The following is a 45420-nucleotide window of genomic DNA, read 5'->3' as shown; positions in this document are numbered from 1 at the left end:
GGGAAAGAGGGAGGGGGCGGCGGGCCACGGACGGGCCCGCGCGGCGGAACGAACGCTGATTACAAGGCGCTGTCCAGGAAGGCGGTGAGCTGGGATTTGGACATGGCGCCGACCTTGGTGGCGGCCGCCTTGCCGTCCTTGAAGAGCATCAGCGTGGGAATGCCGCGGATACCGTATTTGGCGGGCGTGTCACCGTTTTCGTCGACGTTGAGCTTGGCGATGGCGACGCGGCCGGCGTATTCCTTGGCGACTTCTTCCAGGATCGGGGCGATCATCTTGCAGGGGCCGCACCATTCCGCCCAGTAGTCCACCAGGACGGGGACGTCGGCCTTCAAAACGTCGGCATCGAAGCTGGCGTCGCTGACATGCTTGATTTGGTCACTCATGACTGTTCTCGTTGCTTTGCGGCGGGGAGACGTGCTTCGACCCGCCATTCTGAGTTGGCAGGATTAAAGCATACCACTGTCCATCCGAACAGGCCCGTGGCCGCGCCGGTCACGGGTTTTTGTGTAGCATAACCAGCCTCGCGGCAGGGGCGGCTGGTGCCGACAGCCCCGTTTTCCAGGCGCGCCCGTCCCGTCCCTTCCCAGGGACGGCCGGGTGTATCCCGCACGTGGTGATCAGGATTTGCGCATCCTACCCCGCGCGGCGCCAATGCTGGCTCTTTACTTAGAATGTCGGTTTTTTTCCACAGAGGTTGGGGATAACTTGGCCACTCCACGTTATACAGAGGCGTCCATCCGGGTCCTGAAGGGCCTGGAGCCCGTGCGGCAGCGCCCGGGCATGTACACCCGCACCGAAAATCCGCTGCACATCGTGCAGGAGGTCATCGACAACGCCGCCGACGAGGCGCTCGCCGGCAACGGCAAGCACATACAGGTCATCCTGCACGCGGACGGCAGCGTCTCCGTCGAGGACGACGGCCGCGGCATCCCGGTAGGCATGCATCCGGAGGAAAACGCCCCGGTCGTGGAACTGGTGTTCACCCGCCTGCACGCCGGCGGCAAATTCGACAAGCAGGGCGGCGGCGCCTATGCGTTTTCCGGCGGCCTGCACGGGGTGGGTGTCTCGGTCACCAACGCGCTGGCCAGCAGGCTGGAAGTCATCGTGTGGCGCGATGGCGGCGTGCATCGCATGGTGTTTCGCGACGGCGAGGTCGCCGAACCGCTGGCCCCCTTCAGCGGCGTGGCCAAGAAGAAATCCGGCACGCGGGTGCGCGTCTGGCCCGACCCCAAGTATTTCGACAGCCCCAATATTCCGCTGGCCGAATTGACGCAGCTGCTGCGCAGCAAGGCGGTATTGCTGCCCGGCACGCGCGTGACGCTGTCCGTGGAAAAGACCGGCGATACCAAGACCTGGCTATACGAGGACGGCCTGCGCGGCTACCTGACCGAAGCCTTGGGCGGCGCCGAACTGATGATTCCCATGTTCGAAGGCAGCCAGTACGCCGGCGCCGACCATGACACCTTCGCCGAAGGCGAGGGCGCGCAGTGGGTGGTGGCCTGGACCGAGGACGGCAACGCCGTGCGGGAATCCTATGTGAACCTGATTCCCACGCCGGCCGGCGGTACGCACGAATCCGGCTTGCGCGAAGGCCTGTTCGCCGCGGTCAAGAGCTTCGCCGAACTCCACAGCCTGCTGCCCAAGGGCGTCAAGCTGCTGCCGGAAGACGTATTCGCGCGCGCCAGCTTCGTGCTGTCGGCCAAGGTGCTGGACCCGCAGTTCCAGGGCCAGATCAAGGAAAGGCTGAACAGCCGCGACGCCGTGCGCCTGGTCGGCGGCTTCACGCGCGGCGCGCTGGACCTGTGGCTGCATAGCAATGTGGAATACGGCCGCAAGCTGGCCGAACTGGCGATACGCCAGGCGCAGGCGCGGGCGCGTTCGGCGCAGCGCGTGGAAAAGCGCAAAAGCTCCGGCGTGGCGGTGCTGCCCGGCAAGCTCACGGATTGCGAATCCAGCGATGCGTCGCGCACCGAAGTCTTCCTGGTGGAAGGCGATTCGGCCGGCGGTTCGGCCAAAATGGGCCGCGACAAGGAATTCCAGGCCATCCTGCCGCTGCGCGGCAAGGTGCTGAATTCCTGGGAAGTCGAGCGCGACCGGCTGTTCGCCAACAACGAGATCCACGACATCGCGGTGGCCATCGGCGTCGACCCGCACGGTCCCAACGACACGCCGGACTTGTCGGGACTGCGCTATGGCCGCATCTGCATCCTGTCGGACGCGGACGTGGACGGCTCGCACATCCAGGTGTTGCTGCTGACCCTGTTCTACAAGCATTTTCCCAAGCTGGTGGAAGCGGGCAATGTCTACGTGGCGCGGCCGCCGCTGTTCCGCGTGGACGTGCCGGCGCAGGGCAAGCGCCCGGCGCGCAAGGTCTACTGCCTGGATGCCGGCGAACTCGAAGCCGTACAGGACAAACTGCGCAAGGAAGGCCTGCGCGAAGGCAGCTGGAGCATCAGCCGCTTCAAGGGCCTGGGCGAAATGAGCCCCGAACAACTGTGGGAAACCACTATGAATCCGGACACGCGGCGCTTGCTCCCGGTCAGCTACGGCGACCTGGATCCCGAGCAGACCACGCGCGTGTTCGACATGCTTATGGGCAAGGGGGAATCGGCGCAGCGCCGTTCCTGGCTGGAAGAAAAAGGCAATCTCGCCGAACTGGATATCTGATGCCGCATGCCGCGCCGGCGCGACCGGCGCGGCATCGCAATGGCATCGCAATGACGCGACACCATGACCGATAGCAATCAACAAGGCCTGTTCGACTCCGAATCGGGCGATGCCGCCATTACCCTGGGGCGCTACGCCGAGCAGGCCTACCTGGACTACGCCGTATCCGTCGTGCGCGGCCGGGCGCTGCCCGACGTGGGCGACGGCCAGAAACCCGTGCAGCGGCGCATTCTCTACGCCATGCAGGCCATGGGCCTGGGCCCCACCGCCAAGCCCGTCAAGTCCGCGCGCGTCGTGGGCGATGTGCTGGGCAAGTATCACCCGCACGGCGACCAGGCCGCCTATGACGCCATGGTGCGCATGGCGCAAAGCTTCACGCTGCGCTATCCGCTGGTGGACGGCCAGGGCAACTTCGGTTCGCGCGATGGCGACAACGCGGCGGCCATGCGCTATACCGAAGCCCGGCTCACGCCCATCGCCCGGCTGCTGCTGGACGAACTGGAAGAAGGCACGGTCGACTTCATCCCCAACTACGACGGCAGCCACCAGGAGCCGCAGATGCTGCCGGCGCGCCTGCCGGTCATGCTCCTGAACGGCGCATCCGGCATCGCCGTGGGCATGGCGACCGAAATCCCTTCGCACAATCTGCGCGAAGTCGCACAGGCCTGCGTGGCGCTGCTCAAGCAGCCCAAGCTGCCGGACGAAGAGCTTTATGCCATGTTGCCGGGCCCGGATTTCGCGGGCGGCGGGCAGATCATCACGCCCGCCGAGGACATCGCGCAGATCTACAACAGCGGCCGCGGTTCGCTCAAGGCGCGCGCCCGCTGGCAATTCGAGGAGCTGGCGCGCGGCCAGTGGCAACTGGTGGTCACCGAACTGCCGCCCGGCGCATCGGGCCAGCGCGTGCTCGAAGAGATCGAGGAAATCACCAATCCCAAGGTCAAGGCCGGCAAGAAGGCGCTGACGGCGGAACAGCAGCAGGCCAAGGCGCAGATGCTCGGCCTGCTGGACGCCGTGCGCGACGAATCCGGCAAGGACGCCGCGGTGCGGCTGGTGTTCGAGCCCAAGACCTCGCGCGTCGACCGCGACGAATTCGTCAACACGCTGCTGGCGCAGACCAGCATGGAAAGCAGCGTGCCGGTCAACCTGGTGTGCATCGGCACCGACGGCCGCCCGCGCCAGAAGCCGTTGCGCGAGATCCTGCTGGAATGGCTGGCCTTCCGTACCGACACGGTGATCCGCCGCACCCGCCATCGCCTGGACAAGGTCATCGACCGCATCCATGTGCTGGAAGGCCGCATGGTGGTCTACCTCAATGTCGACGAAGTCATCCAGACCATACGCGAGGCCGACGAGCCGCGCGCGGCCTTGATGACGCGCTTCAAGCTGACCGAACGCCAGGCCGAGGACATCCTGGAAATGCGCCTGCGCCAATTGGCGCGCCTGGACGGCATCAAGGTCGAACAGGAACTGGCCGCGAAGCGCGAAGAGCAGCTCAAGCTGCAGGAGCTGCTGGATAATCCCGCGTCCCTGAAGCGCACCATCGTGCGCGAAATCGAAGCGGACGCCAAGCAGTATGGCGACGAGCGCCGCACGCTGATCAAGGCGGCGGAGCGCGCCGTGATGGAAACGCGCGTGGTGGACGAGCCGGTCACCGTGATCGTGTCGCAAAAGGGCTGGCTGCGCGCGCGCCAGGGCCACGGCCACGACGCCACGCAGTTCGGCTTCAAGCAGGGCGACGATCTATACGGCGCTTTCGAATGCCGCACCACCGACACGCTGATCGCGCTGGGCGACAACGGCCGGGCCTATACGGTACCGGTCGCCAATCTGCCGTCCGCGCGCGGCGACGGCCAGCCCGTCACCACGATGATCGACCTGGCGTCGGGCACCCGTATCGTCCACATGATCGCGGCGGCCGCCGATACCCGCTGGCTGTTCACCACCCAAGGCGGCTTCGGTTTCATCGCGCGGCTGGGCGACATGAACAGCCGCCAGCGCGGCGGCAAGCAGTTCGTCACCCTGGAGGAAGGCGATGCCTTGCTGCGCCCCGTGCCTGTGTTCGAAGGCGCGCAGCGGCTGGCATTGCTGTCGGCCAAGGGCAAGTTCCTGGTGTTCGGGCTGGACGAGGTCAAGACCCTGGCCGGCGGCGGGCGCGGCACCATCCTGATGGGGCTGGACGGCAACGACACGCTGGCACAGGTGGTGCCCATCGGCGCCGGCGGGCTGCGCGCCACCGGGATGTACCGCAACAAGCAGGTGGAAGACATCCTGGTCGGCAACAGCCTGCAGCCCTACGTGGGCAAGCGCGCCCGCAAGGGCCGGCAGTTGGATGTCCGGCCGAAGCAGCCGGTGTTGTCGCCGGTGCTGTAGGGCGGCGTCGACGCATTCATCGAATCGCGACAGGGTTGATGTTCACCTGGGTCGAGCCGGCATACAGGGGCTGGCCCAGCACGAACAGGAATTCCCAGCCCTGGTCGCGCACCAGGGCGCGAGTGTCGATAAGTTCCAGGTTGTAGATGCCGCGCTTGGCAAGCATGTACTGATTGACCGGGAACTCGTCATCGCCGTGCGGGTTGGGATACACCTCCGAGGCCCAGGTGTCGCCGCCGAACGCGACGATGCCTTGGTCGGCGAGCCATCGCGCCGCCTCCATGCCGATGCCGGGCTCCACTTCCAGGAACTGCTTGTTCTCCTTGCCGATCAGTTCCAGCCAGCCTGTGTTGAACAGGACCACATCGCCTTTGCGCAGGGTCAGGCCCTGCTTGCGCAGCACGGCCTGGATGTCCGCCAGGGTGAATTCCGTGCCGCCGGGCACTATGGGTTTGCCATAGTGGGCGGTCATGTCCAGCACCACCCCGCGGGTCACGATGGGCGGCACTTTTTCGACGCCTAGCTTGGTAACGCCGTCGACGGTGACGAAATCGATGGCTCGATTGCCGTTGTAGTAAACGTTGTCGATGCCGATGTGCCCGATCCCGTTCAGTTGGGTGCCCACGCCGGTCCACGCGTTGACCAGTTCGTCGTTGAAGGTGAACTTGTTCGGCCCCAGCGACTTGCCGGCCTGCTGGCCGACCTGCACGTTGTAAAGGCGGAAGCTGCGATGGCGAAACGCCGGCAGATCCTTGTCCACCGGGACGGCCAGGGGATAGGTCTTGCCGGTCTTGACCAGGCCGGCCGCCTGCTTGACGACTTCCGGCGTCAACAGGTTCGCCGCACCGATCTCATCGTTCGGGCCGTAGGTGGAGGGATACCAATCGGCGGCGGGTGCCGCCTGCATGGCAAACGGCAAGGGCGCCCCTAGCGCGAGTCTCCAAAAGGCTTTCATTGCGTATCTCCTGTATTGATTCGATTGCATGGCGCCCGACGGCATCCCCGCTCAGTCCCAGTCGGGAGCCAGGCCCGCCGGGTCGACTTCGCGTCCGTTCCGTTCCAGCTGCGCGATCGCGGCCATGTCCTCGGCATCCAGGCGGAGGTCACGGGCGAGCAGGTTGCTGGCCAGATTCTCGCGTTTGGTGGAGGAGGGAATCACCGCGTAACCCAGCTGCAACGCCCAGGCCAGCGCCACCTGCGCGACGGTGGCTTGGTGCTTTTCGGCAATCCGCGCCAACACTGGATCCTTGAGCACCTTGCCGTAGGCCAGCGTCATGTATGAAGTGACGGTAATGCCTTGTTCCTGCAGAAAGGAGGCCAGTTTGCGGTTCTGCAGATACGGGCTGAGTTCGATCTGGTTGGTCGCGATCTCGTTCTTGCCCACCGCGGCAATGGCCTGCCTGGTCAATTCGATATTGAAATTCGAAATACCGATCTGGCGCGTCAGGCCCAGGGCTTTCGCGTCGGCCAGCGCGGCCATGTATTCGGCCAGTTCGACGCCATTTCCCGGCGCCGGCCAGTGGATCAAGGTCAGATCCACGTAGTCGGTACGCAGCTTGTCCAGGCTGTCCCGCAGGCTGGGCACCAGCTTGTTTCTGGCGTAGTTGTCGGTCCAGATCTTCGTCGTGACGAACAGCTCGGACCGCTTGATACCGCTTTCGGCTATCGCCTGGCCGACTTCGGCCTCGTTGCCGTAGATCTGCGCGGTATCCACGGCCCGATAGCCCAGGTCCAGGGCGCTGCGTACCGACGTGATGACGGTCTGGCCCGTCAGGCGAAAAGTGCCGACCCCAAAGCTGGGAATACTCATGATTGACTCCGGTAGAGGATGAATGGACATAAAGGGAAGGAAACCCGGAACAGGGTGCGGGCTTCAGTGTGCACGCCCGGTCCTGGTGGATTAAGCCCCGTCCCGGTCAAACCTATTTGCTTGCGGGTCAACAATGCGGGCGCCGCGTCCGGCAAGGAAGGGCTGTGTCCGGGATGGCACGCCGATGAGGGCGGCGAAAAGCCGCTCATGGGTGGACAGCGGGTTTACAGGAGCGCTTCGCATCCATATAATTCGTACTGAAATCAATTCAGCACAATTCATTCTGGTCGGAATCTTATCGAACCGATTCATTTCAGCACATATGACTGAACCTACGCATACCGAAACCGCCGCGCCCGCGCCGTCTGCCCAGCAGTACGATTTGCGCATCCTGCGCGCCCTGCGCCGGATCACGCGGTCGATTGCCCTGCATTCGCGGCAGCTGGCGGCGGTCAGCCATATCACCGCTCCCCAGCTGATGTGCCTGCGCACGGTGATCGCCCGCGGGCCGTTGACCTCCACCGCCATCAGCCGGGAAATCCACGTCAGCCCCAGTACGGTGGTGGGCATCCTCGACCGCCTGGAAGACAAGGGCCTGATCCGCCGGGAACGCGGCAAGGAAGACCGCCGCACGGTTTTCGTGACCGCCACCGTGCCCGGCATCGAACTCGCCAAGCAGGCGCCATCGCCGCTGCAGAAGCATTTGGCCGATGCGCTGAACGCCCTCCCCGAGCTGGAACAGGCCACCATCACGCTGTCGCTGGAACGCATCGTTGCGCTGATGGAGCAGGGTGGCCAGGCAGCGCCGGCCGACGCCCATGACCATTCCCCCATCCTCGATGTGCCGACCAGCGGGCCGGCGCCCGAATCGGGGCTGGTGGTATGAGCCAGGCCGGCATCACGCGCGTGGCCGCTACGCTGGCCGCGCAGGAACCCTCGCATCTTTTCAGGACGCCGCGCGTTGCCGACGGCGCCGCCATTCATGGACTGATCGCCGCCTGCCCGCCGCTGGATCTGAATACGGTCTATGCCTACCTGCTGCTGTGCGAGCACTTCGCGCGGACCTGCGTGGTGGCCGAAAGCCCCGGCGGCGCCATCGACGGTTTCGTGTCGGCCTACGTGCCGCCCGGCCAGTCGCAGCGGCTTTTCGTCTGGCAGGTCGCGGTGCATGAGCGCGCCCGCGGACAGCGCCTGGCGCGGCGCATGTTGCATGCGCTGCTGCGCCGTCCGGCGCTGGCGGACGTCCGCCATCTGGAAACTACCGTCGGCCCCGACAACCAGGCGTCGCGGCGCACTTTCACCAGCCTGGCGGCCGATCTCGGCGCCCATGTGGCCGAGCAGCCCTTCTTCGGCAAGCAGCTGTTCGGCGGCGCCGAGCACGACGATGAAATGCTGATCCGGGTCGGGCCTTTCGCCTCGATACCGCGCTGACGCGGGCATGCGCCACTGCGCGATCGCGCGCATGCGCCGGGCCGGTCATCCCGGCCGGGTTCCCGAAGCCGAACATGCCCTGCCTGCCCCTTACGGCGGGCAGTGCAAGTAAGTCATTAACGTTCACCAGCCAGGAGAAAACGATATGGACCTGAAAATCTTCGATCGCATGGAGTCGGAAGTACGCGGCTACATACGTTCCTTTCCGGTGATTTTCAATCAGGCGCGCGGCTCCCTGCTGATCGATGAGGAAGGCACGGAGTACATCGACTTCTTCAGCGGCGCGGGCACGCTCAACTACGGCCACAACAACCCGTTGTTCAAGGCACGCCTGATCGATTACCTGGCCTCGGACGGCGTCGTGCATGGCCTGGATATGGCCACCAGCGCCAAGAAGCACTTCCTGGAAACGGTGGACCGCGTGCTGTTGCAGCCGCGCAAGTGGCAGTACACGCTGCAGTTCACCGGCCCCACCGGCACCAACGCGGTGGAAGCCGCGCTGAAAATCGCCCGCCAGGTAAAGGGCCGCTCCAACATCATTTCCTTCACCCACGCTTTTCACGGCGTCAGCGGCGGGTCGCTGCAGGCCACGGCGAACGCCAAGTTCCGCGATGCGGCCGGCTATGCGCTGAGCAACACGACCTTCATGCCCTATGACGGCTATTTCGGCGCCGACGTCGATACCATGGCCTACCTGGAACGCATGCTGGACGATCCCAGCAGCGGCATGGACAAGCCGGCCGCCGTCATCGTCGAGACGGTGCAGGGCGAAGGCGGCGTCAACGTCGCCACCCTGCGTTGGCTGAAAGAGCTGGAAAAAGTGTGCCGCCGCCACGACATGCTGCTGATCGTGGACGACATCCAGGTGGGCTGCGGCCGCACCGGCAACTTCTTCAGCTTCGAGACCGCCGGCATCCGTCCGGACATCATCACGCTGTCCAAGTCGCTGTCGGGTTTCGGCCTGCCCATGTCGTTGGTGCTGATGAAGCCGGAGCTGGATATCTGGAAGCCCGGCGCGCATAGCGGCACCTTCCGCGGTAACAACCTGGCCTTCGTCACCGCCGCGGCGGCGCTCGATACCTATTGGGCCGATCAGGCCTTCGCCAACGAGGTATTGCGCAAGGAAAGGCTGGTGCGCGACTGGCTGGAAAACCTGGCGCACAGCTATCCGGGCAGCGGGCTGGTGGTGCGGGGCAGGGGACTGATCCAGGGGCTGGTCACGGCCAGCCAGCCCGAGCTGGCCAACCGCATCGCCCGCAAGGCCTTTGAGCGCGGCGTCGTCATCGAAACCTCCGGCGCCCATGACGAGGTGCTCAAGCTGCTGCCGGCCCTGACCATCGAGGACGACCTGCTCAAGCGCGGCCTGGACGCCATCGAGGCCAGCGTGGCCGACGTACTGGCCGAAACCGGGCAATCCGCCCGCATTCTGAAATTCGGAGGAAAACGCCAATGATCGTACGCAACGTAAACGACGTCATCGGGACCAAGGACGAGGTCCGCACCGATACCTGGATGAGCCGGCGCGTGCTGCTCAAGAAGGACGGCATGGGCTTCTCTTTCCACGAAACCACCATATTCCCCGGCACCCGCACCCACATCCATTACCGCAATCACCTGGAAGCCGTGTGGTGCATCGAAGGCGACGGTTCGCTGGAAACCATCGCCGACGGCAAGCGCTATGAACTGGGTCCCGGCGTGGTCTACGCCCTGAACGAGAACGACGAGCACTGGCTGTGCGGCGGCGAAAAACCGCTGCGCGTCATCTGCGTCTTCAACCCGCCGCTGACCGGGCAGGAAGTGCATGACAAAAACGGCGTGTATCCCCTGCCTGCAAAGGAAGCCGCCTGAGGCTGCTCGTTCGCAAGGAAATACGCAAGGAGATACCACGATGATTTCACCCGCCAAAGACCGCTACGCGTCGCGCACCGACCGCAGCGCCGGCATCGTCGCCCGCCACGACCCGGTCGTGTACGGGGACGGTCGCTATGCCGACGCGCTGTCGCCGGAACAGGTCCAGGCCTATGACCGCGACGGCTTCCTATTGCTGGAAAACCTCCTGCCGCAGGCCGACGTCGACGCCCTGATCGCCGAGATCACGCGCATGTCGCGCGACCAGGCCATCATCCGCCGCGAGGAATGCATTACCGAACCGGGCAGCAACGCCGTCCGGTCCATCTTCATGGTGCATCAACTCAGTCCGGTGATGTCGCGCCTGGCGCGCGACCCGCGGCTGATCAACGTGGCGCGGCAGATCCTGGGTTCCGAGGTCTATATCCACCAATCCCGCGCCAATATGAAGCCCGGCTTCAAGGGCAAGGAATTCTATTGGCATTCGGATTTCGAAACCTGGCACGTGGAAGACGGTATGCCCGCGATGCGGGCGCTCAGCTGCTCGGTGCTGCTGACCGACAACAATGTCTGCAATGGCCCGCTGATGCTGGTGCCGGGCTCACATCGGCAATTCATTTCCTGCATAGGCGAAACGCCGCAGGATCACTACAAGCAATCGCTGAAGAAGCAGGAGTACGGCGTGCCGGACGCGATCAGCCTGCAGTTGCTGGCCGAACAGGGCGGCATCCAGGCGATGACGGGCAAGGCCGGCTCGGTGGTGTTTTTCGATTGCAACACCATGCATGGGTCCAACAGCAATATTTCGCCATGGCCGCGGTCGAATGTGTTCATGGTCTACAACAGCGTTGAAAACGCCTTGGGGGCGCCGAAATACGGCCTGGCGCCGCGGCCGGAACATATCGCCACCCGCGCGGACATGAAGGCGCTGACGCCGCTGGACGCGCTGAAGCTGGTGAGTTGAGCTCCGCCCCGGGCGGGCGTGGCGCGAGACGGATTCAACGTTTCGCGCCAATTTGTTTACGTTGGCGAGACCGGGATAATTGCTATGCTTCGGCGGTTCTCGTGCTTTCCCACCGCTCGCCATGTCCCTGTCCGTCCGCAGCCTGCACATCTATCCCGTCAAATCGTGCGCGGGCATCGACCTCGATGCGTCGGCGATCGACGGCGCGGGCCTGGCGCACGACCGCCGCTGGCTGGTCGTTGCCGGTGCGCGATTCCTGACGCAGCGGCAGGTTCCCACCATGGCCCTGGTCCGCACCGCGCTGACCGCCACCCATCTGCAACTGCGCGCGCCGGGCATGCCGCTGCTGGAAGTGCCCCTGGACGGATCGGAGCTGGCCGCCGTCGAAGAGCCGGTTACCGTCTGGCGCGACACCTTTCCCGCGCGCTCCGAAAGCGCGGCCGCGGCGCGCTGGTTCAGCGATTTCCTGGGGCATCCCTGCCGCCTCTACAAGATCGACATCCAGGCGGCCGGCCGGGCCGTCAGCCCGGACTGGATAGGGCGCTGGCGCGGCGAACACGGCGATCTGGCCGCCGGCTTCGATGGCAACCATTTTTTCGGTTTCGCCGACGGCTATCCCGTGTTGATCGTCAACCAGGCTTCGCTGGATGAATTGAACCAGCGGTTGCGCGCCAAAGGGCGCGACCCCATCCCGATGGATCGCTTCCGCCCCAACATCGTCCTGGACGGCGATGACCTGGGCGCCTATGAAGAAGACCACATCGCCTTGTTCGCGCGCGGCGACGATATCCGCCTCGCGGTGGTCAAGCCCTGTACGCGTTGCAGCATCCCGGACGTCGACCAGGCAACCGGCCGGCAGGGCGACGAGCCGGGCCTGACGCTGACGGCCACGCGCAGCATGGACATGGGCGTGGTATTCGGCCAGAACGCCATCGTCGATGCGCGGCCCGGCGCGATCCTGCGGGTGGGCGACCAGATCTCGGCGGAATGGAAGTTCTAGCGTCCCGGCGGACCTGTTCCGCTACGACGCGGACAGTTTCAGCCCGACCAGCCCGACGACGATCAGACCGACACTGGCCAGGCGCACCCATCCCATGCTTTCGCCGAACAGGATGACGCCCGCGACGAAGGCGCCCACGGTACCGATGCCTACCCATACCGCGTAGGCCGTTCCGAGCGGCAGCGTGCGCATGGCGATCGCCAGCAGCCAGACGCTGGCCACCATGCCGACGATGGTGATGACGGAGGGAACAAGCCGGGTGAAACCGTCGGTGTATTTCAGGCCCACGGCCCAGACGACTTCGCACACTCCGGCGACAAACAGTATGACCCAGGTCATGGACGACTTTCCGGCGCATTGCCAACGGTAGGGCCCCGGATGCGCCTGTCCCGGGACGGCAAAAATTATAGAATGTCCGATTCGGCACCATTCCGCTCCGTCACACTGCTACCGTCGCGCCATGACTTTCCAGGTCACCCTTACGCCCAGCCAACACCAGTTCAAGATCGAAGAGGGCCAGACCGTGCTCGATGCCGCTTTGGCCGCGGGCTACGTTCTGCCTTACAGCTGCCGCAGCGGCGCATGTTCCACCTGCAAAGGCAAGGTGCTGTCGGGCGACTACGATGCCGGACCCTATCCCGCCCAGATCCTGGCGCCGGAAGAACTGGCCGCCGGCTATACCCTGTTGTGCCAGGCCCGGCCGTCGTCCGACCTGCTGGTCGAATCGGCTGAGGTGCGGCTGGCCAGCGATATCCAGATCCGCAAGCTGCCGGTGCGTGTGCAGACCCTGGAGCGAATCGGGCCCGACGTTGCGGTCATCAAATTGCAACTGCCCGCTTCGGAGACCTTTCGCTTTCATGCCGGGCAATACATTGAACTCATATTGAAAGAAGGCCGGCGCCGCAGCTACTCCATGGCGACGCCGCCCCACGCGGGCAGTCCGCTGGAGCTGCATATCCGCCACATGCCGGGCGGCTATTTCACCGACCACGTGTTCGGCGCCGGCGCCACGCAGATGAAAGAACGGGAGATCCTGCGCATCGAAGGGCCCTTCGGCTCCTTCTTCCTGCGCGAGGATAGCGACAAGCCCATCGTGCTGCTGGCCAGCGGCACCGGCTTCGCCCCGATCAAGGCCATCGTCGAACACATGATCCACAAACAGATCCGCCGGTCCGTAACGCTCTATTGGGGCGGCCGCCGCCCGCATGATCTGTACATGGATGCCTTGGCCGCGTCATGGGCGGACAGCGTGCCCGATTTCCGCTACGTGCCGGTCGTCTCCGACAGCCTTCCGGAAGATGGCTGGACCGGGCGTACCGGTTTCGTGCATGAGGCCGTCATGCGCGATCTGCCGGATCTTTCCGGGTATCAGGTGTATGCTTGCGGCGCCCCTGTCATGGTGGACGCGGCGCGGCGGGAATTCTCCGGCCAATGCGGTTTGCCGGAAGACGAGTTCTTCGCGGACGCCTTTACATCGGAAGCGGATTTGGCCAAGGCACGTCCTTGATCCGCCGTATTGACATAGGCGCTTACAAGCCGACGAATGGCGATGCGTTTCAACGCTCGCCCCGGCGTGTTGGCGGCTGGCGGCAAGGTAAACTTCTTTCCCGTAATTTCAACGGGATTCCGCGCATGCGGCCGCCTTCGGGCTGATGCGTACCCAGGAGCTTGGCGCGAATGAGAATTGCGGTATTGGGAGCTGGCATCATCGGTATTTGCTCGGCGTGGTGGTTGCGCCAGGCGGGACATGATGTCGTGGTCATGGATCGGCGCACCGGTCCGGCCCAGGAAACCAGTTTCGCCAATGGCGCCCAGATCTCCGTCTCGTACGCCGAGCCCTGGGCCAATCCGCAGGCGCCCCTGAAGCTCCTGAAATGGCTGGGACGCGAAGACGCGCCCTTGCTCTTCCGTCCGCAACTCGATTGGCGCCAGTGGGCCTGGGGGCTCGCCTTTCTGCGCGAATGCCTGCCCGGCCGGCTGGCCCCGAATATACGCGCGATGGTCCGCATGGCCGAGTACAGCCGCGCCACGCTGCGCGCCATGCGCGCGGAATTGGGTATCGAGTACGACCATCTGGAACGGGGCATTCTGAATTTCTATCGCGACGCGCACGAATTCGAGCTGTCGCAGAAGGCGGCGGGCGTGATGCGCGACTTCGGTGTCGAACGCCGCATCCTGACCGCCGATGAAGTCGTCGCCGTGGAGCCCGCCCTGGCGGGGCAGCGCCATCGCATCGTCGGCGGCGATTTCACGCCGGAAGACGAAAGCGGCGACGTGCACCTGTTCACCGTTGCGCTGGCCCAGCGCTGCGCCGACGCCGGCGTCGAGTTCCGCTACTCCACGCAGGTGACGCGGCTGGTTTCCATCGGCGGACGCGTGGACGCGGTGGAGCTCCTCGACCCGCAGGGCGGTTATGAGCAGGTCGCCGCGGATGCCTATGTCGTGGCCATGGGCAGCTACACGCCGTTCCTGGTGCGTCCGCTGGGCGTGCCCTGCAACGTCTACCCGGCCAAGGGCTATTCCGCCACCTTCCCGATCCTGGACCCGGCGGCGGCGCCCAGCGTCAGCCTGACCGACAGCAGCCGCAAGGTCGTATTCTCGCGTTTGGGCAACCGCCTGCGCATGGCCGGCACGGCCGAGTTCGCGGGCTATTCGCGTGCCTTGAATCCCCAGCGTTGCCAGGCCATGACGGAGCTGGCGCGCGAACTTTTTCCCGGCGCGCTCGATTTCGAGCGTGTCGTTTACTGGTCGGGCCTGCGTCCGTCCACTCCGTCGAACGTGCCCCTGATTGGCCGCACCCGCATTCCCAACCTGTACTTGAATACGGGCCACGGGACACTGGGATGGACCATGGGGGCGGGTTCGGGCCGGGCTCTGGCCGATCTGCTCAGCGGACGCGCGCCGGAACCGGAGTTTCCTTTCCTCGGCATGTAGACCTATGAAGAAATTGCATGAAACGGGCCTGGCCCGCGCAATCCGCGCCAGCGGGCGTGTCTGGATCTTCGGCGCTGCCTTGATGGCGGCGGGTGTGGCGCATGCGGCGCCGGTGCAGATCCAGGTCTGGCACACAATGACCGACGCCAACAAGGCGGAATTCGAAAAGCTGGTCAAGCAGTACAACAAAGAGCAGGACGCGGTGGAAGTCACCGTGCGTGACTTCGCCACGCCGCAGGCCCTGCAGCAGGCCGCCGTATCGGCGGTGGCCGCCAAGAAGACGCCCAATCTGATCCAGCTGCAGGACAACCATTCGCCGGAAGTCGTGGCGGAATACAAGTCCATCAAGCCGCTGTACGAACTGCTGGCCAAGTATCCGATCAAGGATGCCAGCTGGTTCCTGCCGTCCACCAGCAGCTTCACCCGCGACAGCAAGGGGCGCCTGCTGGCTTTCCCCTACATGGCCGAAATCCCGCTGATGTTCTACAACATCCCGCTGTACAAGAAGGCGGGCCTGGATCCGAACCAGCCGGCGCGCACCTGGCAGGACCTGCAGGCCGAACTGCTGAAGCTGCGTGACGCGGCCGACGTGGAATGCCCGTATGTGTCCAGCGACCAGGTCGAGGTCCATCTGGAAAACCTGGCGCCCATCAACAACCAGCTGTACACCAGTAACGGCAACGGCATCGAGGCGATCAAGGGCAAGCCCACGCCGGCATCGCTGCAGTTCGACACCTTGTACATGCGGCACGTGTCGCTGATGGCGACGTGGAAGCGCTCGCTGCTGCTGACCCAGCATACCAACGACAACACGCCCGATGAATCCTTCGCGAAGGGACAATGCGGTGTGCTGACGTCCAGTTCCGGCGCCCTGGGTCGCTTGATCGCGGCCAAGAACCTGAATTTTGGCGTCGCGCCCCTGCCGTTTTACGAACAGGCCACCAAGACGCCGGGCAAGCCTTTCGTCAGCGGCTCCGCGCTGTGGGTGATGGAAGGCCATCCCGCGGCACAGGACAAGGCCACCGCCGAATTCCTGGCCTGGCTGTCCAAGCCGGTGGTGGCGGCGGAATGGCATCAGACGACGGGCTTCCTGCCCTTGACCGAAGGCGCGTTCCGCGCGTCCGAAGTGTCGTTCTACAACCGCATCCCGGGCGCCCAGGCCGTGGTCTCGGCCATGCGCGCCCAGACGCCCGTGACCGCGCGCGGTTTCCGCGTCAACAACTATGAGCGTATCGAGCCCGTGCTGAGCCGCGAGCTGGATCAGGCCTTCGACGGCAAGACGCCGCCCGTGGCCGCGCTGACCAGTGCCGCCAGCCAGGCGCACCTCATCGCCCAGCAACGCTGATCCGCGGCTGCAAGCTCGATGCGTAATCCGGCGGGCCTGGCCCGCCGGTTTTTTTTGCATGCCGCGCTTCATGTGCCCCCTGCCGTGGTTCGCATGCATCGCATGCCGCGCGCGGCGGGCCGGCTCGGCGATCCCCGGGCCGGCCGATGTTTGCTGGCGCCTATGAATTGCATGCGCGAGGCGTGACATCCGCATCCATGCGTAGATGTGCGTCTTGTTGCCCCATACGGGTCTCGGCACCATGGCTGGGTCGCGCCATGGTGGGCGCGCAGCGCGGGGATCCGGCATGCATCGACTGTTCAAAACCCTCATCCTGTTGCCATGGCTGTCGGCCTGTGCGCCGTCTTCGTGGTCGCCGGGCGGCGGGACGGCGGACTGGAACAGCGGTCCGTCCGCGGGCTCGTTGGCCGGGCCGTTGGCCGGTCGCCTGGCGGGCAGGCCGGCGGGCCAACGGGCCGGGGCGACCCACGACTTCAACTGGCGGCTATCGGGCGACAGGCAGGTCGCCCCGCTGCAAGTGTTCGACGACGGCGCGCGCACCTGGCTGCAGTTCGCGCCGGGACAGCCCGTGCCGGCGCTCTTCACCGAACAGAATGGCCTCGAACAGCCGGCGCGTTACGTAACACAGGCGCCGTACGTCGTCGTGCAGGGGAAATGGCCGGCGGTCGTCATGCGGGGCGGCGCCTTGCAGGCGCGCGCCGATTATCTGGGCGCGGCGCTAGATGCGGCGGCGATGTCGGCTGCTCCGTCGGCGGCGATGTCGTCTTCCATGGCGATGGCGGCGAGCTCGCCGGCCGCGCGGGGTGCGGCGAACGGCGGGTTCCGGTCCCCGCATACCGCCGACGCATCGGCATCCATGTCGCCATCGCCGCGTGCCCCGGTCCCGGCGCGTGGCAACCCGGGGCACGGCGCGACGACGTCGTCGCCCGCGGGCCTGTATCGCGTCGGCCCCGCCGACGAGAACATGCGCCGGGCACTCGCGCGCTGGGCAGGCCTCGCGGGATGGACGTTCCAGGCCGAACACTGGGCTGTGGATGTCGACATCCCGCTGGCGGGCAGCGCCGATTTCAGCGATGACTTCAAACGCTCGGTGCGCGAACTCGTCGCGGCCACGGAACTGGGCGATCGCCCGCTGCAGCCGTGCTTCTACGCCAACCAGGTCCTGCGGGTCATCCCGCTATCGCAGGCCTGCGATCGCACGGCGTTGCGGCCGGGGACGGCGATATGACCGCGTCGTCATTTCGCCATTCGACGCAGCGCGGCGGAATGTCTTCCTTACGCCGTATCGCGCGCCGGGCCGTCATGCTGTTCCTCACGGCCGCATGTCCCGCCTGCGTCACGCCGGAACGCATCGCCGCCGTTCAGGATCGCGCCGCGGCATCGCAGGCGCGCAGCGAGGCCGCGTATGCCGGCTTTTCAAGATCGTTGTCCGATGGCGCGGCCCGCCTGGCGGCGCAGGACGTCGCCAGGCCCTGGCTGGCGGGACGCGCACGCCCCTTGGCGCGCGAGGCAACGCTCCCGGCCGCCCTGCGCAGGAACGTCGACACGACGCTCATGTTCGCCGGCGGGCAGGCCGATCTGGCCGTGCTCGCCGACCGCATCGCCAGGGCCACGGGCATCGGCGTCAAGGTCAGGCCGGACGCCTTGCTGCCCGCCGAGCTCTTCCTGCCCAGACTGGCCGTGGCCAGCGGCGGCGGCACGGCTTTCCCCGCGCGCGCCTCTTTGCCGGACGGCGCCCAGCCCTTGCCGCGCGTACTCGACGCGCTGGCCTGGCGCCTGGGCGTGTACTGGCGCTACACGGACGGCGCCATCGAGTTCTACCGCACCGAAACGCGGGTGTTCGATGTGCGCGCCCTGACCTTGAACGCCCGCGCGGACGCGCGGCTGGGACGCGCCGCCAGCGCGGGGGAAGAAGGCTTCCAGAACACGTCAAACACCACCTTGTCCAGCGGCGACCACGACGCCATGGATTCGGTGCGGGCACGCATCGAGCCCTTCCTGACGCGCGCCGGCACCGTCACCGCGGCGCCGGGGGCGGGCAATTCCATCGTGGTGAACGATACCCGCGATGCGCTGGAGCAGGTGGCGCGTTTCCTTGAGCGCGAAAACAAGGCATTGACGCGCCGCGTGCGCCTGGTCTTCGAGGAAATCACGGTGGTGGGCAAGGACCAGGCCAAGGCTGGCATCGATTGGAACCTGCTGTATCAGGGCGCGCGCGCCGCCGCGTCGCTGGCGTCGGCCGGGCTGGCGGGGTCCTCGACGGGATGGGCCTCCGCCGGCGTGGAGAACGGCTTGTTCGGTGGCAGCAAGGCCATCATCGCGGCGTTGAGCGAAATCGGCACCATAGTCCGTCACAGCAGCGTGCCCGTGTTGACGCTGAATCGACGGCCCGTCACCCATGCGGTACGCACGACGTTCTCCTACGTGGACCAGGTGCAGGGCGGCGTGTCCGGTCCCGTCGCCCCCGGGCATGCCCTGCACCAGGGTTTGCTGCCCACTGTCTCGATCAATCAAAAGCAGGAGACGGTCGGGTCTTTCCTGACCCTGGTGCCGGACGCCCAGGACGACGGCCAGATCCTGCTGTCCATCGCCTACGACAACACGGTGGCGCAGCCGCTCAAAAGCCTGACATTCGGCAAGGCCAACAATCCGCTGGAAGTCCAGCAGATCACCATCGACGGCAACGGCATGGTGCAGCAGGTCGAATTGCGCGCCGGGCAGCCCATGATCATCTCCGGCTTCGATCGCCGTGAAGACGAATACGATCGCCGCCGCCTGACGCCGGGGGCGCCCTATGCCCTGGGCGGCAGCGACCGCGCTTCGACCCAGCGCGCCACGACGGTGATCATCGTCACCGCCCAGGTGGAAGAGGGTTTCTGACCATGGCGACGATACGTACGAATCCGGCGCTTCCGCAGGCCGTGGGAGACCACGTTCTGCTGGCCGTGGACGATGGGGCGGTACTGGTGTTCGGGCTGGCGTGGTCGCCGCTGATAGGTAGCCGGCTCGATATCCTGGCGCGTCGCAAGGCTAGGGAAGCCGGCGCGACGCATTATGTGCATGGCGGCGTGGGCGCGGCCGCGGTCGGATGCGCGCGTTTGCGCGGGCGCGCCAAGGCCTGTTATGCCGCCGCACAGGTTTTCGCGCGCCTGCATGCCCAAGGCACGGCAGCGGGTCTTTTGCATCTGGACGATGGCCGGGTGTGGCTGGTCGCATCGCGCAATGGCGCCGTGATGGCGCGTGGCGATCGCGTCCATGCCGATGAGGCCGCCGCGCGCGAGGCATTGGCCGAACTGGACGCGATACATCCCGGCCTGGCCTGCCAGCTTCGGACCCTCTCCATCGAGGACCTCGTCGTCGCGCTCGATCCCGCCTCATGCCTGTGGCGCGTCGGCATACCGCTGACGCAGCTACCCATGCCGGTGCGGGGCACGGTCCTGCTCCTGCTTATCGCCTTGCTCGTGCCGCCGGCCTGGCGTGCCTGGCATGACCACGCCCAGGCCAGAACGGCCAGGCCGGTCGACCCCGCACAGGCATGGCGCGACGCGCTGGATCGGGCAACTGCCACCGTGCGTATCCACGACGCGCGGCAACTTGGCCAGATCTTTGCCACCTTGAAGACGCTGCCCGTGGCGTTGCGAGGCTGGACCATGCGGTCCGCCCGGTGTCGTCCGGATGGCGCGGAGTGGTCCTGTGCCGCGCGCTATGACCGGACCGCCGCGGACGCCACCAACCGGGCGCTGGCGGAGCATGTGCCGGCCGGTGTCCGCGTGGTCTTCACGTCATTGGGCGAAGCGCAATTGCTTTGGCGCATACCCGGCCGCGCCGTGGCGCTGCGGCCGGACATCCTGGGCGATTCCGCGCGGACGGATCTGGACTTCGCCAGTGCCTTGCAGACGATCTCGCCCGCCTTTTCGCGCGTCGCGCTCGGCGCGCCGGCCGCCTTCGTCGTGCCGCCACCGCGCGACGAGCACGGCGGTCCGCTGCCGCCGCCCGCCGATCTTCCCCGCGTACGCCAGCGCAATGTGGTCCTGCATGGCCCTCTGCGTTCCTTCGCGCTGTTCGCGAGTCCGCCGGCGGTGGCGTCATGGAAAGCGGTGGCTTTGGACCTGCATGGCGATCGCCATCCGGATGTCGCGCAGAGTCCTTTGATGGCTCAGTTGGAAGGAGTCGTTTATGAACGTGAATGAGCGCGCCAGGCGGCGTTCGGCTTCATGCGGGAGCCTGCGTCGCGGCCTGGCCGTGACGGCGGTAGCCATGGCGTGGGCGGCGCATGCGCAGCAGGATGGGCCGGCCGGCACGCCGGCGCAGGCCTTGTCTACACCGGAGTGGCCCGATACCGACATCGTCGACCAACTACTGCGACGGGAGACGCGCGCCGCCTTGCTCGCCCAGGCCCGCCGGCGCGGCATGGCATTGGCCATGGCGCCGGGGGCCGCGTCGCGCGACGATCCGGACGCGCCGGCCGAGCCGCAACCGGACCGCCTGGATCTGGCCGCCATCTATGGCGTCGGCAAGCGCCTGGATGTGGAAGTCGTGGTGAACGGGCGCCGGCTGCGCTATCGCCATGGACGCAAATGGCCCGAAGAAGCGGCGGACGGAGAGGGCGCCTACGCGCTGCGCGCCATCCAGGGGCATTGCGTCCTGTTGGACCGCGATGGCGGGAATCGGCGCGTCTGCCTGTCGCGCGCGGATTAAGGAGGCAACCATGCTGGTACGACGTCTTCCCACAGGCCTGGCCACGCAGGCCACGCAAGCCACGCAGCTCCTCCGGAGCGCGCCGGCGCCGGCTCCCATCATCACCGGCCAACCCGCCACGCCAGTGCTGGCGACCCAGGACGATATCGCCCGCATCGTGCCTCCCTTCGCAAGGGCGCTCGGCGACGAATTCGACCTGGCGTCCCTGGCGGGCCGGCTATGCCCGGTCCTCCTGCAAGACGGTAGCATCGCCATCTTCGCGCTGGCGGAATACGCAGCCGGCGACTCGATAGAAGAAGTCGAGCGCATGGCGCAGCGGCACGGGCGCCGCCTGGCATCGCCGTCCCGCTACATCCTTCCGCCATCCCTCTTGCTCAGCGTCGCACGCGGCCAACTGACCTTGCAGCGCCTGCGTGACCGCGGAACCGTATTGGCCGATCGGCATAAATCCGCGCTGGCGGCCGGCTTCTGCGACATCGTCACATGGGGCGTACGCCACGAAGCCAGCGATGTGCATCTGAACGTCCACCGTCGCGGTCCGGAATCCGAAGTGCGGTTCACCATCGCCGGCCGCTACGTCACCCCCGCACGCTTCCGCCGCATGCCGACCGCCACCTTGATGGAAATGCTGGCCGTCGCCTGGATGGATATCCAGGGCGGTAACGGGGCGGTCTTCGATCCGCGGATCGAACAGCAGGGCCAGCTTCACATCCAGGTCGACGAACGTCCCGTCATGCTGCGCTGGGCTTCGCTCGCCACTGACAACGGCCCTTCGGTATGTTTGCGCCTGCTGCGCCTCGATATGCAGGCCGACGGCTTATCGTTGCAGGCGCTCGGCTATCTGGATAGCCAGATCGAAATGCTGCGGCACGCCTGCCGTTCCGACGGCGGCGCCGTCGTGCTGGCCGGCGTGGTCGGATCCGGCAAGTCCACCACCATCGCCACGCTGATACGCACGCTACCCGACGATCGCAAGGTCATCTCGCTGGAAGATCCGGTCGAATACGTCATCGGCAATGCGCTCCAGAACAGCGTGGCGCGCAACCTCGATGACGGCGGCGTCACGGTATTCGATGCCAAGCTGCGCACCGTCAAGCGATCCGCCATGAACGACCTGCTCATAGGCGAAATCCGCGACGCCGAGACAGGGCGTGCCTTCATGGACCTGGCCGGTTCGGGCGTCAACCTTTACACCACTACCCACGCGGCCGCGGCCTTCATGATCCCGGAGCGGCTGGCCTCGGACTTCATCGGCGTTTCGCGTGATTTCCTGGCCTCGCCGGGCGTGCTCAAACTGCTGGTGTACCAGGCCCTGCTTCCGCGGTTGTGCCCGCATTGCGCCCTGCCTCTGTCCGGTCTGCATGCCGGACAGGAGGGGGATGCCTGGCGGCATTGGATTCGTCGCTTCACCGCTCTGTATGGGGTGCCGGCGGATGTCTTGCGCATACGCAACGCCGCGGGCTGCGCGCGCTGCGTCAACGACGAGCTGCCGCACTTGAATGGCACGGCGGGCCGCACCGTGGTCGCGGAAATGATAGAGCCCGCGCATGACGATGTCTTCCTGCATTGCGTACGGCAACGGGACAATCTGGCGCTGCGGCGGCATCTGCGCGGGCGCCGCGTTGCGCCCTTCGATCATCCCGATATGACCGGCAAGAGCGCCATGGAATGCGCCGTGTACAAGGCCGCGACCGGACAGATCGATCCGCGCGAGATCGAAATGCGCTTCCAGTCCTACGCGGCGGTGGAGCGGGAAAGAGCCGCGGCCGGAGACGCCCATGCCTGATAGTCGCGCCGTCCTGGCCGGCGTCCGTGTACGGCGGCCGGATTTCCAGGCCTTGCAACTGCGCTGGGACCTGCTGCGGTTCGCCAGCATGCGCGCGGACTACTACGAGTACCTTGCGGACATGATCGAAGGATTGCAAGGCCGCAAGACGCTGCGCGATTTATTCGATGACGACGCTTGCCGTCACGGTCCGCGCAGCGTGCGCGGAAGACTGGCGCGCCGCTGGTCACAGGCCTTGGAAGCCTGTGGCGGAGATCTGGCCACCGCCTGGGTTGGCAGCATGCCCGCCGAAGAGCTCGCACTGCTGCATGCCGCGCAAACGGGCGGCGCCGGCGCCCTGACCGCCGCGTTGCGCGATCTCGCGCGCGCCGCGCGTATCGTCCAGCAGGCCTGGCGCATCTTTCGCGACACTTTGCTCACCGGCGTGGTGGCGCTGGCGGTGGCGCTGGTCCTGGCCTGCGCGGTTCCTTATTTCACTTTGCCTAGGCTGCAGGCCGTATTCCAGGACGTGCCGCCGGCCTACCATGGCAGCTTGACGCGCGGTCTATTCATCTTCGGCGCGGCCGTCCGCGGCGGATTGCCTGTGCTGGCCGCCGGGGTGGCCGGTGGCGCCTGGCTGATGCTGTGGTCGCTTCCCAACCTGGTCGGACCGTGGCGCCGCCGATTGGATGGCCGTTCGATCTGGCGCCTGTATCGCGACGTCAACGCCATTCGCTTCCTGGCCATGCTTGCCGTGCTGGTGCGCCGTCGGGGCAACGTCGATATGCGCCTGCGCCAGGCGCTGGCCATGCAGGCGGACCACGCCGGGCCCTGGCTATCGTGGCACATCCGTGAAATGGTCGCGCGCATCGACGCCGGCCTGGTGGGTGCCGACAGTTTCGATACCGGCATGATCGATCGCCGCATGTGGTGGTACTTGAGCGACATGATCGCCGCCCACGGCATGGCCCGCGGCCTGGACCGGGCGGCGGACCGGGTCGAACGGCGTGCGTTGCGGCATGTCGACCGCCAGGCCCAGCTGCTGCGCTGGACGCTGTTGTTGGGCGCGGTGGCAGCGGTTATCGGGTTGGCACTGTGGCATTACGCGGCCATCGATGAATTGCGGCGCGCCATGATGCATGTCCATGCATCGGGTTAGCTGCCGCGGCCCTCCCAATTCTCTTCCCACATCGTTACAAGGAGCCCTCATGCGCCGGCGCCATCATCACATCCAACAAGGGTTCTCGCTGATCGAGATTTCCATCGTCACCGCCATCGTCTTGCTGATCGCCATCGTCGGCATCCCGGCGATCGGCGGCTACGTCATCGAAAACAAGGTCCCCAAGGTCGGCGAGGAACTGCAACGTTTCGTGGCGCGGGTCAAGGCCAACGGGCAGGGCGACGTCGTGACGCCGTACGCCGATCTGCACGACGGCATGCTGGCCAACGCCTTGCGCGATTCCAGCGTGTTTGCGGTCCGGGGCAGCGACGCGTCGGCCGTGGTGGCGCATGGGCTGGGCGGCAACGGCTCGGCGGGCAATGGCACCATAGGCCTGGCGCCCGCCTCATTCGCCGGCGCCGGGCCGGGATCCGCCTTTACGTTGACCCTGACCAATGTCCACAACGCCGCGTGTCCGGGGCTGGCCTCGGTCATGCAGCGCGTGTCCGAAATCATCACGGTGGAAGGCCAGGGCGGACCCGTGGTCGTCAAGGACACCAGCGCCTCGCCGCCCAGGGGCTATGACGCCATGCTGGCGCAGGCCCAGTGCGCGCGCGGCGACGCCAATACCTTCGTGTTCACCGCGCGCTGACGGGACTGCCACATGTCCTGCAAGCGTAACCGTAACCATGGTCGGCCGCGCCGACGCCCCCGCCAGCGCGGGTTCGCGCTGCTTGAGCTCACCATCGCCGTCGCCATTACCTGCGCGCTGGCGATCTGGGCCGCCGAGCGGCTGCTGCACGAGGTCGACGGCGTGGCGGAACGCGCCGCGGGACGATGGCTGCTGGACATCCACGGCGCGCTGGACGGTATGCTGGCCCGCCACGGTGCATCGCTGGGTGCCGGCGATGTGCCCGTGGACGAGCAGGGCCGGGCTCTCTACGCGGACCCCTGGGCGCCGACCCTGGCCGAGCTGAAAGCCGGAGGGCACCTGTCCGCCTCCTTCCCGGACAGCGGGCCGCTGGGCATGCGGGCCGTCGTCAAGCTATGGCGCGGCGACGCCTGTCCGGGACCGGCCTGCCGCGTCGAAGGACTGGCCTATGCTCATGTGGCGGCCGGCCCGGCGGCAGGGCGTGGCCCTGCGGGACCGGGAGCGGGCGGCGGGGCCGCCCGGCCGCCCGATGTCTCGCGCATCGCGGGCGTCGTGATGGCGGCCGGCGGCGTGGGCGCCAGCGTCTCCGAACTGGCGCCGCATCGCTTGCGCGGCGCGGGCTTCGATCTGCCCAATCCCCCGGCACCCGGCATGGCGCGGCTGCCCGTCGGCACGGTGGCGGTCCGCGCCGGCCGGGCCGCGGCCGACACCGGGCGGTTTTTGCAGAAGCATGACGCCAGGGACCCGCAGTTTCGCGGTGACGTCTCGGCGACGGGAACCTTGTCGACCAGCGGCCGCCTGGTGGCGGGCGAGCATCTGAAGCTGGGCGCCATCGCGGCGCCCGGCGAAGCCTGCCCGGAAAACGGGTTGCTGGCGCGCGACGGGGAGGGCAGCCTGCTGAACTGTGCCGGCGGCGTCTGGACGGCGCCCGGGGGCTTCGGCGGCGCTTATGCCATCAATACCGGCATAGGCTGCGGCGCCGCCGGCCGTTCTTCCATCAACCCCAGGACGGGCGAATGTTCCTGTCCGCCCGGCCATCGCGCGGTACTGGTTGCCGCCGGCGGCGAAAGGGATGCCGAGGTCGGCTGGACCGAGGGTTATGTATGCCTGCGTTGAACGCCCGCTAGCCTCTATAATGAAAAATTCGCCTCATGCCGACCGATTCATCCGCGATGAAATCCTCCGAGATCCGCCAGAAGTTCCTGCAGTTCTTCCAGTCCAAGGGGCACACCATCGTCCCTTCGTCGTCGCTCGTTCCCGGCAACGACCCGACCCTGTTGTTCACTAACTCGGGCATGGTGCAGTTCAAGGACGTCTTCACCGGGAAGGAAACGCGCGCCTATACGCGTGCCACCTCGTCGCAGCGCAGCGTGCGGGCCGGCGGCAAGCACAACGACCTGGAAAACGTCGGCTATACAGCGCGGCATCACACCTTCTTCGAGATGCTGGGCAACTTCAGCTTCGGCGATTATTTCAAGCGCGATGCGATCCATTACGCCTGGGATCTGCTAACCACCGTATACAAGCTGCCGGCCGAAAAGCTGTGGGTCACGGTCTACCATGAGGACGACGAGGCCTACGACATCTGGGCCAAGGAAATCGGCGTGCCGGCCGACCGTATCATCCGCATCGGCGACAACAAGGGCGCGCGCTACGCCTCCGACAATTTCTGGCAGATGGCGGAAACCGGGCCGTGCGGCCCATGCTCCGAAATCTTCTACGACCACGGCCCCGACGTCTGGGGCGGCCCTCCGGGATCGCCGGAAGAAGACGGCGACCGCTATATTGAAATCTGGAACCTGGTGTTCATGCAGTTCGAGCGGGACGCGGCCGGCAATATGTCCAAGCTGCCCAAGCCCTGCGTCGATACCGGCATGGGCCTGGAGCGCATTTCCGCCGTCCTGCAGGGCGTGCACTCCAACTACGAGATCGATCTCTTCCAGAAGCTGATCGCCGCCGCGGGCCGCGAGACCGGCATAAAAGACCTGCACGACAATTCGCTGAAGGTTATCGCCGATCACATCCGCGCCTGTTCCTTCCTGATCGTCGACGGCGTCATTCCCAGCAACGAAGGCCGCGGCTATGTGCTGCGCCGCATCGTGCGCCGCGCGCTGCGCCATGGCTACAAGCTGGGCCAGACCAAGCCGTTCTTCCATCGCCTGGTGGCGGATCTGGTCGGCGAAATGGGCGAGGCGTATCCAGAGCTCGCCCGCTCCGCCGAGCGCGTCGCCCAGGTGCTCAAGCAGGAAGAGGAGCGCTTCGGCGAAACCCTCGAAAATGGCATGAAGATCCTGGAAGGCGCGCTGGCCGGCGTCCCCAAGGGCGGCCAGCTGGACGGCACCACGCTGTTCACGCTGTACGACACCTATGGCTTCCCGGTGGATCTGACCGCGGATATCTGCCGCGAGCGCGGTGTGGAAGTCGACCTTGCCGGCTTTGATTCCGCCATGGCGCGCCAGCGCGAACAGGCGCGGGCGGCAGGCAAATTCAAGATGGCCGAAGGGCTGGCCTACGAAGGCGCCGACACGCGTTTCGTCGGCTATGAATCCATCGAGCTGGACGACGTGCGGGTGGTCGCGCTGTATGCGGACGGTACTTCGGTGGACCGCATCCAGGCCGGGCAGGATGCCGTTGTCGTGCTGGACGCGACACCGTTCTACGCCGAATCGGGCGGCCAGGTCGGCGATGCCGGGCTGCTGGAAGCGGACGGCGTGCGCTTCGCGGTTGCCGATACCCAAAAGGTACAGACGGGCGTTTCCGGCCACCACGGCAAACTGGAGTCCGGTAGCCTGGCGGTCGGCGACACGGTCCTGGCCCGCGTGGACGCGGTGCGGCGCGCCCGCACCGTGCGCAACCATTCGGCGACCCATTTGATGCATAAGGCGCTGCGCGAAGTCCTGGGCGGCCACGTGCAGCAGCGCGGCTCGCTGGTGGACCCGGACAAAACCCGCTTCGACTTCGCGCATGACGCGCCCATGACGGCCGAGCAGATCGCCCGCGTCGAAGCCATCGTCAATGCGGAAATCCTGGCCAACCAGCCCGCGCAGGTGCGCGTCCTGCCGTATGAAGAGGCCGTGAAGGGCGGCGCCATGGCGCTGTTCGGCGAGAAATACGGCGACACGGTCCGCGTCCTGGATATCGGCTTTTCCCGCGAATTGTGCGGCGGCACGCACGTCACCCGCACCGGTGATATCGGCATGTTCAAGATCGTCGGCGAAACCGGCGTGGCAGCGGGCGTGCGCCGGGTCGAAGCCATTACCGGCGACAACACGCTGGCGTGGGTGCAGGCGCAGACGGCCTTGTTGAACCGCGCGGCGGCGGCGCTGCGCGCGCCGGCCGCCGATCTGCCCGACCGCATCGCCCAGGTTCAGGAACAGGTCAAATCGCTGGAAAAAGACCTGGATCAGGCGCGCAGCCGCCTGGCGTCCAGCGCCGGTAACGATCTGGCCGCCCGCCAGACGGTGGAAATCAAGGGCATCAAGGTGCTGGCCGCCGGCATCGATAGCGCAGATCCCAAAGCCTTGCGCGGCATGGTCGATCAGCTCAAGGACAAGCTCAAGCCGGCCGTGGTGCTGCTGGCTGCGGCGGCGGACGGCAAAATCAGCGTGGTCGGCGGCGTGACGGCCGACCTGACCGATCGCATCAAGGCCGGCGATCTGGTTGGATTCGTGTCCAGCCAACTGGGCGGCAAGGGGGGCGGCCGTCCCGATATGGCCATGGGCGGCGGCAGCGATACGGCGGCTCTGCCGGCGGCCATCGCCAGCGTCCGCCAATGGGTGGACGAACGGCTGTGAGCAGCGATAAAGACGCGGGCGTCGGCGCGGCCGCCGACGCGTCCCAGGCCAGGCCGGCGCCCGTCGCGGATCTCGAAATCGATGCGACGGGGCTGGCCTGTCCACTGCCCATACTCCGCGCCAAGAAAGCCCTGGCGCAGCTGAGCAGCGGACAAGTGCTGAAGGTCCTGACGACCGACCGCAACGCCATCCGCGACTTCCAGGCGTTTTGCCGGCAGACGGGCAACGCCTTGTTGCGCCAGGAAGACAACTCTGGCCAGGGCGTGCACTACCTGCGCCGGCGGTGACAGGCGTATTTGCCGTCACCCGGCATCGATGCTAGAATCTACTGTTTTTCACAACCAATTCAAGGGATTACCTATGCTGGTGATTCGTCTGGCCCGCGGTGGGTCGAAAAAGCGTCCGTTCTACAACCTGGTGGCGACCGATTCGCGTAACCGCCGCGACGGCCGTTTTGTCGAACGCGTCGGCTTCTACAATCCCGTTGCTGGCGAAGGCACGGAAAAGCTGCGTATTGCCCTGGACCGCGTCCAGTACTGGACCAGCAACGGCGCCCAGCTGTCCCCCGCCGTCGCCCGTCTGGTCAAGGACTATTCGGCCAAGGTTTCGGCTTCGGCCTGATATCGCGCTTTGCCTCTGTGAGCAGGGCGGGGCATTTTGCCCCTTGCCTGGTCACATGGCTGGTTCCATGACCCGCGCCGCGCAATGAGCAACGCCGCACTTCCCGTTGTGGCGCCCGCCGACCTGGTCGAGCTCGGGCGTATCACCGCGGCCTATGGGGTCAAGGGCTGGATCAAGATCCAGCCGCACTCGGCCGACGCGGATGTCCTGCTGTCCATCGCGACAGGCTCGCCGGCGACCTCGTCCGCACCATCCTCGCCTGGAAAACCATCTTCCGCCGCGTCGGCTCCGACCTGGTGGTTGATGCGTCCCGCGCTGCCCGGCACTTCCGCCGCGGCATCCAGCAAATCCCCGTCCGCGATTCCGCACGTGGTCAAGGCCGCGCGCGCGCATGGTTCGCATGTCGTCGCCCAATTGGCCGGCATCGATGACCGAGATCAGGCGGAAGCGCTGAAAGGCATGGCTGTCTGCGCGCCGCGCAGCGCCTTTCCCGCGCCGGACGATGACGAGTACTACTGGGTGGACCTCATCGGCTGCACCCTGTATGGCGATGCCGATGGCGCGCCCACTTTGCTGGGCATCGTCGACGACGTCCTGGACAACGGCGCCCATGCAGTCCTGAAAGTCCTCCGCCAGCGTCCGGCCCCCGTTGGGGCAGGCGAGCCGGAACCCCTGCTCGACGCCAAGGGTCGTCCGGTCGAGGTCCTCGTGCCTTTCGTCCAGGCCCATATCCGTGCCGTGGACCTGGAAGGCCGCCGCATCGATAGCGACTGGCCTCTGGATTTCTGATGCGTTTCGACGTCGTTACCCTGTTCCCCGACATGTTCACGGTCGTGCGGGACCTGGGAGTGACCGGCCGTGCCCACGGCCAGGGTAAATGGAATCTACAGGCCTGGAATCCGCGCGACTTCACCAGCGACGTCCATCGCACCGTCGACGACCGGCCCTATGGCGGCGGTCCCGGCATGGTGATGATGGCTGCCCCCTTGGCCGCCGCGGTACAGGCCGTGCAAGCGCGCCGCGCCGCCGATGCGGTGCCGCCGGCGCCGGTCATCCTGCTGTCGCCCACCGGCCGTCGCTTCGACCAGCCCAGGGCCCAAGCGCTGGCGGCATCCGCCGGCGCGGTGCTGATCTGTGGCCGCTATGAAGGCATAGACCAGCGCTTCATCGATCGCTACGTCGATGAGGAACTCTCCCTGGGCGACTTCGTTCTTTCCGGGGGCGAGCTTGCCGCCCTTGCCGTGGTCGACGCCACGGTGCGCTTGCTGCCCGGCGTGCTGAACGACGATGAGTCGGCGGTGCAGGATTCCTTCAACCCGGCACTGTCCGGCTTGCTGGACAGCCCGCATTACACGCGTCCGGAAATCTATGACGGCGTAGCGGTGCCGGCGCCGCTTTTGTCCGGCCACCACGCCAATATCGCCCGCTGGCGCCGCGAACAATCCCTGCGCCTGACCGCCGAGCGGCGGCCGGACCTGATCGAGCGGGCGCGGGCGCAAGGCTGGCTGACGCCGCAGGACGAGCGTTTTCTGAAGAGCCTGTCGCCGGCCGGCTAACGCCGTGCTGGCGCGCCGCGCGGAGCACCTGAAGCGCCCCGCGCTAGGCCGTGCCGGCGATCACGCCGGCAGTTTGCCCCGCTGCTCGCGCACCTTGTTCAAGGTTTCGGTGAACTGCGCCAGCCGCGCTTTTTCCTGCTCCACCACGGCGGCCGGCGCCCGGTCGACGAAGCTGGCGTTCGACAGCTTGCCATTGGCCTTGGCGATTTCCCCTTCCAGCCGGGCGATTTCCTTGTCCAGGCGTGCGCGTTCCGCCACCACGTCGATTTCCACGTGCAGCATGAGCCGCGCGTCGCCGACCACCTGGACAGGCGCGCCCACGTCGGGCAATTGACCGACTACGTCGACCTGGGTCAGTCGCGCCAGGGCCGCCAGATAGGGCGCATTGCGCGACAGCAGTTGCGCCGGTCCTTGCGCGATCAGCGGCACCCTCTGCGCCGGCGACAGATTCATTTCGCCGCGCAGCGCCCGCACCGCTTCGATCTGGGCCTTTAGTTCCGCCACGTCCGCCTCGGCCTGCTTGTCCACCGCGGCGGGGTTGGCGCGGGGATAGGGCTGCACGCTGACGCTGTCCGGCGTACCCGGCTGCCGCTTGCCCGCCACCACCGAGACCTTCTGCCACAGCTCTTCGGTGATGAAGGGGATGATGGGATGCGCCAGCCGCAGCACGACTTCCAGCACGCGGATCAGCGTGGCCCGCGTCGCCGCCTGCTGCGCAGGCGTACCGGTCTGCAGCTGCACCTTGGCGAGTTCGACATACCAATCGCAGTACTCGTCCCAGACGAAGCGATACAGTGCATTGGCGACATTGTCGAAGCGGTAGTCGGCGAAGCCGCGCGCGACTTCCGCTTCCAACTCCTGCAGCTGGCTGACGATCCAGCGGTCGACGAAACTGGTTTCGCCGGCGGCCGCGGTCGTATCGTGGCCTTCCGTATTCATCAGCACGAAGCGCGTGGCGTTCCACAGCTTGTTGCAGAAATTGCGGTAGCCCTCGCAGCGCTTCAGGTCGAAGTTGATATTGCGTCCCAGCGTCGCGTAGGCCGCCATCGTGAAGCGCAGCGCGTCGGCGCCGTAGGCCGGGATCCCGTCCGGAAACTGCTTGCGGGTGGCCTTTTCGATGCTGCCGGCCAGCTTGGGATTCATCAGGCCGTAGGTCCGTTTGGCGACCAGCGTTTCCAGGTCCACGCCGTCGATCAGGTCCACCGGGTCCAGCGTATTGCCCTTGGACTTGCTCATCTTCTGGCCTTCCGCGTCGCGGATCAGGCCGTGCATGTAGACGTGCTTGAACGGGATCTGGCCCGTCAGGTGCATCGACATCATGATCATCCGGGCGACCCAGAAGAAGATGATGTCGAAGCCCGTCACCAGCACGCTGGACGGCAGATAGCGCTCCAGGTCCGGCGTCTTGTCCGGCCAGCCCAGATCGGTGAACGGCACCAGCGCCGACGAGAACCAGGTGTCGAGCACGTCCTCATCGCGTTGCAGGGGGCCTTCGACGCCCGCGGCGCGGGCCTGTTCCAGCGCTTCCGCCTCGTCGTGGGCGACGAAGATGCTGCCGTCCTTGGCATACCAGGCCGGGATCTGGTGGCCCCACCAGAGTTGCCGGGATATGCACCAGTCCTGGATGTTGTCCAGCCACTGGTTGTAGATGGTCGCCCAGTTTTCAGGGTAGAAGGTCACGCGGCCATCGGCCACGACGTCCAGGGCGACCTGCGTGATGCTCTTGCCGGGATGCAGCGTGCCTTCCGGCGCCGGCTTGCTCATCGCCATGAACCACTGGTCCGTCAGCATAGGCTCCAGCACGACGCCGGTCCGGTCGCCCTTGGGCTGCATCATCTTGTGCTTTTCGACGCCTTTCAGGTAGCCGTTCGCTTCCAGCTCCGCCACCACCGCCTTGCGCGCCTCGTAGCGCTCCATGCCGCGGAACTGCGCCGGGCCGTTTTCATTGATGTGCGCATCCGGGGTAAAGATCACGATCAGCGGCAGGTCATGCCGCAGCGCGCAGGCATAGTCGTTGAAGTCGTGCGCGCCGGTGATCTTCACCACGCCCGTGCCGAAGTCCGGATCGACGAAATCGTCGGCAATGATGGGAATATTGCGATCGCACAACGGCAGTTCCACCAGCTTGCCGACCAGATGCTTGTAGCGCTCGTCGTCCGGGTGTACGCATAGCGCGCCGTCGGCCAGCATGGTTTCCGGCCGCGTCGTCGCGATGGTCATGCCGCGCAACGTAACCGTGTTGCCGTCGCGGTCGACAATGGTCTGGGGACCGTCGACGAACGGGTATTCGATGCGCCACATGAAGCCTTCGGTTTCCTCGGACTGCACTTCCAGGTCGGAAACCGCGGTCAGCAGCTTGGGATCCCAGTTCACCAGCCGCTTGCCGCGATAGATCAGCCCTTCGCGGTACAGCCGGACGAAGGTCTCGACGACACCGCGGGACATGCGGTCATCCATCGTGAAGTATTCGCGGCTCCAGTCCGCGGACGCCCCCAGCCGACGCACCTGGCCGGTGATCGTATTGCCCGATTGCTGCTTCCACTCCCAGACCTTTTCCACGAACTTTTCGCGGCCGAGGTCGTGGCGCGAAATCTGCTGCGCATCCAACTGGCGTTGAACCACGATCTGGGTGGCGATGCCCGCATGGTCCGTCCCCGGTATCAGCACCGTGTCGGCGCCCAGCATGCGGTGATAGCGCGTCAGCCCATCCATGATGGTTTGATTGAACGCGTGCCCCATGTGTAATGTCCCAGTCACATTGGGCGGAGGAAACTGTATGGCGAAGCTGCCGGGCGTGCCCTCGGCCGCGTCGACGTGGCGGCCGCCGGTGAAGTACCCGCGCCGCTCCCATTCGGCGTACCAGCGCGCTTCGATATCGGCGGGTTCGAAGCTCTTGGATAGTTCCTGCGACTCGTTCTGGGGTGCGGCTTTGTTCATTACGCGGTTCCGGCTGACTGACGCCCCCGAGGGCAGTTTTCCACGGGGCAAACCCGTAATTTTAAGATGTAGTCGCGAATCGCGGCGTGCTAGAATGTCCGGTTACTGTAAACCACGTAGAAGTCCCTGTTTTTATTGGAGTTTTCATGTCGACTGTATCTGCCACCGAGCGCACCCTCTCCATTATCAAGCCCGACGCCGTGGCGAAGAATGTTATCGGCCAGATCGTGGCCCGTTTCGAGCAGGCCGGCCTGAAGGTCATCGCCGCGCGCATGCAGCAGTTGTCGCGCGCCGATGCCGAGCGCTTCTACGCTGTCCACAAGGAACGTCCCTTCTTCAAGGACCTGGTCGATTTCATGGTTTCCGGCCCCGTCTTCGTGCAGGTGCTGGAAGGTGAGGGCGCCATCGCCAAGAACCGCGACCTGATGGGCGCCACCGATCCCAAGAAGGCCGCCCCGGGCACCATCCGCGCCGACTTCGCCGACAGCATCGACGCCAACGCCGTCCACGGTTCCGACGCGCCGGAAACCGCCGCCGTCGAAATCGCTTTCTTCTTCCCCGAAATCAACATCCACAGCCGCTGAGCTGTTTTGCCGAAGTCATGAACGAAAACGAACGTGTCAATCTGCTGGGCCTGGATGGCGCCGAGCTGACTGCCCTGGTGCAGCGCTGGGGCGGCAAGCCTTTCCGCGCCCGCCAGCTGCAGCGCTGGGTGCACCAGCGCGGCGCGGACACGTTCGACGCCATGACCGACCTGGCGCGCGATTTTCGCGCGCAGCTCGCGGGGGAATGCACCATCCAGGCGCTGCCGGTCGTCACCGAGCAGAAGTCCACGGACGGCACCCGCAAATGGTTGTTCGACGTAGGGCAGGGCAATGCCATCGAAACCGTCTTCATTCCGGAAGACGATCGCGGCACGCTCTGCATCTCGAGCCAGGCCGGCTGCACCGTGGCCTGCCGCTTCTGTTCCACCGGCCACCAGGGCTTCAACCGCAACCTCCAGGCCAGCGAGATCATCGGCCAGCTGTGGTGGGCGCGCAAAGTCCTGGAAGGCGATCTGGCCAGCGCCCGCCTGCCCTCGGACAAGGCCGCCGCGGCCCAGCCGGATAGCCGCGTCATCAGCAACGTCGTCATGATGGGCATGGGTGAACCGCTGCTCAACTACGACCAGGTGCTGACCTCGCTGCGGCTCATGCTGGACGACAATGCCTATGGGCTGTCGCGCCGTCGCGTTACCGTATCGACCTCGGGCGTTGTGCCCATGATGGATCGCCTGGCGCGCGACTGCCCCGTCGCGCTGGCCGTATCGCTGCACGCGCCCAACGATGCGCTGCGCGACGACCTGGTGCCGCTGAACCGCAAGTATCCGCTGGCGGAATTGCTGGCCGCGTGCAACCGCTACCTGGAACACGCGCCGCGCGACTTCATCACTTTCGAATATGTCATGCTCGACGGCGTCAACGATGCCGACGAGCATGCGCGGGAATTGATCCGCATCGCGGCGCAAGTGCGCTGCAAGATCAACCTCATCCCGTTCAATCCGTTTCCGCAGTCCGGCCTGAAACGCTCGCCGTCGGCGCGCGTGCGGCTTTTCGCGCAGCGCCTGATGGACGCCGGCGTCGTGACCACCGTGCGCAAGACGCGCGGCGAAGACATCGACGCGGCCTGTGGCCAGCTGGCCGGCGAAGTGCGCGACCGGACTCGCATCACCGAACGCATCGCTGCCCAAAGACAGGCCATCCCCATCAAGCAGGTCGGCGCCGCCGCGCCGGCGCGGCCGGCCGAACGGCGTGTCGAGATGCCGCGGGGAGCGGTTGCGCACCGACAGGAGTAGTACAGTGAGCGAGAATGCCTCCACGCCCGTTTCCATCGATCGCAGCCTGGACCCGGCCGCGGAAAGCGCGGTCGGCGGTGCGCTGCGGGCGCTGCGCGTAAGCAAGGGCTGGTCGCTGGAGGAAGTCGCCGCCCGCATCAAGTTCGCGCCGCGCCAGATCGCGGCCCTGGAAGAAGAGCGCTGGGCCGATCTTCCCAAAGGTATTTCCCTGCGCGGCCTGATCCGCAGCTACGCCCGCCTGCTGGGCGCCGACCCGGAAGCCATCATCGGCTCGCTGGAGCCGCAACTGCGCGGCGGCGCCCCCGCGCGCCTGGCGACCCAGGGCAGCCTGCAGTCACCGCGCGGCGCCATCCCGGCGGAAGAGGAGCGCAGTTCCTCCTCATGGGGCTGGCTGATCGTGATTTTGCTGGTGATCGTGGCCGCATTGGCGTATGCCGCCTGGCAAGGCTGGCTGCCCGCGCACTGGCTGCCGGGCTGGTTGTCCCGCGGGGGCCATTGACCGGTCGTCGTGCCAGGCCGGACTGTGCCGCTCGCCGCTGTCCGTACCGGATCACGCCCGGTACAGGCGCCCGAAGCCCGGCGCATCAACGTCCGGCGTACCCCGTACTCCATTACCGCGTTTTGAACACACCATGCAAGAACCCTCACCACCCTGCCAGGATCAAGCGCCCCCACCCGTGGGCCCGGAGTCGCGCCACCTTACGCGGGGCGTGCGGGTGCAATGGAGCGGCCGCGCGGTCACGATAGGCGGCGATGCGCCCGTGGTGGTGCAGTCCATGACCAACACCGATACCGCCGACGCCATCGCCACCGCCATCCAGGTGCGCGAATTGGCCCAGGCCGGATCGGAGCTCGTCCGCATCACCGTCAACACCCCGGAAGCCGCGCGTGAAGTGCCCGCGATCCGCGAACAGCTCGATCGCATGGGCGTCGACGTGCCGCTGGTCGGCGACTTCCATTACAACGGCCACAAGCTGCTGACGCAGTTTCCGGAATGCGCCCAGGCGCTGTCCAAGTACCGCATCAACCCCGGCAACATGGGCGGCGGCAAGAAACGCGACGACAACTTCGCGCAGATGATCGAAGTGGCCTGCCGCCACGACAAGCCGGTGCGCATCGGCGTGAACTGGGGCAGCCTGGACCATGAGCTCATGGCTCGCAAGATGGATGAAAACAACCAGCGCGCGACCCCATGGGAAGCCCAGGCGGTGATGCGCGACGCGCTGGTGGTATCCGCTATCAGCAACGCCCGCCGCGCCGAAGAGCTTGGCCTGGCGGGCGACAAGATCATTCTTTCCTGCAAGGTCAGCCACGTGCAGGACCTGATCGCCGTGTATCGCGACCTGGCCGCCCGCTGCGACTATCCGCTGCACCTCGGCCTGACCGAAGCCGGCATGGGCAGCAAGGGCATCGTGGCATCGACCGCCGCGCTGGCCGTGCTGCTGCAGGAAGGCATCGGCGACACCATACGCATTTCCTTGACGCCCGAACCGGGCGGCGATCGCACGCGCGAAGTCGTGGTGGCGCAGGAAATCCTGCAAAGCATGGGCTTGCGCGCCTTTACGCCCATGGTGGTGGCCTGCCCGGGATGCGGCCGTACCAGCAGTACCGTATTCCAGGAACTGGCCGACAGCATCCAGTCCTATCTGCGGCGCCAGATGCCGCTCTGGCGCACCCGCTATCCCGGCGTCGAAAGCATGAATGTTGCCGTCATGGGGTGCGTGGTCAACGGGCCGGGCGAAAGCCGCCACGCCGATATCGGCATCAGCCTGCCCGGTACCGGCGAAGTCCCCGCCGCGCCGGTGTTCATCGACGGTGAACGGACCGTGACGCTGAAGGGCGACCATATCGCCGAGGAATTCCAGACGATCGTCGAAAACTACGTGGCGCGCCGCTACGGCTCGCAGGTCTCACAATAAAACCAAAGGGTATGGCGCCTTGCCGCGGTCGGATCCGCGGCGCGCTTCACGACATGACGCAAGCTTTCCAGAAAGTGGCCGCCATCCGCGGCATGAACGACATCCTGCCCGGCGCGGGCGCGCGTTGGGAACAGTTCGAGGAAATCGTCCGGAACTGGCTGCGGGCCTACGGCTATCGCAACGTCCGCACGCCCGTCCTGGAGCACACGCGGCTGTTCGCCCGCGGCATCGGCGAGGTCACCGACATCGTCGAAAAAGAGATGTACACCTTTACCGACTCGAACGGCGACTCGCTGACCATGCGGCCCGAGATGACCGCCGGCATCGTGCGCGCATCCATCGAGCACAACATGCTCTACGACCGTCCGCACCGGGTGTATTCGCTCGGACCGGTGTTCCGCCACGAGCGTCCGCAGCGCGGCCGCTATCGCCAGTTCCACCAGATCGACGTCGAAGCGCTGGGCTTCGCCGGTCCGGACGTGGACGCCGAACTCATCATCATGCTGGCGCGGCTGTGGAAGCTGCTGGGCCTGACCGACGTGCGGCTGGAGCTCAACTCGCTGGGCCAGCCGGCCGAGCGCGCGGCGCATCGGGCGGCGCTGATCGAGCACCTGGAAAAGCACCGCGACGTCCTCGACGAAGACGGGCAGCGGCGCATGTACAGCAACCCGCTGCGCGTGCTGGACACCAAGAACCCCGCCATGCAGGCCATGGCGGACAGCGCGCCGCGTCTGTTCGATTTCCTCGGCGACGAGTCGCGCGCGCACTTCGACGGCGTGCGGCAGTTGCTGGACGATGCCGGCATTGCGTATCGCCTGAATCCGCGCCTGGTGCGCGGCCTGGACTACTACAACCTGACCGTGTTCGAGTGGGTCACGGATCGCCTGGGCGCGCAGGGCACCGTGTGCGGTGGCGGCCGCTACGACGGCCTGATCGAACTCCTGGGCGGCAAGCCCGCGCCGGCGGTCGGTTTCGCCATCGGCATGGAACGGCTGCTCGATCTGTGGGAGCAGACCGCGCCCGCTGAACCCGTGCCCGAATGCGACGTGTATGTGGTGCACCAGGGCCCGGAAGCGCAGCGACTGGCCGCCAAAGTCGCCGAACAGCTGCGCGACGCCGGACTTTCCGTTATCGTCCACGCCGGCGCCGCCAGCTTCAAGGTGCAGTTCAAGCGCGCGGACGGCAGCGGCGCCCGGGTTGCGGTTATCCTTGGCGCCGACGAAGTGGCGGCTGGCACGGCCAGCGTCAAGTTTTTGCGCGGCGACGCCGAACAGCGTCAGGTGCCGCTCGCGGAACTGGCGCAGGCGCTGCGGGGATGACAGCCTGGCCGCCGGCCCGGCAATACCTGGCGGCCCCCTGGTTATGAAACGTTGATGCGGCAGGACATGTAAGCATGGCATACGATCTCGAAGAACAGGAAAAACTCGACGCCCTGAAAGCGTGGTGGGCCCGCTATGGCCTGCTGGTCGCCATCGTCGTGGCGGTGGCGGCCGTTTCCTATGGCGGCTGGATGGGATGGCAGGCCTGGCAGGCGCATTCCAGCCGCCAGGCCATGGGTTATTTCGAGGCCCTGGAAGATGCCGCGCGCCTGGGGGGCACCGACGCCACGGCGCGCATCAAGGCGGCCGCCAGTACCTTGCGCAATGACTATCCCAACACCGGCTATGCCGGCCGCGGCGTGCTTGTCGCCGCCCAGGCCTTGCAGGCGCAGAACGATCTTCAGGGCGCGCGCGAACAGCTCGAATGGCTGGCCGGCCAGCGCAAACAGCCCGCGCTGCAGCCCGTCGCCAGGCTGCGCCTGGCCGGGCTGCTGCTCGATCAGAAGCAATACGACGCGGCGCTTGCCCAGCTGCAGGATCCGCCGCCGGCCTTCGCGGCGCTGTATGCCGATCGCCGCGGCGACATTCTCGCGGCCCAGGGCAAGGTCCAGGAAGCGCGCGCCGCCTGGCAGAGCGCCATCGATGGCCTCGGTACGACCAACCCCCTGACCCCCGTCGTGCGATTGAAACTCGATGCCCTGACCGGAGCCTGATTCCGATGTTTAAGTTTGCCTTCCGTCGTCCCGCCGTCGTTGCGGCCTGCCTTGCCGCCGTGCTCAGCCTGGGCGCGTGCTCGCTGTTTTCCAAGGACGATACGCGCTATGACCCGGCGCCGCTGACCGACTACAAGCCCGGCATGTCGGTGCGACAGGTGTGGTCCGTGTCGATCGGCAGCGGCGGTGGCCTGGGCTTCTATCCGTCCGTCGTGGGCGAGGCCGTCTACGCCGCGACGCCCAATGGCATGGTCGGCAAATACGACCTGCTCAGCGGCCGCGCCATCTGGCGCACCGATGCCAAGGCCGACCTGACCGCCGGCGCCGGCAGCGACGGCACGACTACCGTCGTCGCCTCCAACGCCGGCGACGTCATTGCCTACGACGACACTGGCAAGCAGAAATGGAAGGTCCGCGCCACCAGCGAGATTTCCGAACCGCCGCTCGTCAACAACGGCCTGGTCGTGGTCCGCACCGGTGATTACCGCATTACCGCTTTCGACGCCCGCAATGGCGATCGCGTCTGGAGCGTGCAGCGTCCCGGACCGGCGCTGGCGCTGCGCACCACCACGCAAATGATTATGGCGCAGGGCCTCGTCATCGCCGGTCTGCCCGGCGGCAAAATGATGGCCATCAGCGCCGACAGCGGCAATGTCCAGTGGGAAGGCACCGTCGCCACGCCCAAGGGCGGCAGCGATCTGGAGCGCCTGAACGACGTGGTCGGCGCGCCGCGCCTGATCGGGCCGTTGATGTGCGCGGTCGCGTACCAGGGCCGCATCGTCTGCTTCGACGTCTCGCAAGGCGGCCGCCCGGTGTGGGCGAAGGACTTCTCCGGCGCCGTCGGCCTGGGCGCCGACGAAAACGCGGTCTACGCGCCCGATTCGCACAGCGTCGTGTATGCCTATAGCCTGCGCGACGGTAGCGAACTCTGGAAGCAGGACGCCCTGCGCAACCGCCGCCTGACCGCGCCGGTCGCCATCGGCCCCGCCATCGCCATGGGCGATTATGATGGCTACGTGCACTTCCTGTCGCGCAGCGATGGCCATCTGCTGGCCCGTCTGTCCGTCGGGGGCGATGCCGTGCTGTCGCCGCTGCAAACGACATCCCAAGGCGTGCTGGTCCAGACCGGGAACGGCAACCTGGTCATGATCGGTACCAACTGAACCCAAACTGCCCTTCATCCGTGTCCTTCAAGCCTGTTGTCGCTCTCGTCGGTCGTCCCAATGTCGGGAAGTCCACACTTTTCAATCGCCTGACGCGGTCGCGCGCGGCGCTGGTCGCCGATTTTTCGGGTCTCACGCGCGATCGGCACTATGGCGAGGGCAGGGTGGGGGACTATCCCTTCATCGTCATCGACACCGGCGGCTTCGAACCGGTGGCCAAGGACGGCATCCTGCGCGAAATGGCGCGCCAGACCCGCCAGGCCATCGCCGAATCCGATGTGGTGGTTTTCCTGGTGGACGGCCGTGCCGGCGTGAACGCGCACGACCATGAAATCGCCGATCTGCTGCGCCACTCGGGGCAGCGCCGCATACTGCTGGCGGTCAACAAGGCCGAAGGCATGGGCATGGCCGCCGCCACCGACTTCCACGAATTGGGCCTGGGCCAGCCCTGGCCGATTTCGGCCGCGCATGGCGACGGCATCGTCGACCTGATCGAACGCGCGCTCGAAGGCCTGGTCGAGCCTGAACCCGAACCGGAGTCCGACGACGACGCCGGGCTGTCCGGTGCGGAGCCCGAACTGGACGCCGGCGACGACTCGGCCCTGCCTGAAGGCAAATACACCGCGCCGCCGCCCGACCACCGGATCAAGCTGGCCATCGTCGGCCGGCCCAATGTCGGCAAGTCCACGCTCATCAACACGCTGCTGGGTGAAGAGCGTGTGATTGCCTTCGACATGCCCGGCACCACGCGCGACGCCATCGAAATCGACTTCGACCGCGACGGCAAGCGCTACACGCTGATCGATACGGCCGGCCTGCGCAAGCGCGGCAAGGTCTTCGAAGCGGTGGAAAAGTTCTCCGTCATCAAGACATTGCAGGCCATCGAGGCCAGCAATGTCGTGCTGCTGATGCTGGACGCGCAAACGGAAATCTCCGAACAGGACGCCCATATCGCCGGCTTCGTGCTGGAAACCGGGCGCGCCGTGGTGGTCGCCATCAATAAATGGGACGGCCTGGACGCCGACCAGCGCGAGCGCATCCAGCGCGAGTTCGAACGCAAGCTGCGTTTCCTGTCGTTCGCGCGCGTGCATACCATTTCCGCGCTGAAGGGCGCGGGCGTGAAGACCCTGCTGAAGTCGGTCAACAGCGCGCATGCCGCGGCATTCGCCAAGCTTTCCACGCCCAGGCTCACCCGCGAACTGCAGGCCGCCGTCGAACAGCAGCCGCCGCCCCGCAAAGGCATCTTCCGGCCCAAGATGCGGTATGCCCATCAGGGCGGCCAGAATCCGCCATTGGTCATCGTCCACGGCAATGCGCTGGATGCCGTGCCGGACTCCTACCGGCGTTACCTGGAAACCCGTTTCCGCAACGCTTTCGACCTGGCCGGTACGCCGCTGCGGATCGAATTCAAATCTTCGCGCAATCCCTACGTGCAAGATAAATAGCAGGCAAGGACTAGCATGAGCCGTTACTGGAGTCCCGTCGTCGCCGGGCTCAGCCCTTACGTTCCGGGCGAACAGCCCAAGCTGGCGAACCTGATCAAGCTCAATACCAACGAGAACCCGTACGGGCCATCGCCCAAGGTGCTGGCCGCCCTGCGGGCAGCCTGCGACGATGCGCTGCGCCTGTACCCGGACCCGGCGTCCGACCGCTTGCGCCAGGCCATCGCCCGCCACTACGGCGTTGCGCTGCCGCAGATTTTCGTCGGCAACGGTTCGGACGAGGTGCTCGCCATCGTCTTCCAGGCGCTGCTGAGCCACGACGCCCCTTTGCGCTTTCCGGACATCACCTACAGTTTCTACCCGGTCTATTGCGGGCTGTACGGCGTGCGCTACCAGGTCATCCCCTTGACCGAGGACTTCCGCATCGAGGTGCGGGACTACCTGCCCGCGGCGGGCCAGCCCCAGGGGCCGATCCTGTTTCCCAACCCGAATGCGCCCACCGGCCGCGCGCTGCCCCTGGCCGACATCGAGCGCATCGTGGCGGGCAATCCCGACTCCGTGGTCGTCATCGATGAAGCCTATGTGGACTTCGGGGCGGAATCGGCGGTGTCCCTGGTCAAGCGCTACGACAATGTGCTGGTGGTGCAAACCCTGTCCAAGTCCCGTTCGCTGGCCGGCCTGCGGCTGGGCTACGCCATCGGCGGCGCCGCGCTGATCGAGGGTCTGGAGCGAGTCAAGAACAGCTTCAATTCCTACCCGGTCGACCGGCTGGCCGAAGCCGGCGGCACCGCGGCGATCGAGGACACGGAGTACTTCGAGTTCACCCGTTCGGCCGTCATCCGGACGCGCGACGCGCTGACCGTGTCGCTGCGCGGACTGGGCTTCGATGTCATCCCGTCCGCCGCCAATTTCGTGCTGGCGCGGCACCCCGCGCATGACGCCGCCGCGCTCGCTGCCGCGCTGCGGCAAAAGGGCATCATCGTGCGCCATTTCAGCCATCCGCGCATCGTTCAGTACCTGCGAATTTCGATCGGAACGGAGCAGGAATGCGATGCCTTGGTGCACGCGCTGCGCACGATTCTGGTGTGAACTTTTGGTGTCATGTTGCGTCACATCATTCAGTGGCACCGCCCGGGAAAACCCTGTAGAGTAGCTATTTCGGCGTCTGCCACTATCAAAACAACACCCCCGAACAACAACACAATGGAGCCTGGCCAATGAGCAATAAAGGGCAAACTCTGCAAGATCCGTTCTTGAACACGCTGCGTAAGGATCACGTACCCGTGTCCATTTATCTCGTCAACGGCATCAAGCTTCAGGGGCAGATTGAATCGTTCGATCAATACGTCGTGCTGCTGCGCAATACCGTGACCCAAATGGTCTACAAGCATGCCATTTCAACCGTTGTTCCCGCCCGCGCGGTCAACTTCCAGGTGGAAATCCCTTCTGAATAAACGTTCGACCGACCGTCGCGTGGGCCCCTGTTCGACAGGCGGCGGCGTGGACGGTCAATCGCGCGGCTCCGCGCCGCTCCATGGCCGCTGTGTTTTCCGTGCCCGCCGCACTTATCGTGTCGGCGGGCATTTTCACTGTGCGGCCCCGTTCAACATCGCTCCGCATGCCGCGCCCGCCGTGTCCATCCAGGCGCCCATGCCGGTTCATATTCCCATTTTTCGTGCCGTTCGTTTCGCCCGCGCCGGCCAGGAGGCTGCATGCGCGCTCTGATTATCAGTGTTGACCTGGGCAATCCCGACTTCGAGGCCCACGCCCAGGAGTTCGCCATGCTGGCCCGTGGCGCCGGCGCGGAAATCGTCGACACGGTGCTGGCGCGCCGCGATCGGCCCGACGCCAAATACTTCATCGGCTCCGGCAAGGTGCAGGAAGCCGTGCTGCTCGCCCGTGCGCACGATGCCGATGTCATTCTGTTCGACCAGCCCCTGTCGCCCGCGCAGCAGCGCAATCTTGAACGGGAATTCAACCTTCGCGTCGTCGATCGCGTCGCGCTTATCCTGGACATCTTCGCGCTGCGCGCCAAGAGCCATGAAGGCAAGCTGCAGGTCGAACTGGCGCAGTTGCAGCATCTCACCACGCGGCTGACCCGCTTGTGGACCCACCTTGAGCGCCAGCGCGGCGGTATCGGCATGCGTGGCCCGGGCGAATCGCAGCTGGAAATGGATCGCCGCATGATCGGCGCGCGCGTCAAGGTGCTGCGGGAACGGCTCGACCGGGTCGAACGCCAGCGTGTCACGCAGCGGCGCTCGCGCGCCCGCGGCGGCGCGCTGTCGGTTTCCCTGGTCGGCTATACCAACGCCGGCAAATCCAGCCTCTTCAACGCCATGACCCGCGCCGGCGCCTACGCCGCCGACCAGTTGTTCGCGACCCTGGACACCACCACGCGGCGCATCTGGATCGAAGGCGCCGGCTCCGTGGTGCTGTCCGATACGGTGGGTTTCATCGGCGATCTGCCACCTACGCTCATCGCCGCCTTCCGCGCCACGCTGGAAGAAACCGTGCATGCCGATCTGCTGCTGCACGTGGTGGATGCCGCCAGTCCGCAGCGCGATGAACAGATCCTGGAAGTCCAGAAAGTCCTGAACGAAATCGGTGCGGGCGATATCCCGGTCATCATGGTCTATAACAAGATCGACCTCCTGGGACTACCCCCCAGGGTCGAACAGAATGCCCATGGTACGATTGCGCGGGTGTTTGTCAGCGCCGCCGAGCGCGCCGGTCTGGATGCGTTGCGCGCGGCAATTGCACAGGCTGGTCAGATTGCGGGAAATAATGCGTCCAATATCCAAACTGTTCAATCTGAATGATCCAGGCTGGGGTCGTGGCAACCAGAACGGTTCCGAACCTCCCCGGCGTCCGCAAGGCAGCGGCGATGGCCCCCCCGACCTGGACGAGGTCTGGCGCGATTTCAACAATCGCATAGCGGCCTTGTTCGGCCGCAAGGGCAACCAGGGTGGCCGTCCCGGCGGCCCCGCCGGTACCGGCGGAGGCAACGGGCCGCGCAACGCGCGCATCGGCGCCGGCCTGATTATCCTGGTGCTGGTCGCCCTCTGGCTGGCCAGCGGTTTCTACATCGTGCAGGAAGGCCAGGTGGCCGTGGTCACCCAGTTCGGCAAGTACCACAAGACGGCGCAGGCCGGCTTCCAATGGCGCCTGCCCTATCCGATCCAGAATCAGGAAATCGTCAACGTGTCCCAGCTGCGGACCTTCGAGGTCGGTTTCCGCGGCAGTTCGCGCAATAAAGTGCTGCCCGAAGCGCTCATGCTGACCACCGACGAAAATATCGTCGATATGCAGTTCGTGGTGCAGTACCGCCTGCGCGCAGACGGCGCGCCCGACTATCTGTTCCGCACTCGCGATCCGGACGAATCGGTCCGTCAGGCCGCTGAAACCGCCATGCGCGAAGTCGTCGGCAAGCAGCCCATGGACTATGTCCTTTACGAAGGCCGTACCAACGTGGC

At 66.1% G+C, this 45420-nt stretch carries 40 protein-coding genes and 1 pseudogene (1 of these 41 running past the window's edge); 36 read left to right on the top strand and 5 right to left on the bottom strand.

What is annotated here, in order from left to right; translation table 11 throughout:
* Positions 1–59: 59 nt before the first annotated feature.
* On the bottom strand, positions 60–386 hold the full coding sequence (gene trxA, locus ACNA0R_RS21795) for a thioredoxin TrxA (protein ID WP_086064188.1): 327 nt from the start codon (positions 384–386) through the stop codon (positions 60–62).
* Between the two features lie 322 nt (positions 387–708).
* On the opposite strand from trxA, the gene ACNA0R_RS21790 reads away from it, so the two are divergent.
* A complete protein-coding gene (locus ACNA0R_RS21790; RefSeq protein WP_415828156.1) occupies positions 709–2670 on the top strand; it encodes a DNA topoisomerase IV subunit B in 1962 nt (653 codons plus the stop codon).
* 63 nt (positions 2671–2733) lie between these two features.
* Positions 2734–5043, top strand: coding sequence for a DNA topoisomerase IV subunit A (parC, locus tag ACNA0R_RS21785; protein ID WP_415828155.1), 2310 nt, complete (start codon positions 2734–2736; stop codon positions 5041–5043).
* A gap of 16 nt (positions 5044–5059) precedes the next feature.
* Here parC and ACNA0R_RS21780 read toward each other — a convergent pair whose 3' ends face one another.
* Together ACNA0R_RS21780 and dkgB are read right to left on the bottom strand one after the other, a co-directional pair.
* Positions 5060–5998, bottom strand: a complete 939-nt coding sequence (locus ACNA0R_RS21780; RefSeq protein ID WP_415828154.1) for a cyclase family protein — start codon at positions 5996–5998, stop codon at positions 5060–5062.
* Positions 5999–6049: 51 nt separating this feature from the next.
* A complete protein-coding gene (gene dkgB / locus ACNA0R_RS21775; RefSeq protein ID WP_415828153.1) occupies positions 6050–6853 on the bottom strand; it encodes a 2,5-didehydrogluconate reductase DkgB in 804 nt (267 codons plus the stop codon).
* A 322-nt stretch (positions 6854–7175) separates the two neighbouring features.
* Here dkgB and ACNA0R_RS21770 point away from each other — a divergent pair, with 322 nt between their 5' ends.
* From ACNA0R_RS21770 to ACNA0R_RS21745, 6 genes are all read left to right on the top strand, one after another.
* Positions 7176–7739, top strand: a complete 564-nt coding sequence (locus tag ACNA0R_RS21770) for a MarR family winged helix-turn-helix transcriptional regulator (RefSeq protein WP_415828152.1) — start codon at positions 7176–7178, stop codon at positions 7737–7739.
* A complete protein-coding gene (ectA, locus tag ACNA0R_RS21765) occupies positions 7736–8284 on the top strand; it encodes a diaminobutyrate acetyltransferase (RefSeq protein ID WP_415828151.1) in 549 nt (182 codons plus the stop codon). The genes ACNA0R_RS21770 and ectA overlap by 4 nt, the downstream gene beginning before the upstream one ends.
* A 145-nt stretch (positions 8285–8429) precedes the next feature.
* Entirely contained in the window at positions 8430–9737 is a 1308-nt protein-coding gene (gene ectB, locus ACNA0R_RS21760) for a diaminobutyrate--2-oxoglutarate transaminase (RefSeq protein WP_415828150.1), read from the top strand.
* Positions 9734–10132 carry an ectoine synthase gene (locus ACNA0R_RS21755; protein WP_415828149.1) on the top strand — a complete coding sequence of 133 codons (399 nt, stop codon included), beginning with the start codon at positions 9734–9736 and terminating at the stop codon, positions 10130–10132. The genes ectB and ACNA0R_RS21755 overlap by 4 nt, the downstream gene beginning before the upstream one ends.
* A gap of 40 nt (positions 10133–10172) precedes the next feature.
* Entirely contained in the window at positions 10173–11096 is a 924-nt protein-coding gene (gene thpD, locus ACNA0R_RS21750) for an ectoine hydroxylase (protein ID WP_415828148.1), read from the top strand.
* Positions 11097–11217: 121 nt separating this feature from the next.
* On the top strand, positions 11218–12096 hold the full coding sequence (locus ACNA0R_RS21745; RefSeq protein ID WP_415828147.1) for an MOSC domain-containing protein: 879 nt from the start codon (positions 11218–11220) through the stop codon (positions 12094–12096).
* Positions 12097–12117: 21 nt separating this feature from the next.
* Here the strand turns inward: ACNA0R_RS21745 and sugE are convergent, their stop codons facing one another.
* A complete protein-coding gene (gene sugE, locus ACNA0R_RS21740) occupies positions 12118–12435 on the bottom strand; it encodes a quaternary ammonium compound efflux SMR transporter SugE (RefSeq protein WP_415828146.1) in 318 nt (105 codons plus the stop codon).
* 121 nt (positions 12436–12556) lie between these two features.
* Between sugE and ACNA0R_RS21735 the strand changes: the two genes are divergently transcribed.
* The 16 genes from ACNA0R_RS21735 to trmD all read left to right on the top strand — a co-directional run bounded on the left by ACNA0R_RS21735 (position 12557) and on the right by trmD (position 30620).
* Complete coding sequence (locus tag ACNA0R_RS21735; RefSeq protein WP_415828145.1) at positions 12557–13603, top strand: CDP-6-deoxy-delta-3,4-glucoseen reductase; 1047 nt, start codon at positions 12557–12559, stop codon at positions 13601–13603.
* Positions 13604–13773: 170 nt separating this feature from the next.
* Complete coding sequence (locus ACNA0R_RS21730; protein WP_415828144.1) at positions 13774–15030, top strand: D-amino acid dehydrogenase; 1257 nt, start codon at positions 13774–13776, stop codon at positions 15028–15030.
* A 4-nt stretch (positions 15031–15034) separates the two neighbouring features.
* Complete coding sequence (locus ACNA0R_RS21725; RefSeq protein ID WP_415828143.1) at positions 15035–16375, top strand: extracellular solute-binding protein; 1341 nt, start codon at positions 15035–15037, stop codon at positions 16373–16375.
* Positions 16376–16661: 286 nt separating this feature from the next.
* Positions 16662–17603 (top strand): TrbG/VirB9 family P-type conjugative transfer protein, encoded by a 942-nt coding sequence (locus tag ACNA0R_RS21720; protein ID WP_415828142.1) that lies wholly within the window; start codon positions 16662–16664, stop codon positions 17601–17603.
* A gap of 38 nt (positions 17604–17641) precedes the next feature.
* On the top strand, positions 17642–19255 hold the full coding sequence (locus ACNA0R_RS21715; protein ID WP_415828141.1) for a hypothetical protein: 1614 nt from the start codon (positions 17642–17644) through the stop codon (positions 19253–19255).
* Between the two features lie 2 nt (positions 19256–19257).
* Entirely contained in the window at positions 19258–20565 is a 1308-nt protein-coding gene (locus ACNA0R_RS21710) for a hypothetical protein (protein ID WP_415828140.1), read from the top strand.
* Entirely contained in the window at positions 20552–21073 is a 522-nt protein-coding gene (locus ACNA0R_RS21705) for a hypothetical protein (protein WP_415828139.1), read from the top strand. Before ACNA0R_RS21710 ends, ACNA0R_RS21705 begins: the two co-directional genes overlap by 14 nt.
* Before the next feature lie 10 nt (positions 21074–21083).
* A complete protein-coding gene (locus tag ACNA0R_RS21700) occupies positions 21084–22859 on the top strand; it encodes a GspE/PulE family protein (protein WP_415828138.1) in 1776 nt (591 codons plus the stop codon).
* Positions 22852–23997 (top strand): hypothetical protein, encoded by a 1146-nt coding sequence (locus tag ACNA0R_RS21695; protein WP_415828137.1) that lies wholly within the window; start codon positions 22852–22854, stop codon positions 23995–23997. Before ACNA0R_RS21700 ends, ACNA0R_RS21695 begins: the two co-directional genes overlap by 8 nt.
* A 49-nt stretch (positions 23998–24046) precedes the next feature.
* Positions 24047–24649, top strand: coding sequence for a type 4 pilus major pilin (locus ACNA0R_RS21690; protein ID WP_415828136.1), 603 nt, complete (start codon positions 24047–24049; stop codon positions 24647–24649).
* Between the two features lie 12 nt (positions 24650–24661).
* Positions 24662–25765: a shufflon system plasmid conjugative transfer pilus tip adhesin PilV gene (gene pilV / locus ACNA0R_RS21685; protein ID WP_415828135.1), complete on the top strand. Its 1104-nt coding sequence runs from the start codon at positions 24662–24664 to the stop codon at positions 25763–25765.
* A 56-nt stretch (positions 25766–25821) separates the two neighbouring features.
* The gene (alaS, locus tag ACNA0R_RS21680; protein ID WP_415828165.1) at positions 25822–28443 is read left to right on the top strand and encodes an alanine--tRNA ligase; all 2622 of its coding nucleotides are present in this window, start codon (positions 25822–25824) and stop codon (positions 28441–28443) included.
* A gap of 77 nt (positions 28444–28520) precedes the next feature.
* Complete coding sequence (locus ACNA0R_RS21675; protein WP_415828164.1) at positions 28521–28730, top strand: sulfurtransferase TusA family protein; 210 nt, start codon at positions 28521–28523, stop codon at positions 28728–28730.
* A gap of 73 nt (positions 28731–28803) precedes the next feature.
* Positions 28804–29064 carry a 30S ribosomal protein S16 gene (gene rpsP, locus ACNA0R_RS21670; RefSeq protein WP_415828134.1) on the top strand — a complete coding sequence of 87 codons (261 nt, stop codon included), beginning with the start codon at positions 28804–28806 and terminating at the stop codon, positions 29062–29064.
* A gap of 84 nt (positions 29065–29148) precedes the next feature.
* Positions 29149–29853 carry a ribosome maturation factor RimM gene (gene rimM / locus ACNA0R_RS21665; RefSeq protein ID WP_415828133.1) on the top strand — a complete coding sequence of 235 codons (705 nt, stop codon included), beginning with the start codon at positions 29149–29151 and terminating at the stop codon, positions 29851–29853.
* Entirely contained in the window at positions 29853–30620 is a 768-nt protein-coding gene (gene trmD / locus ACNA0R_RS21660; protein WP_415828132.1) for a tRNA (guanosine(37)-N1)-methyltransferase TrmD, read from the top strand. Before rimM ends, trmD begins: the two co-directional genes overlap by 1 nt.
* A 60-nt stretch (positions 30621–30680) precedes the next feature.
* Here the strand turns inward: trmD and ACNA0R_RS21655 are convergent, their stop codons facing one another.
* Positions 30681–33557, bottom strand: a complete 2877-nt coding sequence (locus ACNA0R_RS21655; protein WP_415828131.1) for a valine--tRNA ligase — start codon at positions 33555–33557, stop codon at positions 30681–30683.
* Between the two features lie 146 nt (positions 33558–33703).
* Here ACNA0R_RS21655 and ndk point away from each other — a divergent pair, with 146 nt between their 5' ends.
* From ndk to hflK, 12 genes and pseudogenes are all read left to right on the top strand, one after another.
* On the top strand, positions 33704–34141 hold the full coding sequence (ndk, locus tag ACNA0R_RS21650) for a nucleoside-diphosphate kinase (protein ID WP_415828130.1): 438 nt from the start codon (positions 33704–33706) through the stop codon (positions 34139–34141).
* A 17-nt stretch (positions 34142–34158) separates the two neighbouring features.
* Positions 34159–35319: pseudogene (rlmN, locus tag ACNA0R_RS21645) on the top strand (dual-specificity RNA methyltransferase RlmN); the annotation flags it as partial.
* A 76-nt stretch (positions 35320–35395) separates the two neighbouring features.
* Positions 35396–35890, top strand: coding sequence for a helix-turn-helix domain-containing protein (locus ACNA0R_RS21640; protein ID WP_415828129.1), 495 nt, complete (start codon positions 35396–35398; stop codon positions 35888–35890).
* 133 nt (positions 35891–36023) lie between these two features.
* Complete coding sequence (gene ispG, locus ACNA0R_RS21635) at positions 36024–37310, top strand: flavodoxin-dependent (E)-4-hydroxy-3-methylbut-2-enyl-diphosphate synthase (protein ID WP_415828128.1); 1287 nt, start codon at positions 36024–36026, stop codon at positions 37308–37310.
* A 53-nt stretch (positions 37311–37363) separates the two neighbouring features.
* Positions 37364–38629, top strand: a complete 1266-nt coding sequence (gene hisS / locus ACNA0R_RS21630; RefSeq protein WP_415828127.1) for a histidine--tRNA ligase — start codon at positions 37364–37366, stop codon at positions 38627–38629.
* Between the two features lie 74 nt (positions 38630–38703).
* Positions 38704–39342 carry a YfgM family protein gene (locus ACNA0R_RS21625; protein ID WP_415828126.1) on the top strand — a complete coding sequence of 213 codons (639 nt, stop codon included), beginning with the start codon at positions 38704–38706 and terminating at the stop codon, positions 39340–39342.
* Between the two features lie 5 nt (positions 39343–39347).
* On the top strand, positions 39348–40505 hold the full coding sequence (gene bamB / locus ACNA0R_RS21620) for an outer membrane protein assembly factor BamB (protein WP_415828125.1): 1158 nt from the start codon (positions 39348–39350) through the stop codon (positions 40503–40505).
* A gap of 20 nt (positions 40506–40525) precedes the next feature.
* Positions 40526–41950 carry a ribosome biogenesis GTPase Der gene (gene der, locus ACNA0R_RS21615; RefSeq protein WP_415828124.1) on the top strand — a complete coding sequence of 475 codons (1425 nt, stop codon included), beginning with the start codon at positions 40526–40528 and terminating at the stop codon, positions 41948–41950.
* 15 nt (positions 41951–41965) lie between these two features.
* Positions 41966–43036 carry a histidinol-phosphate transaminase gene (hisC, locus tag ACNA0R_RS21610; protein WP_415828123.1) on the top strand — a complete coding sequence of 357 codons (1071 nt, stop codon included), beginning with the start codon at positions 41966–41968 and terminating at the stop codon, positions 43034–43036.
* 128 nt (positions 43037–43164) lie between these two features.
* Positions 43165–43401 (top strand): RNA chaperone Hfq, encoded by a 237-nt coding sequence (gene hfq, locus ACNA0R_RS21605; RefSeq protein ID WP_066347256.1) that lies wholly within the window; start codon positions 43165–43167, stop codon positions 43399–43401.
* A gap of 258 nt (positions 43402–43659) precedes the next feature.
* Entirely contained in the window at positions 43660–44766 is a 1107-nt protein-coding gene (gene hflX / locus ACNA0R_RS21600; RefSeq protein WP_415828122.1) for a GTPase HflX, read from the top strand.
* Positions 44732–45420: the 5' portion of an FtsH protease activity modulator HflK gene (gene hflK / locus ACNA0R_RS21595; protein ID WP_415828121.1), read on the top strand. The gene runs 610 nt beyond the window's last position; only the first 689 of its 1299 coding nucleotides appear in the window; the start codon lies at positions 44732–44734; its stop codon lies off the right edge, out of view. Before hflX ends, hflK begins: the two co-directional genes overlap by 35 nt.

Origin of the sequence: Bordetella sputigena (assembly GCF_965137885.1) — a bacterium.
In the GTDB taxonomy this organism is placed as follows: domain Bacteria; phylum Pseudomonadota; class Gammaproteobacteria; order Burkholderiales; family Burkholderiaceae_B; genus Bordetella_C; species Bordetella_C sputigena.
The sequence above is the reverse complement of the archived record's forward strand: the minus strand, read 5'-3'. Positions and strand labels throughout refer to the sequence as shown.

Coding starts and splice junctions, on each gene's coding strand:
- trxA (WP_086064188.1), bottom strand. CDS start 386: ATGAGTGACCAAATCAAGCATGTCAGCGACGCCAGCTTCGATGCCGAC.
- parC (WP_415828155.1), top strand. CDS start 2,734: ATGACCGATAGCAATCAACAAGGCCTGTTCGACTCCGAATCGGGCGAT.
- ACNA0R_RS21780 (WP_415828154.1), bottom strand. CDS start 5,998: ATGAAAGCCTTTTGGAGACTCGCGCTAGGGGCGCCCTTGCCGTTTGCC.
- dkgB (WP_415828153.1), bottom strand. CDS start 6,853: ATGAGTATTCCCAGCTTTGGGGTCGGCACTTTTCGCCTGACGGGCCAG.
- ACNA0R_RS21770 (WP_415828152.1), top strand. CDS start 7,176: ATGACTGAACCTACGCATACCGAAACCGCCGCGCCCGCGCCGTCTGCC.
- ectA (WP_415828151.1), top strand. CDS start 7,736: ATGAGCCAGGCCGGCATCACGCGCGTGGCCGCTACGCTGGCCGCGCAG.
- ectB (WP_415828150.1), top strand. CDS start 8,430: ATGGACCTGAAAATCTTCGATCGCATGGAGTCGGAAGTACGCGGCTAC.
- ACNA0R_RS21755 (WP_415828149.1), top strand. CDS start 9,734: ATGATCGTACGCAACGTAAACGACGTCATCGGGACCAAGGACGAGGTC.
- thpD (WP_415828148.1), top strand. CDS start 10,173: ATGATTTCACCCGCCAAAGACCGCTACGCGTCGCGCACCGACCGCAGC.
- ACNA0R_RS21745 (WP_415828147.1), top strand. CDS start 11,218: ATGTCCCTGTCCGTCCGCAGCCTGCACATCTATCCCGTCAAATCGTGC.
- sugE (WP_415828146.1), bottom strand. CDS start 12,435: ATGACCTGGGTCATACTGTTTGTCGCCGGAGTGTGCGAAGTCGTCTGG.
- ACNA0R_RS21735 (WP_415828145.1), top strand. CDS start 12,557: ATGACTTTCCAGGTCACCCTTACGCCCAGCCAACACCAGTTCAAGATC.
- ACNA0R_RS21730 (WP_415828144.1), top strand. CDS start 13,774: ATGAGAATTGCGGTATTGGGAGCTGGCATCATCGGTATTTGCTCGGCG.
- ACNA0R_RS21725 (WP_415828143.1), top strand. CDS start 15,035: ATGAAGAAATTGCATGAAACGGGCCTGGCCCGCGCAATCCGCGCCAGC.
- ACNA0R_RS21720 (WP_415828142.1), top strand. CDS start 16,662: ATGCATCGACTGTTCAAAACCCTCATCCTGTTGCCATGGCTGTCGGCC.
- ACNA0R_RS21715 (WP_415828141.1), top strand. CDS start 17,642: ATGTCTTCCTTACGCCGTATCGCGCGCCGGGCCGTCATGCTGTTCCTC.
- ACNA0R_RS21710 (WP_415828140.1), top strand. CDS start 19,258: ATGGCGACGATACGTACGAATCCGGCGCTTCCGCAGGCCGTGGGAGAC.
- ACNA0R_RS21705 (WP_415828139.1), top strand. CDS start 20,552: ATGAACGTGAATGAGCGCGCCAGGCGGCGTTCGGCTTCATGCGGGAGC.
- ACNA0R_RS21700 (WP_415828138.1), top strand. CDS start 21,084: ATGCTGGTACGACGTCTTCCCACAGGCCTGGCCACGCAGGCCACGCAA.
- ACNA0R_RS21695 (WP_415828137.1), top strand. CDS start 22,852: ATGCCTGATAGTCGCGCCGTCCTGGCCGGCGTCCGTGTACGGCGGCCG.
- ACNA0R_RS21690 (WP_415828136.1), top strand. CDS start 24,047: ATGCGCCGGCGCCATCATCACATCCAACAAGGGTTCTCGCTGATCGAG.
- pilV (WP_415828135.1), top strand. CDS start 24,662: ATGTCCTGCAAGCGTAACCGTAACCATGGTCGGCCGCGCCGACGCCCC.
- alaS (WP_415828165.1), top strand. CDS start 25,822: ATGAAATCCTCCGAGATCCGCCAGAAGTTCCTGCAGTTCTTCCAGTCC.
- rpsP (WP_415828134.1), top strand. CDS start 28,804: ATGCTGGTGATTCGTCTGGCCCGCGGTGGGTCGAAAAAGCGTCCGTTC.
- rimM (WP_415828133.1), top strand. CDS start 29,149: ATGAGCAACGCCGCACTTCCCGTTGTGGCGCCCGCCGACCTGGTCGAG.
- trmD (WP_415828132.1), top strand. CDS start 29,853: ATGCGTTTCGACGTCGTTACCCTGTTCCCCGACATGTTCACGGTCGTG.
- ACNA0R_RS21655 (WP_415828131.1), bottom strand. CDS start 33,557: ATGAACAAAGCCGCACCCCAGAACGAGTCGCAGGAACTATCCAAGAGC.
- ndk (WP_415828130.1), top strand. CDS start 33,704: ATGTCGACTGTATCTGCCACCGAGCGCACCCTCTCCATTATCAAGCCC.
- ispG (WP_415828128.1), top strand. CDS start 36,024: ATGCAAGAACCCTCACCACCCTGCCAGGATCAAGCGCCCCCACCCGTG.
- hisS (WP_415828127.1), top strand. CDS start 37,364: ATGACGCAAGCTTTCCAGAAAGTGGCCGCCATCCGCGGCATGAACGAC.
- ACNA0R_RS21625 (WP_415828126.1), top strand. CDS start 38,704: ATGGCATACGATCTCGAAGAACAGGAAAAACTCGACGCCCTGAAAGCG.
- bamB (WP_415828125.1), top strand. CDS start 39,348: ATGTTTAAGTTTGCCTTCCGTCGTCCCGCCGTCGTTGCGGCCTGCCTT.
- hisC (WP_415828123.1), top strand. CDS start 41,966: ATGAGCCGTTACTGGAGTCCCGTCGTCGCCGGGCTCAGCCCTTACGTT.
- hfq (WP_066347256.1), top strand. CDS start 43,165: ATGAGCAATAAAGGGCAAACTCTGCAAGATCCGTTCTTGAACACGCTG.
- hflX (WP_415828122.1), top strand. CDS start 43,660: ATGCGCGCTCTGATTATCAGTGTTGACCTGGGCAATCCCGACTTCGAG.